Source organism: Streptomyces sp. CNZ287, assembly GCF_007827615.1.
In genome coordinates, this window is record NZ_VISV01000021.1 from 1 (window position 1) to 57,671 (window position 57,671).

General features: G+C 73.6%; 41 protein-coding genes and 1 rRNA gene (1 of these 42 running past the window's edge). 24 read left to right on the plus strand and 18 right to left on the minus strand.

All coding sequences use genetic code 11. From position 1 onward, the window contains the following. Nucleotides 1–92, plus strand: a 5S ribosomal RNA gene (gene rrf, locus FB457_RS29380); the annotation flags it as partial. 75 nt (nucleotides 93–167) lie between these two features. Here rrf and FB457_RS29385 read toward each other — a convergent pair. Further along, nucleotides 168–2,807 (minus strand): SpoIIE family protein phosphatase, encoded by a 2,640-nt coding sequence (locus tag FB457_RS29385; protein WP_173534890.1) that lies wholly within the window; start codon nucleotides 2,805–2,807, stop codon nucleotides 168–170. A gap of 346 nt (nucleotides 2,808–3,153) precedes the next feature. Here FB457_RS29385 and FB457_RS29390 point away from each other — a divergent pair, with 346 nt between their 5' ends. The 8 genes from FB457_RS29390 (at nucleotide 3,154) to FB457_RS29425 (ending at nucleotide 16,593) form a co-directional block, all read left to right on the plus strand. Next, a complete protein-coding gene (locus tag FB457_RS29390; protein ID WP_145783819.1) occupies nucleotides 3,154–8,538 on the plus strand; it encodes a HAMP domain-containing protein in 5,385 nt (1,794 codons plus the stop codon). Between the two features lie 243 nt (nucleotides 8,539–8,781). Further along, nucleotides 8,782–9,444, plus strand: coding sequence for a response regulator (locus FB457_RS29395; RefSeq protein ID WP_018838062.1), 663 nt, complete (start codon nucleotides 8,782–8,784; stop codon nucleotides 9,442–9,444). Nucleotides 9,445–9,536: 92 nt separating this feature from the next. Further along, nucleotides 9,537–12,263, plus strand: a complete 2,727-nt coding sequence (locus FB457_RS29400) for a DNA translocase FtsK (protein WP_145783821.1) — start codon at nucleotides 9,537–9,539, stop codon at nucleotides 12,261–12,263. 184 nt (nucleotides 12,264–12,447) lie between these two features. Then, complete coding sequence (locus FB457_RS29405) at nucleotides 12,448–13,260, plus strand: helix-turn-helix domain-containing protein (RefSeq protein WP_047018424.1); 813 nt, start codon at nucleotides 12,448–12,450, stop codon at nucleotides 13,258–13,260. A 146-nt stretch (nucleotides 13,261–13,406) separates the two neighbouring features. Next, the gene (rimO, locus tag FB457_RS29410) at nucleotides 13,407–14,972 is read left to right on the plus strand and encodes a 30S ribosomal protein S12 methylthiotransferase RimO (RefSeq protein ID WP_078898466.1); all 1,566 of its coding nucleotides are present in this window, start codon (nucleotides 13,407–13,409) and stop codon (nucleotides 14,970–14,972) included. Beyond that, a complete protein-coding gene (gene pgsA, locus FB457_RS29415; protein WP_047018425.1) occupies nucleotides 14,969–15,571 on the plus strand; it encodes a CDP-diacylglycerol--glycerol-3-phosphate 3-phosphatidyltransferase in 603 nt (200 codons plus the stop codon). Before rimO ends, pgsA begins: the two co-directional genes overlap by 4 nt. After that, entirely contained in the window at nucleotides 15,568–16,134 is a 567-nt protein-coding gene (locus FB457_RS29420; protein ID WP_047018426.1) for a CinA family protein, read from the plus strand. The genes pgsA and FB457_RS29420 overlap by 4 nt, the downstream gene beginning before the upstream one ends. A gap of 90 nt (nucleotides 16,135–16,224) precedes the next feature. Continuing rightward, nucleotides 16,225–16,593, plus strand: a complete 369-nt coding sequence (locus FB457_RS29425) for a helix-turn-helix domain-containing protein (RefSeq protein WP_018838068.1) — start codon at nucleotides 16,225–16,227, stop codon at nucleotides 16,591–16,593. A gap of 90 nt (nucleotides 16,594–16,683) precedes the next feature. On the opposite strand, the gene FB457_RS29430 is transcribed toward FB457_RS29425, so the two are convergent. Next, complete coding sequence (locus FB457_RS29430; RefSeq protein ID WP_145783822.1) at nucleotides 16,684–17,472, minus strand: DNA-formamidopyrimidine glycosylase family protein; 789 nt, start codon at nucleotides 17,470–17,472, stop codon at nucleotides 16,684–16,686. A 148-nt stretch (nucleotides 17,473–17,620) separates the two neighbouring features. On the opposite strand from FB457_RS29430, the gene FB457_RS29435 reads away from it, so the two are divergent. Together FB457_RS29435 and FB457_RS29440 are read left to right on the plus strand one after the other, a co-directional pair. After that, nucleotides 17,621–19,225 carry a sensor histidine kinase gene (locus FB457_RS29435; RefSeq protein ID WP_047018427.1) on the plus strand — a complete coding sequence of 535 codons (1,605 nt, stop codon included), beginning with the start codon at nucleotides 17,621–17,623 and terminating at the stop codon, nucleotides 19,223–19,225. Between the two features lie 50 nt (nucleotides 19,226–19,275). Beyond that, nucleotides 19,276–19,929, plus strand: a complete 654-nt coding sequence (locus FB457_RS29440) for a response regulator transcription factor (RefSeq protein WP_047018428.1) — start codon at nucleotides 19,276–19,278, stop codon at nucleotides 19,927–19,929. 82 nt (nucleotides 19,930–20,011) lie between these two features. Here FB457_RS29440 and FB457_RS29445 read toward each other — a convergent pair whose 3' ends face one another. Continuing rightward, nucleotides 20,012–24,817 carry an Lhr family ATP-dependent helicase gene (locus FB457_RS29445; protein ID WP_145783823.1) on the minus strand — a complete coding sequence of 1,602 codons (4,806 nt, stop codon included), beginning with the start codon at nucleotides 24,815–24,817 and terminating at the stop codon, nucleotides 20,012–20,014. Between the two features lie 47 nt (nucleotides 24,818–24,864). Between FB457_RS29445 and FB457_RS29450 the strand changes: the two genes are divergently transcribed. The 3 genes from FB457_RS29450 (at nucleotide 24,865) to FB457_RS29460 (ending at nucleotide 26,923) form a co-directional block, all read left to right on the plus strand. After that, nucleotides 24,865–25,716, plus strand: coding sequence for an AraC family transcriptional regulator (locus FB457_RS29450; protein ID WP_047018430.1), 852 nt, complete (start codon nucleotides 24,865–24,867; stop codon nucleotides 25,714–25,716). Nucleotides 25,717–25,832: 116 nt separating this feature from the next. Further along, complete coding sequence (locus FB457_RS29455; RefSeq protein WP_047018431.1) at nucleotides 25,833–26,618, plus strand: AzlC family ABC transporter permease; 786 nt, start codon at nucleotides 25,833–25,835, stop codon at nucleotides 26,616–26,618. Next, entirely contained in the window at nucleotides 26,615–26,923 is a 309-nt protein-coding gene (locus tag FB457_RS29460; RefSeq protein ID WP_047018432.1) for an AzlD domain-containing protein, read from the plus strand. Before FB457_RS29455 ends, FB457_RS29460 begins: the two co-directional genes overlap by 4 nt. 136 nt (nucleotides 26,924–27,059) lie before the next feature. On the opposite strand, the gene FB457_RS29465 is transcribed toward FB457_RS29460, so the two are convergent. Continuing rightward, nucleotides 27,060–27,965, minus strand: coding sequence for a hypothetical protein (locus tag FB457_RS29465; RefSeq protein WP_047018433.1), 906 nt, complete (start codon nucleotides 27,963–27,965; stop codon nucleotides 27,060–27,062). A gap of 90 nt (nucleotides 27,966–28,055) precedes the next feature. Between FB457_RS29465 and FB457_RS29470 the strand changes: the two genes are divergently transcribed. Beyond that, complete coding sequence (locus tag FB457_RS29470; RefSeq protein ID WP_027752675.1) at nucleotides 28,056–28,250, plus strand: DUF3046 domain-containing protein; 195 nt, start codon at nucleotides 28,056–28,058, stop codon at nucleotides 28,248–28,250. A 183-nt stretch (nucleotides 28,251–28,433) separates the two neighbouring features. Beyond that, on the plus strand, nucleotides 28,434–29,609 hold the full coding sequence (locus tag FB457_RS29475) for an AI-2E family transporter (protein ID WP_047018434.1): 1,176 nt from the start codon (nucleotides 28,434–28,436) through the stop codon (nucleotides 29,607–29,609). On the opposite strand, the gene FB457_RS29480 is transcribed toward FB457_RS29475, so the two are convergent. Together FB457_RS29480 and FB457_RS29485 are read right to left on the minus strand one after the other, a co-directional pair. Further along, entirely contained in the window at nucleotides 29,606–31,030 is a 1,425-nt protein-coding gene (locus FB457_RS29480) for a sensor histidine kinase (RefSeq protein WP_047018435.1), read from the minus strand. The two genes, FB457_RS29475 and FB457_RS29480, sit on opposite strands and share 4 nt — an antisense overlap. 12 nt (nucleotides 31,031–31,042) lie before the next feature. After that, nucleotides 31,043–31,786, minus strand: coding sequence for a response regulator transcription factor (locus FB457_RS29485; RefSeq protein WP_047018436.1), 744 nt, complete (start codon nucleotides 31,784–31,786; stop codon nucleotides 31,043–31,045). Nucleotides 31,787–32,045: 259 nt separating this feature from the next. On the opposite strand from FB457_RS29485, the gene FB457_RS29490 reads away from it, so the two are divergent. From FB457_RS29490 to FB457_RS29510, 5 genes are all read left to right on the plus strand, one after another. Continuing rightward, the gene (locus FB457_RS29490) at nucleotides 32,046–32,825 is read left to right on the plus strand and encodes an amino acid ABC transporter ATP-binding protein (protein ID WP_047018437.1); all 780 of its coding nucleotides are present in this window, start codon (nucleotides 32,046–32,048) and stop codon (nucleotides 32,823–32,825) included. A 36-nt stretch (nucleotides 32,826–32,861) separates the two neighbouring features. Beyond that, nucleotides 32,862–33,710 carry a glutamate ABC transporter substrate-binding protein gene (locus FB457_RS29495; protein ID WP_047018438.1) on the plus strand — a complete coding sequence of 283 codons (849 nt, stop codon included), beginning with the start codon at nucleotides 32,862–32,864 and terminating at the stop codon, nucleotides 33,708–33,710. Nucleotides 33,711–33,826: 116 nt separating this feature from the next. Continuing rightward, nucleotides 33,827–34,498 carry an amino acid ABC transporter permease gene (locus tag FB457_RS29500; RefSeq protein ID WP_047018439.1) on the plus strand — a complete coding sequence of 224 codons (672 nt, stop codon included), beginning with the start codon at nucleotides 33,827–33,829 and terminating at the stop codon, nucleotides 34,496–34,498. Then, nucleotides 34,495–35,481 (plus strand): amino acid ABC transporter permease, encoded by a 987-nt coding sequence (locus tag FB457_RS29505; RefSeq protein ID WP_047018440.1) that lies wholly within the window; start codon nucleotides 34,495–34,497, stop codon nucleotides 35,479–35,481. The genes FB457_RS29500 and FB457_RS29505 overlap by 4 nt, the downstream gene beginning before the upstream one ends. A gap of 139 nt (nucleotides 35,482–35,620) precedes the next feature. After that, a complete protein-coding gene (locus tag FB457_RS29510) occupies nucleotides 35,621–37,198 on the plus strand; it encodes an FAD-dependent monooxygenase (protein ID WP_486589177.1) in 1,578 nt (525 codons plus the stop codon). A gap of 70 nt (nucleotides 37,199–37,268) precedes the next feature. Here FB457_RS29510 and dapF read toward each other — a convergent pair whose 3' ends face one another. From dapF to miaA, 3 genes are all read right to left on the minus strand, one after another. Then, on the minus strand, nucleotides 37,269–38,135 hold the full coding sequence (dapF, locus tag FB457_RS29515; RefSeq protein ID WP_047018442.1) for a diaminopimelate epimerase: 867 nt from the start codon (nucleotides 38,133–38,135) through the stop codon (nucleotides 37,269–37,271). Between the two features lie 68 nt (nucleotides 38,136–38,203). Then, the gene (locus FB457_RS29520; RefSeq protein ID WP_047018443.1) at nucleotides 38,204–38,662 is read right to left on the minus strand and encodes a hypothetical protein; all 459 of its coding nucleotides are present in this window, start codon (nucleotides 38,660–38,662) and stop codon (nucleotides 38,204–38,206) included. Nucleotides 38,663–38,775: 113 nt separating this feature from the next. Beyond that, complete coding sequence (miaA, locus tag FB457_RS29525; protein ID WP_047018444.1) at nucleotides 38,776–39,714, minus strand: tRNA (adenosine(37)-N6)-dimethylallyltransferase MiaA; 939 nt, start codon at nucleotides 39,712–39,714, stop codon at nucleotides 38,776–38,778. A 180-nt stretch (nucleotides 39,715–39,894) separates the two neighbouring features. Between miaA and FB457_RS29530 the strand changes: the two genes are divergently transcribed. After that, nucleotides 39,895–40,131, plus strand: a complete 237-nt coding sequence (locus FB457_RS29530; protein ID WP_047018445.1) for a hypothetical protein — start codon at nucleotides 39,895–39,897, stop codon at nucleotides 40,129–40,131. Between the two features lie 63 nt (nucleotides 40,132–40,194). Here the strand turns inward: FB457_RS29530 and FB457_RS29535 are convergent, their stop codons facing one another. From FB457_RS29535 to FB457_RS29580, 9 genes are all read right to left on the minus strand, one after another. Then, complete coding sequence (locus tag FB457_RS29535) at nucleotides 40,195–40,917, minus strand: class III extradiol ring-cleavage dioxygenase family protein (protein ID WP_145783825.1); 723 nt, start codon at nucleotides 40,915–40,917, stop codon at nucleotides 40,195–40,197. Between the two features lie 159 nt (nucleotides 40,918–41,076). Continuing rightward, nucleotides 41,077–42,573, minus strand: coding sequence for a tRNA (N6-isopentenyl adenosine(37)-C2)-methylthiotransferase MiaB (gene miaB, locus FB457_RS29540; RefSeq protein WP_047018446.1), 1,497 nt, complete (start codon nucleotides 42,571–42,573; stop codon nucleotides 41,077–41,079). 86 nt (nucleotides 42,574–42,659) lie between these two features. After that, nucleotides 42,660–44,156, minus strand: a complete 1,497-nt coding sequence (hflX, locus tag FB457_RS29545) for a GTPase HflX (protein WP_145783827.1) — start codon at nucleotides 44,154–44,156, stop codon at nucleotides 42,660–42,662. A 182-nt stretch (nucleotides 44,157–44,338) separates the two neighbouring features. After that, the gene (locus FB457_RS29550; RefSeq protein ID WP_486589178.1) at nucleotides 44,339–45,922 is read right to left on the minus strand and encodes a M1 family metallopeptidase; all 1,584 of its coding nucleotides are present in this window, start codon (nucleotides 45,920–45,922) and stop codon (nucleotides 44,339–44,341) included. Between the two features lie 57 nt (nucleotides 45,923–45,979). Further along, on the minus strand, nucleotides 45,980–48,232 hold the full coding sequence (locus tag FB457_RS29555) for a RelA/SpoT family protein (protein WP_047018449.1): 2,253 nt from the start codon (nucleotides 48,230–48,232) through the stop codon (nucleotides 45,980–45,982). Between the two features lie 97 nt (nucleotides 48,233–48,329). Then, entirely contained in the window at nucleotides 48,330–50,384 is a 2,055-nt protein-coding gene (locus FB457_RS29565; RefSeq protein ID WP_253911447.1) for an ATP-dependent DNA helicase, read from the minus strand. Between the two features lie 40 nt (nucleotides 50,385–50,424). Continuing rightward, entirely contained in the window at nucleotides 50,425–52,224 is a 1,800-nt protein-coding gene (locus FB457_RS29570; protein ID WP_145783830.1) for an IucA/IucC family protein, read from the minus strand. Nucleotides 52,225–52,245: 21 nt separating this feature from the next. Beyond that, nucleotides 52,246–53,025 (minus strand): GNAT family N-acetyltransferase, encoded by a 780-nt coding sequence (locus FB457_RS29575; RefSeq protein ID WP_047018451.1) that lies wholly within the window; start codon nucleotides 53,023–53,025, stop codon nucleotides 52,246–52,248. 40 nt (nucleotides 53,026–53,065) lie between these two features. Further along, the gene (locus tag FB457_RS29580; RefSeq protein ID WP_145783833.1) at nucleotides 53,066–55,012 is read right to left on the minus strand and encodes an IucA/IucC family protein; all 1,947 of its coding nucleotides are present in this window, start codon (nucleotides 55,010–55,012) and stop codon (nucleotides 53,066–53,068) included. A 363-nt stretch (nucleotides 55,013–55,375) separates the two neighbouring features. Here FB457_RS29580 and FB457_RS29585 point away from each other — a divergent pair, with 363 nt between their 5' ends. Together FB457_RS29585 and FB457_RS29590 are read left to right on the plus strand one after the other, a co-directional pair. Further along, nucleotides 55,376–56,557, plus strand: a complete 1,182-nt coding sequence (locus FB457_RS29585; RefSeq protein WP_047018453.1) for a trypsin-like serine peptidase — start codon at nucleotides 55,376–55,378, stop codon at nucleotides 56,555–56,557. Nucleotides 56,558–56,682: 125 nt separating this feature from the next. After that, a protein-coding gene (locus tag FB457_RS29590) for a TAXI family TRAP transporter solute-binding subunit (RefSeq protein WP_047018454.1) crosses the window boundary here: on the plus strand, nucleotides 56,683–57,671 show its 5' portion. The gene runs 13 nt beyond the window's last position; 989 of the gene's 1,002 nt are visible here — the first part of the coding sequence; the start codon lies at nucleotides 56,683–56,685; its stop codon lies off the right edge, out of view.

Sequence of the window (57,671 nt, forward strand, 5' to 3'; positions counted from 1 at the left end):
CGCCCGGTCTCATTCCGAACCCGGAAGCTAAGCCCGACCGCGCCGATGGTACTGCATGGGGGACCGTGTGGGAGAGTAGGTCACCGCCGAACAATCTTTAGTACTCAACCCCCGGACACCGTCCGGGGGTTGAGTCATTTCGGGCCCCTTTCCCAGGGCCCTGCCTCCTACTCGCCGTTCCCGTTCATCTGGCCCGGCACCCGCATCGCGAGGATCGCCATGTCATCCGATGCCGGCTCCGCCGCGAAGCGTTCCACCGTGCGCAGCACCCGCGCCGCGACCGCGCCCGCCGTGAGGCCCGTACATGTCGTGAGGACGTCGACCAGGCCCTCGTCGCCGAGCATGCGGGTGCCCTCGCGGCGTTCGGTCACGCCGTCCGTGACGCACAGGAGGACGTCGCCGGGGTCGAGGACCAGTTCTTCGCTGTGGAGCTCCAGGTCGTCCAGGACGCCCAGCAACGGCTGGGATTCCGTGGCCTGTTCCACCGTGCCGTCGGGGCGCAGGCGGAGCGGGGGCGGGTGGCCGGCGCAGACGGTCTTGAGGACGGCGCTGCCGTCCGGCTGGGGCCAGAGTTCGCCGTAGAGGAGCGTCAGGAAGCGGCCGCGGGCGCCCTCGTCGAGGATGGCGGCGTTGAGGCGCTCCAGTACCGCCGGGCCGCCGAAGCCCTCGCGGGCCAGCAGGCGCAGTGCCGTACGGGCCAGGCCCGTGACGGCGGCGGCCTCCGGGCCCGTGCCGCAGACGTCTCCGATGGCGAAGCCGTAGGTGCCGTCCCGGATTTCGAAGAGGTCGTAGAAGTCGCCGCCGACCTCGTTGCCTTCACCCGCGGGGCGGTAGATGACCTCGACCTCGACGCCGGGGATGTCCGGCAGGCCCGGCGGCAGGAGGCTGCGCTGCAGGGACTGGCTGATGGTGGTGCGCTCGGAGTAGAGGCGCGCGTTGTCGAGGGCGAGGGCCGCCCGGCGGGAGAGGTCCTCGGCGAGTTCGAGGATCTCCTGGCGGAAGTGTTCGTCGGTCGGCTTGCCGAGGACGAGCATGCCGATGACGCGGTTGCGGGCGACGAGCGGCAGCACAACGGTTTCGCCACCGACGGTCGCCGCCGTGGCGAGGGAGGTCTCCGCGTCCTCGGCGAGGGTCGTGTTGCCCGCGATGCTGAGGCTGAGGAACGAGCTGCGCATCGCCAGCGTGTGCGCGGCGTCGCCCGGGCCGCGCCACAGGCGGGCGCCGGGGACGAGGACGGCGTCGGGCGGGTCGATGCGGGAGAGGAGGGCGCGCAGGTCGTCGATGCGGTCCTCGTCCTCGTGCAGGACGTAGCTGAGTTCGGGCTCGGCCTGTTCCGGGAGGGTGTAGACGGCGCACCACGTGGCAAGCGTGGGGACGATCATCTGGGCCATGAGGGCCAGCGTCTGGTCCCGGTCCAGGGTGCCGGCGAGCAGGTCGGAGGCTTCGACGAGGAAGGACAGGGAACCGCGCCGCAGCCGTTCCAGCTCGCCGAGGCGGGCGGACTCGACGGCGAGCGCGATGCGGTCGGCGGCGAACTGGAGGCGGAGCGCTTCCTCGTTGGTGTAGCGGCCGGGCATCTCGGCGGCGACGCCGAGGGAGCCGGTGAGGCGGCCTTCGACCTTCAGCGGTACGGAGACGACGGAGCGCATGCCGGTGGCCGCCAGCAGCGGTACGGCGTCGGGGTCGGCCATGAGGTCTTCGTGGACGGACGGGAGGCGGGCGGAGCCGTAGCGGCCGGTGCCGGTCTCGACGGGGACGCGGGCGAACCGCTGGCGGGCGGAGGGCAGCCCGGTGGAGGCCCGTACCTCCAGCTCGGTCTCGTCGTCGGTGGCGAGCAGCAGGTACGCGGCGTCGCCGGCCAGCATGTCGCGGGCGCGCTCCACGGTGCGCTGGAGCAGGCCGTCGAGGTCGTCGGGCGAGGGGGTGCCGATGAACGCCTCGAAGGAGTTGCCGCCGGGGAAGCCCCCGGCGTGGCCCTCGCTGCCGGCGCTGTCGCCCGCGGGGGCGCGCAGCGGGGTCTGCAGGATGGCGCGCTCGCGGTCGCGGACCATGAGGCAGATCGTGGACGGGTCGCCGGCCGAGTCGCGCAGGCGCATGTGCGAGGCGTAGACGGGGGTGACGCGCCCGTCGTTGCAGCGGATGCCGTACGAGCCCTCCCAGCGGGAGAGCTGGAGCGCCTCGACCAGTCCCGTGCCGGTGCCGGGGGTGTGCGGCCAGGCGGCGAGGTCGCCGAGGGGCTTGCCGATGACCTTCTCCGGTTCGTAGCCGAAGAGGTCGTGGGCGTCGTCGTTCCACTCGCTGACGAGGCCGCCGCGGTCGATGCGGACGACGGCGACGCGGATGCGCTCTTCGGCCAGCGGCAGCTCGTCGACGGGCAGCTCCGGGCCGGCGGCCCGGGTGCCCGCGGGTGGTTCCGCGACGGAGAGCTGGAACCAGACGCGCTTGTGCTCCGCGGTGTAGTCGACGCCCCAGCGGCTGGCGAGGGCGGCGCAGAGCATCAGGCCGCGGCCGCCTTCGCGGTCGAGGGGCGTGGCCTGGAGCTGCGGGCTGTGCAGCGGCAACTCGCGCTCGGCGTGCCGGTCGGCGACCTCGACCCGTACCGCGTCCGCCATTCGGATACAAAGGACGTCTACGGCCGTACCCGCATGAATTATGGCGTTCGTCACAAGCTCGCTGGTCAGTACGACGGCGTCGTCTGTAGCCTCGGGATAGCCCCAGCCCTGGAGGGTGTCGCGGACGAAGGTCCTGGCCGCGGCGACGGAGCGCCCGACCGGCTCGAAGGTGGCCGCAGCCCGCGCGGTGGTCACCAGCTCTCCTCTCGATGTGCCACTCTCCCGGCTGAAGGGATGGACGGCGGATGCCAGGGTACTTACCTTCACCCTGCGGACAGATGCCGGATCCTTCTCTTAACACTCGGAAAGTGCGCCTTAGCCGCCGAACTGTTATGGCCTGCCAGGGCCGGGGTGAAACACTGGGAAGGCTTCGGAGGGAGCCCGAGGCGAACGTCGACCCTGCGGGAGGGACACAGTGGAGTCTGACGCGAGCGCGCCGGGCGTGAGTCCGCGCACGAAGGGCGGGCGCTCCCGGACGCCCTCCGGGACCACACAGGTCGATACGGCCTCGCTGTATCGCCTGCTCGGCGCCCTGGAATCGATGCGCGACGGCAACTTCCGCAAGCGTCTGCGCGTCGGCGGCGACGGCGTGATGTCGGAGATCGCCGAGGTCTTCAACGAGGTCGCGGAGCGTAATCTGCACGTCACCGGCGAGCTGTCGCGGGTGCGGCGCATGGTCGGCCGCGAGGGCAAGCTCGCGGAGCGGCTCTCCGCGGGACCCTGCGAGGGGTCGTGGGCGGCGGCGGTCGACGCGTCGAACGCGCTCGTCGACGACCTCGTACGCCCCCTGGCGGACGTCGGCAGGGTACTGACCGCGGTGGCGGAAGGCGATCTGCAGCAGCGCATGGACCTGCGGCCGCAGGGCCAGGACGGGGCACCGCACCCGCTGCGCGGCGAGGTGCTGAAGATGGGCCGCACGGTCAACGGGCTGGTGGACCAGCTCTCCGTGTTCACGGATGAGGTGACCCGGGTCGCCAGCGAGGTCGGCACCGAGGGGAAGCTCGGCGGCCAGGCGAAGGTGCGCGGGATGTCCGGGTCCTGGAAGGACCTCACGGACTCCGTGAACACCATGGCGTACCGGCTGACGGCCCAGGTCCGCGACATCGCCCTGGTGACCACGGCGGTCGCCAAGGGCGACCTGTCCCGCAAGGTCACCGTGCACGTCGACGGCGAGATGCTGGAACTGAAGAACACCGTCAACACGATGGTGGACCAGCTCTCCGCGTTCTCCTCCGAGGTGACCCGGGTGGCCCGTGAGGTGGGCACCGAGGGCGAGCTGGGCGGGCAGGCGCAGGTCGAGGGCGTCGGCGGGGTGTGGAAGGACCTCACGGACAGCGTGAACCTCATGGCGGGCAACCTGACCGCCCAGGTGCGCGGCATCGCGCAGGTCACCACCGCGGTCGCCAACGGCGACCTGTCGCAGAAGGTGACCGTCAGCGCGCGCGGCGAGGTCGCCCAGCTCGCGGACACGATCAACACGATGACCGAGACGCTGCGCACCTTCGCCGGCGAGGTGACGCGCGTGGCCAGCGAGGTCGGCGCGGAGGGCCGGCTGGGCGGGCAGGCGCAGGTGCCCGGTGCGGCGGGGATCTGGAAGGACCTCACCGACTCGGTGAACACCGCCTTCTCCAACCTCACCCGGCAGGTGCGCGAGTTCGCGCAGGTGACGACGGCGGTGGCCAACGGCGATCTGTCGCAGAAGGTCACGGTGGACGTCTCCGGCGAGATGCTGGAGCTGAAGAACACGGTCAACACCATGGTCGACCAGTTGTCGTCCTTCGGCGCCGAGGTCACGCGGGTCGCCCGCGAGGTCGGCGTGGAAGGCGAACTGGGCGGGCAGGCGCAGGTGGCCGGGGCCGCGGGCACGTGGAAGGACCTGGTCGACTCGGTCAACACCGCGTTCCGCAACCTGACAGGTCAGGTCCGCAACATCGCGCAGGTGACGACGGCGGTCGCGAACGGCGATCTGTCGCAGAAGGTCACGGTGGACGTCTCCGGCGAGATGCTCCAGCTCAAGAACACCGTGAACACGATGGTGGACCAGTTGTCCTCCTTCGCCGACCAGGTGACGCGGATGGCGCGGGACGTGGGCACGGAAGGCCGCCTCGGCGGCCAGGCGCGCGTCGAGGGCGTCTCGGGTACGTGGAAGGACCTCACCGACTCCGTCAACTCGATGGCGAGCAACCTGACAGGTCAGGTCCGCAACATCGCGCAGGTGACGACGGCCGTGGCGCGCGGCGACCTCTCGCAGAAGATCGAGGTCGACGCGCGCGGGGAGATCCTGGAGCTGAAGAACACCGTCAACACGATGGTCGACCAACTGTCGTCCTTCGCCGAGCAGGTCACGCGGGTGGCGCGCGAGGTGGGCACGGAGGGCCGCCTCGGCGGGCAGGCCCGGGTGCAGGGCGTCGCCGGCGTCTGGCGGGACCTCACCGATTCGGTCAACTTCATGGCCGGCAACCTGACCGGCCAGGTCCGCAACATCGCCCAGGTCGCGACGGCGGTCGCGCGCGGCGACCTCTCGCAGAAGATCGACGTGGACGCGCGCGGGGAGATCCTGGAGCTGAAGAACACCATCAACACGATGGTGGACCAGCTCTCGTCCTTCGCGGACCAGGTGACCCGGGTCGCCAGCGAGGTCGGCACCGAGGGCAAGCTCGGCGGCCAGGCGGAGGTGCAGGGCGTCTCCGGTACGTGGAAGGACCTCACCCAGTCCGTCAACTCGATGGCGAACAACCTCACCAACCAGGTGCGCAGCATCGCCGAGGTCACCACCGCGGTGGCCCGCGGCGACCTGTCCAAGAAGATCACCGTCGACGCGCGGGGCGAGATCCTCGAACTCGTGACGACGGTGAACACGATGGTCGACCAACTGTCGTCGTTCGCCGAGCAGGTCACGCGGGTGGCGCGCGAGGTGGGCACGGAGGGCCAGCTCGGCGGCCAGGCGCGGGTGCGCGGGGTCTCGGGCATCTGGAAGGACCTCACCGACAACGTGAACCAGATGGCGGTGAACCTGACCAGCCAGGTGCGCAACATCTCGCAGGTCGCCACCGCCGTCGCCAACGGCGACCTGACCCGTACGGTCACGGTTGAGGCCCGCGGCGAGGTCCAGCAGCTCGCGGCCACCGTCAACACGATGGTCAAGACGCTGTCGTCGTTCGCCGCCGAGGTCACCCGCGTCGCCCGCGAGGTCGGCACGGACGGCCGGCTCGGCGGCCAGGCCCGCGTGCCGGGCGTCTCGGGTACGTGGAAGGACCTCACCGAGTCCGTGAACTCGATGGCGTCCAACCTCACCAACCAGGTGCGCAACATCGCCATGGTGACCACCGCCGTGGCCAGCGGCGACCTGTCGAAGAAGATCGACGTGGCCGCGCAGGGCGAGATCCTGGAGCTGAAGACCACGATCAACACGATGGTCGACCAGCTCTCGTCCTTCGGTGACGAGGTGACCCGGGTCTCGCGCGAGGTGGGCACCGAGGGCCGCCTCGGCGGGCAGGCGCGGGTGCCCGGGGTCTCCGGGATCTGGAAGGACCTCACGGAGTCGGTCAACCTGATGGCGAACAACCTCACCAGTCAGGTGCGGCAGATCGCCCAGGTGGCCACGGCGGTGACCCGCGGCGATCTGAACCTCAAGATCGACGTGGACGCCTACGGCGAGATGATGGAGCTGCAGGACCACATCAACACGATGATCGTGAAGCTCCGCGAGACGACCATCGCCAATAAGGAGCAGGACTGGCTCAAGGGCAACCTCGCCCGCATCTCCGGCCTGCTGCAGGGCCGCCGCGACCTCGCCGACGTGGCGCGGCTGATCATGAGCGAGCTGACCCCGGTGGTCGCCGCCCAGCACGGCGCGTTCTTCCTCGTGCAGCGCACCGGCGCCGAGGCGGTCGTCGAGATCGGCGCGGCCAGCGGGGACGATGCGTACGAGCTGCGCATGATCGGCTCGTACGGGCACTCCGGGAACGAGCTGCCGCACATCCTGCGGCCCGGCGAGACGCTGGTGGGCACTGCCGCGCAGGAGCGGCGCCCGATCGTCGTCGAGAACGTCCCCAAGGGTTATCTGAAGATCGCCTCGGGGCTCGGCCAGGCTCCGCCGGCGCACGTCATCGTGCTCCCGCTGATCTTCGAGGGCCGGGTGCTGGGCGTGGTGGAGCTGGCGTCGTTCCAGCCGTTCACCCAGATCCAGAAGGACTTCCTCGGCCAGATCGCCGAGGTCATCGCCACCAGCGTCAACACGATCAGCGTCAACTCCAAGACGGAGGTGCTGCTCAGCCAGTCCCAGGAGCTGGCCGCGCAGTTGCGCGACCGGCAGGGCGAGCTGGAGGTGCGGCAGAAGGCGCTCCAGGAGTCGAACGCGGAGCTGGAGGAGAAGGCCGAGCTGCTGGCCCGGCAGAACCGCGACATCGAGATCAAGAACGTGGAGATCGAGGAGGCCAAGCAGGGCCTGGAGGAGCGGGCGGAGCAGCTCGCGGTCTCGATGCGGTACAAGTCCGAGTTCCTGGCGAACATGTCGCACGAGCTGCGCACGCCGCTGAACTCGCTGCTGATCCTGGCGAAGCTGCTCGCGGACAACGGCGACGGGAACCTGACGCCGAAGCAGGTGGAGTTCGCCGAGACGATCCACGGCGCGGGCTCGGACCTGCTGCAGTTGATCAACGACATCCTCGACCTGTCGAAGGTCGAGGCGGGCAAGATGGACGTGAGCCCCACCCGGATCGCGCTCGTGCAGCTCGTCGACTACGTGGAGGCGACGTTCCGGCCGCTGACGGCGGAGAAGGGCCTGGACTTCTCGGTACGGGTCTCGCCGGACCCGCCGGCGACGCTCAGCACCGACCAGCAGCGGCTGCTCCAGGTGCTGCGCAACCTGCTGTCGAACGCGGTGAAGTTCACCGACAGCGGTGCGGTGGAGCTGCTGATCCGCACCGCGAAGGACGACGTGCCGCGGGCCATCAAGGAGCAACTGCTGGAGCAGGGCGCGCTGCGCGACCCGGGCGCCGAGCTGATCGCGTTCTCGGTCACGGACACCGGCATCGGCATCCCGTCGAACAAGATGGGCGTGATCTTCGAGGCGTTCAAGCAGGCCGACGGCACGACGAGCCGGAAGTACGGCGGCACGGGCCTCGGGCTGTCGATCAGCCGGGAGATCGCCCGGCTGCTGGGCGGCGAGATCCACGTCGACAGCGAGCCGGGCCGCGGCTCGACGTTCACGCTGTACCTGCCGCTGCACCCGACCGAGCTGCCGGCCCCCGGGCAGGCGGGCACGGGCGGCGCCGTCACGGGCGCGCTCGCGGCGGGCCTGGAGCAGGCGGAGGCGGCGAAGGCCGCCGCCGCGGCCGACGTCGAGGCGCTGCCATCCGGGCGTACGGGGAAGTCCCCTGACGGGCGCTCAGGCGCCGCGGAGCTGCCGGCGGGACCCACGACGGGCGAGACGGGCGCGCGGGACGCCTCGGGGGCGTCTGGGGCCCTTCCCGGCGCCCTCTCGGTGAACGGGGGCGCTGAGCAGGCGGCGCCGCAGCGGTCGGCGTCGCCGCGCTTCAAGGGTACGTTCCGCGGCGAGAAGGTGCTCATCGTCGACGACGACATCCGCAACGTCTTCGCGCTGACGAGCGTGCTGGAGCAGCACGGGCTCGCGGTGCTGTACGCGGAGAACGGCCGCGAGGGCATCGAGGTGCTGGAGCAGCACGAGGACGTGGCCGTGGTGCTGATGGACATCATGATGCCGGAGATGGACGGCTACGCCACGACCGAGGCGATCCGCCGGATGCCGCAGTTCGCCGGGCTGCCGATCATCGCCCTGACGGCCAAGGCGATGAAGGGCGACAAGGAAAAGAGCATCGAAGCGGGCGCATCGGACTATGTGGCCAAGCCGGTGGATACCGACCGATTGCTGGCCGTAATGGCCGGTTGGATGAGCGGAGAGTAATCAAATCGCCGTGAATTCCTGCTCTTTGATGACTCAGTGTGGCCAATTGCGTGTGAGAACGCGGGATTCCGGGAACCAAACTGATCGCAGGCGCGTTGTCGCTGTGTATGCAGTGACAACGCGGTGACAGGGTGTGGTGAGTCTCGGGGTGTGGATACGATGACCGGCACGAGGGCGGGCGGCATGGTGGGCGCGTCTTTGGCGACGAGGACCGGCACACCGCCGGGGCGAGGAGGGCAGGCCATGGTGCAGAAGGCCAAGATTCTCCTGGTCGATGACCGGCCGGAGAATCTGCTGGCGCTGGAGGCCATCCTTTCCGCGCTGGATCAGCACCTGGTCCGGGCGTCGTCCGGGGAGGAAGCGCTCAAAGCGCTGCTGACCGAGGACTTCGCGGTGATCCTGCTCGACGTGCAGATGCCGGGCATGGACGGGTTCGAGACCGCGGCGCACATCAAGCGCCGCGAGCGCACCCGCGACATCCCGATCATCTTCCTCACGGCCATCAACCACGGCCCGCACCACACGTTCCGGGGCTATGCCGCCGGAGCCGTCGACTACATCTCCAAGCCGTTCGACCCCTGGGTGCTGCGGGCGAAGGTCTCGGTCTTCGTCGAGCTGTACATGAAGAACCTGCAGTTGCGCGAGCAGGCGGGCCTGCTGCGGCTGCAGCTCGAAGGCGCCCAGAAGGGCAACGGCGACGGGGCCGCGCAGACCGGGCTGCTCGCCGAGCTGTCCGCCCGGCTCGCCGCCGCGGAGGAGCAGGCCGAAGCGCTGTCGAAGCAGCTCAGCGGGGCGAACGCGGAGTCCGCCGTCGTCGCCACCGCCGCGCACCTGGAGCGGAAACTCACCGGGCTGCGCAAGGCGATCGACGCCCTGGAGCCCGGCTCCCGCCCCGACGCGGAGTAGCCGGGCCCGCCCGGCGGGGCGCGGGTGCGCGGAGGACGCGTACCTGCACGTCCTACCTGTCCCGTGCGGGCGCTGCCGGTAACCTCGCACGTATGGCCTCACGTACCTCTGGCAGCGGCAACTCCCGGCAGCGGTCCGGAGGTAGCACGGCCAAAAAGCCCGCGGCGAAGAAGGCGCCCGCGAGGAAGGCACCCGCCAAGAAGCCGCCGCAGAAGAAGTCCGGGGGCGCGGCCAAGGCGCCGGCCAAGAAGCCCGCACCCTCGCCGACCGGCGGTGTGCTGCGGCTGCTGCGCGCGATCTGGCTCGGCCTCGCCCGTACCGTCGGCGCGCTCTTCCGCGGGATAGGGCGCGGCGCCAGGGGGCTCGACCCCGCCCACCGCAAGGACGGCCTCGCGCTGCTGCTGCTCGGCATCGCCCTGATCGTCGCGGCCGGGACCTGGTCGAACCTCAAGGGCCCCGTGGGCGAGCTGGTCGAGATCCTGATCACGGGCGCCTTCGGCCGCCTCGACCTGCTCGTGCCGATCCTGCTGGCCACCATCGCCGTACGCCTCATCCGCCACCCCGAGCAGACCGAGGCCAACGGCCGCATCGTCATCGGGCTGTCCGCACTGGTGATCGGCGTGCTCGGGCTCGTGCACCTGGCCTGCGGCACCCCCGGGCGCGGCGAGGGCACGCAGACCATCAGGGACTCCGGCGGGTTCGTCGGCTGGGCGGTGTCCCGGCCGCTGGTCACCACCCTCGGCGACGTGCTCGCGCTGCCGCTGCTTGTGCTGCTGACCGTCTTCGGGCTGCTCGTCGTCACCGCCACGCCCGTCGCGGCGATCCCGGACCGGATCCACTCCGCCGGGGTGCGGCTCGGGCTCGTACAGCCGCGGCCCGATCCGGCGGCCGCGGCCAAGGCGGAGGAGTTCGACGACGACTGGCGCGACGGCCTGGTGCGTACGGACGAGGACGACCCCGACGACGAGCCCTCGCCGCCCCCGCGCCGCCGCCGCACCCGCAAGGCCCCCGCCGCGCCGGCCGCACCCGCGCCCCCGCGGCGCGCGGCGGCCGGCCGCGACTACGGCGGCATGGACCCGATCGACGCGGCCGCCGCCGCGGCCACCGACCTCGACGGCGCCGTGCTCCACGGGGTCCAGCCCTCCCCGCTCCTTGCCAACCTCACCCACGGCGTCGCCGAGCGCACCGGGGGCGTGCCGGCGGCGCGCGAGGAGTCGGGCGCCGAGGAGGCCGTGCGCTCCGGAAGCCGCAAGGAGCACTCTGTCCCCGACCTCACCAAGCAGGCCGCCGAGCCCGGCCCCGCCGCCCTGCCGCCCCGCGCCGAACAGCTCCAGCTCTCCGGCGACATCACCTACGCGCTGCCGTCCCTCGACAGCCTGGAGCGCGGCGGCCCTGGCCGGACGCGCAGCGCCGCCAACGACGCCGTCGTCGCCTCCCTCACCCAGGTCTTCACCGAGTTCAAGGTCGACGCCGCCGTCACCGGCTTCACCCGCGGCCCGACCGTCACGCGGTACGAGGTGGAGCTGGGCCCGGCCGTGAAGGTCGAGCGGATCACGGCGCTGACGAAGAACATCGCCTACGCCGTCGCCAGCCCCGACGTGCGCATCATCAGCCCCATCCCCGGCAAGTCCGCGGTCGGCATCGAAATCCCCAACAGCGACCGCGAGATGGTCAAGCTCGGCGACGTGCTGCGGTCCGCGGACGCGGCCGGCGAGGACCACCCGATGCTCGTCGGCCTCGGCAAGGACGTCGAGGGCGGCTACGTCTCGGCGAACCTCGCCAAGATGCCGCACATCCTCATCGCCGGCGCCACCGGCTCCGGCAAGTCCTCCTGCATCAACTGCCTGATCACGTCCGTCATGGCGCGGGCCACGCCGGAGGACGTGCGGATGGTGCTGGTCGACCCGAAGCGGGTGGAGCTGACCGCGTACGAGGGCATCCCGCACCTGATCACGCCGATCATCACCAACCCCAAGCGGGCCGCCGAGGCCCTGCAGTGGGTGGTCCGCGAGATGGACCTGCGCTACGACGACCTCGCCGCGTACGGCTACCGCCACATCGACGACTTCAACGCCGCCGTCCGCTCCGGCAAGGCCACCGCCCCGCCCGGCAGCGAGCGGGAGCTGGCCCCGTACCCGTATCTGCTGGTGATCGTCGACGAGCTGGCGGACCTGATGATGGTCGCGCCGCGGGACGTCGAGGACGCGATCGTACGGATCACGCAGCTCGCCCGCGCCGCCGGCATCCACCTGGTGCTCGCCACCCAGCGCCCCAGCGTCGACGTCGTCACCGGGCTCATCAAGGCGAACGTGCCGTCCCGGCTGGCCTTCGCGACCTCCTCCCTCGCCGACAGCCGCGTCATCCTCGACCAGGCCGGCGCCGAGAAGCTGATCGGCAAGGGCGACGGGCTGTTCCTGCCGATGGGCGCGAACAAGCCGGTCCGGCTGCAGGGCGCGTACATCGAAGAGACCGAGATCGCCACGGTCGTGCAGCACTGCAAGGACCAGATGGCGCCGGTCTTCCGCGAGGACGTCGTGGTCGGCGGGGCGAAGAAGAAGGAGATCGACGAGGAGATCGGCGACGACCTCGATCTGCTCTGCCAGGCGGCCGAGCTGGTGGTCTCCACGCAGTTCGGCTCCACGTCGATGCTCCAGCGCAAGCTGCGGGTCGGGTTCGCCAAGGCGGGGCGGCTGATGGACCTGATGGAGTCGCGCGGGATCGTCGGTCCGAGTGAGGGTTCGAAGGCCCGGGACGTACTCATCAAACCGGATGAAATGGACGGAGTGCTCGCCCAGTTGCGGGGGCAGGATCATCCGTAACGGTGACCGGGGCAACCGGTTCGGCGCCTGATGCGTCACATCAATGGGCCGGGCGGGTGATCCCGCGGTCGGGCAGTACGTCTATCCCGATGGCCCATTAAGTGTGCTCGACCGGTTGGCCGATCCTTTTACAACCCCCCTAGACTGAACACCCGGCAGGTGGCTCACCCCGAAAGGCGCCCACGTGTCCCTCGGCAACTCCCCCACAGGCGACCGCCCTTCCGTCGGTCGCGCACTTCAGCAGGCCCGCCTTGATGCCAAGCTGTCCGTCGAACAGGTCAGCTTGACCACGCGTGTGCGCATTCCGATCATCCATGCCATCGAACAGGACGATTTCTCTCGCTGCGGCGGCGACGTCTACGCCCGCGGCCATGTGCGAACCCTTGCGCGGGCGGTCGGTCTGGAGGCCGAGGGCCTCGTCGCGCAGTACGACGCGGAGCACGGCGGCCGGCCCGAGCCGACGCCCGCCGCCCCGATGTTCGAGGCCGAGCGCATCCGCCCCGAGCCGCGCCGCCCCAACTGGACCGCCGCCATGGTCGCCGCGATCGTCGCGGTCGTCGGCTTCGTGGGGTTCACCGTCTTCAGCGGCGGCGACGAGGACGAGCCGGACGGCTCCTCGGTGGCCGGGGAGACGCAGGGATCGGAGAAGCCGAAGGACCGCGACTCCGGCAAGGACGGCGCCGAGGACAAGCAGAGCCCGCAGCCCTCGGACAGCGCGGTGGCGGGTGCCCCGCCGGACAAGGTGACGCTGCGGATCGTCGCGGCGGACGGGCAGAGCTGGATCTCCGCGCAGGGCGCCGACGGGCGCGAGCTGGAGGAGGGCGTGCTCGCCCAGGGCGACTCCGTCACCGTCACCGACAGCGAGAAGATCTACCTCGTCCTCGGCAATGCCGGCGGCGTCGACCTGTTCGTCAACGGCAAGCAGATCGCGGAGGACTTCCAGCCCGGCGAGGTCGAGCGGCTGACGTACACCAAGGGCGATCCCGAGGCGGGCTGAGACCTGCCCCGCCGGGCGGCGGCGCGGGCCCGGCCTGCGGCAAGACTCGTACGTCCGTGCCCTCGTTCTTCCGTGCTTCGCGCAGGCGTGCGGAAGGCGGCTGGTCGGCGGCGGTTTGCGGGCGCAGGACGAAGTAGGCTGAGCCCATGCCAGAACGCCGCACCGTCGCCCTCGTCACGCTTGGCTGCGCCCGGAACGAGGTGGACTCCGAGGAGCTTGCGGGCCGCCTGGCGGCGGACGGCTGGGACCTCGTCACGGACGCCGCCGCCGCGGACGTCGCCGTCGTGAACACCTGCGGGTTCGTCGAAGCCGCCAAGAAGGACTCCGTCGACGCCCTGCTGGAGGCCAACGACCTCAAGGACACCGGCCGTACGCAGGCCGTCGTCGCCGTCGGCTGCATGGCCGAGCGGTACGGGAAGGAGCTGGCCGACGCGCTCCCGGAGGCGGACGGCGTCCTCGGCTTCGACGACTACGCCGACATCTCGGCGCGGCTGCAGACCATCCTCTCCGGCGGCGGCCATGCCGCGCACACCCCGCGGGACCGCCGCAAGCTGCTGCCGATCAGCCCCGCGGAGCGGCAGGACGCCGCCGCCCGTGGCGCGGCGGCGCTGCCGGGCCACGGCGACCCGGGCGCCGCAGACCCGGCAGACGCTGCTACCGCCGCCCCCGCCGACCTGCCCGCCGGGGTCGCCCCCGCCTCAGGACCGCGGCCGCCGCTGCGCCGCCGGCTCGGCTCGGGCCCCGTCGCCTCGGTCAAGCTGGCCTCCGGCTGCGACCGCCGATGTACGTTCTGCGCCATCCCCTCGTTCCGCGGCTCCTTCGTCTCCCGCCGCCCCTCCGACGTCCTCGGCGAGACCCGCTGGCTGGCCGGGCAGGGCGTACGGGAGATCATGCTCGTCTCCGAGAACAACACCTCGTACGGCAAAGACCTCGGCGACGTGCGGCTGCTGGAGACGCTGCTGCCCGAACTTGCCGCCGTGGACGGCATCGAGCGGATCCGGGTCAGCTATCTGCAGCCCGCCGAGATGCGCCCCGGGCTCATCGACGTGCTGACGTCGACGGAGAAGGTGGCGCCGTACTTCGACCTCTCCTTCCAGCACGCCGCCCCCGAAGTGCTGCGCGCGATGCGCCGCTTCGGGGACACCGAGCGCTTCCTGCAACTGCTGGCGGAGATCCGCTCCCGGGCGCCGGAGGCGGGCGCGCGGTCGAACTTCATCGTCGGCTTCCCGGGCGAGACCGAGCGGGACGTGGAAGAGCTGGAGCGCTTCCTCACCGCCGCGCGGCTCGATGCCGTGGGGATCTTCGGCTACTCCGACGAGGAGGGCACGGAGGCCGCGACGTACGGGTCGAAGGTCGCGCCGGAGGCGGTCGCGGAGCGGCTGGCGCACATGACGCGGCTGGCGGAGGAACTGACGGCGCAGCGGGCCGAGGAGCGGGTGGGGGAGACGGTACGGGTCCTGGTGGACGCGGTGGAGGAGCCCGGTGCGGACCCGGTCGCGGACGCCGGGGAGGTCGCCGGCCGCGCGGCGCACCAGGCGCCGGAGACGGACGGCGTGACGCTGCTGGCCGGCGGGACCGCGCGGCAGGCGGCGCCGGGGGCGCTGGTCACCGCCAAGGTGGTGGCGAGCGAAGGCGTGGACCTGGTGGCGGAGCCGATAGGTGAGCCCGATCGGCGGCGGCCCGGGGAGCCGGCCGAGGAGGCCGCGAGATGAGCCCCGCCCCGGCCGTCGGCCAGGCCGGTCTGTGGAACATCGCCAACGTCCTCACCATGGTGCGGCTGCTGCTCGTACCGGCGTTCGTGCTGCTCATGGCCGCCCACGGCGGCCATGACCCGGCCTGGCGCTCGTTCGCATGGGCCGCCTTCACGGTCGCCATGATCACCGACCTCTTCGACGGGGAGCTGGCCCGCCGCTACGACCTCGTCACCGACTTCGGCAAGATCGCCGACCCCATCGCCGACAAGGCGATCATGGGTGCCGCGCTCATCTGCCTGTCGGCGCTGGGCGACCTGCCCTGGTGGGTGACGATCGTGATCCTGGCGCGGGAGATCGGCATCACCCTCATGAGGTTCTGGGTGATCAGGCACGGTGTGATCCCGGCCAGCCGGGGCGGGAAGCTCAAGACCCTGGCCCAGGGCGTGGCCGTGGGCATGTACATCCTCACCCTCACCGGACCGCTCGCCACGCTGCGCTTCTGGATCATGGCCGCGGCCGTGGTCCTGACCGTGGCGACCGGCCTGGACTACGTCAAGCAGGCGATCGTGCTCCGCCGCAGGGGGCTGGCCGCCGAACGGGAGCAGAGAGTCCAGTGACCACACAGAACACCGACGGGGCCGCGGCCGGCCTGCTCGCCCTGTGCGAGGAGCGCGGCGTCACCCTCGCCGTCGCCGAATCCCTCACCGGCGGCCTCCTCGCCGCCGAGATCACCGCGGTGCCCGGCGCCTCCCAGGCGTTCCGGGGCGCCGTCATCGCGTACGCGACCGACCTCAAGCGCGACGTGCTCGGCGTCGACAGCTCGCTGCTCGCCCAGCGCGGCGCCGTCGACGGCGAGGTCGCCAGGCAGATGGCCGCCGGGGTGCGCTGGCGGCTCGGCGCCGACTGGGCGGTGGCGACGACGGGCGTCGCGGGACCCGATCCGCAGGACGGCCAGCAGCCGGGTACCGTCTTCGTGGCCGTGGCCGGTCCCGAGGGGCGGACCGAGACGCGGTCGCTGAACCTGACGGGCTCTCGCACGGAGATCCGCACGGCGGCCGTGGGGGAGGCGCTGACGCTCCTCCGGCGGCATCTGGACGCGGCACCGAAGGGGCAAGACGGGCGGAAATACCCGGAAAATCCTGATCAGGAGGCCCCGTATTCCTCGCTTGGCGAACGGTGAAGATGACTTCCGTCGCCGCACTGTCACGGTCCGAGGCGGTACGGTGGAGCAGAGAGGATCCGGATCCGAGGTCCTAGGAGGGAGCCACGCATGATTTTGCTCCGTCGCCTGCTGGGTGACGTGCTGCGCCGGCAGCGACAGCGCCAGGGCCGGACGCTGCGCGAGGTTTCCTCGTCAGCACGTGTTTCCCTCGGCTATCTGTCGGAGGTCGAGCGCGGTCAGAAGGAAGCCTCCTCCGAGCTGCTGAACTCCATCTGTGAAGCCTTGGACGTCCGGATGTCCGAGCTGATGCGCGAGGTGAGCGGCGAGCTCGCCCTCGCGGAGCTGGCCCAGTCCGCGGCGGCCACCGAGCCGATTCCCGCCCCTGTGCGGTCGTTCACCGTGACCTCGGTGACGGGAATGCCCGACGAGCGAGTCACCATCAAGGCGCCGAAAGAGCCCGACCCCGTCGCGGCCTGAGCGTAGAGAGCCTGGCACGAGAGCCCGGTCCGCCGTCGGCGGAGCCGGGCTCTCGGCTTGCGTGCGCGGGCGTACGGGCCGTGGCCGCGGTCACCCGCCCGGCTGGCAGCGCGGGCACCAGTACGTCACGCGCTCGTCCGCCGTCTCCCCCTGCGCCCGTTTGCGCACCGCCGTCCCGCAGCGCAGGCACGGCCGCCCGCCGCGGCCGTAGACCCACAGCCGCCGGTCGGGGCGCCGGGAGGGCGTCGTCGTACGGGCCACGCGGTCCCGGTTCGCCTCCAGCAGCCGCCGTGCGGCGGCCACGAGCCGGGCGGGCTCGGGGAGCGCGGCGACCGGTGCGTACGGGCTGACGCCGGCGAGGAAGCACAGCTCCGACTTGTAGACGTTGCCGATCCCGGCGAGATTGCGCTGGTCGAGCAGGGCATCGCCGAGCGGGCGGGCGGGGTCGGCGAGCAGCCGGCGCTCCGCCTCGGCCGGGTCCCAGTCGGGGCCGAGCAGGTCGGGGCCGAGGTGGCCGACGATCCGGTCCTCGGCGGCGGTGCGCAGCAGCTCCAGCACGGGCAGGCGGTAGCCGACCGCGGTGCGGTCGGCGTTGCCGAGGACGGCGCGGATCTGGTGGCCCGGCCCGCCGCGCCACCGCTCCCCGTCCGCGTACGTGATCCAGGCACCCTCCATCCGCAGGTGCGAGTGGAGCGTGAGGCCGCCCTCGACGCGCGTCAGCAGGTGCTTGCCGCGCGGGACGACCTCGGTGACCTCGCGGCCGGTGAGGTCGGCCGTGGCGAGCTTGGGCACGCGCAGGTCGCAGCGGGTCAGCCGGCGGCCCGCCAGCGCCTCGTGCAGCAGGCGGGCGGTGCGCCAGACGGTGTCTCCTTCGGGCACGTACCCCATCGTGCCAGGCGCGGGGGGTACGGCCCCGGCGTACCGGGTGGGGATAGGCCCACCCTGGTCCGGGGTCTGCGGGGGCGGTGCCCGGGGTGCCGCCCGGGACACGATGGGCGGCATGATGAGGACGGAAGCAGGAGGCGGGATGGGCAGGCCACGGCGGTACGCGACCGCGCTGGGGCGCGCCCTCGTGCTGGTGGCGCTCGCCCCGCTGGTGACCCTGGTGCAGGCCGTCATGCTCGCCTCGCTGGTGCTCGCCTTCGGCCTGGGGCTGATGTTCGTCTTCCCCTGGGCCGTCGGCCTCACCCGCGGCGTCGCCAACCTGGCGCGGGCCGTGCACGGCCGCTGGACGGGACGCCCGATCCCCACGGCGTACCTGCCCGCGCCGCCGCATCCGCGGCCCGGTCCGGACGGGCGCTACCGGCATCTGGGCATCAGCTACCGCAGCCCCGCCCTGCCGGAGTTCTTCGAGCGCGTGCACCGGCTGCTCTCCGACCGCGCGACCTGGCGGGACACGCTGTGGCTGGTCGCCGACCCGGTCGTCGGGTTCGCGATGGCGGCGCTGCCGCTGTTCGCCGTCGGCTACGGGCTGGCCGGCATGGCGCTGCCGCTGCTGTGGGACCCGTCCTACCCGGGGGACACCCTCGGGCACTATGCGGGCGTCGAGGTCGCCTCGGAGGGCACCGCCCTGGCGCTCGTGCCCGTGGGCGCGGCGCTCTTCGCGCTCGGGCTGTGGGCCGGGCCGCGGTCGATGGCGCTCCACGCGCGCTGGACGCGGATGCTGCTGGCGCCGACGCGGGCGTCCGAGCTGGCGCTGCAGGTCGCCGAGCTGGACCGGAAGCGCACGGCGGCCACCGACTGGCAGGCGGCGGAGGTGCGGCGCATCGAGCGGGATCTGCACGACGGGCCGCAGGCCCGGCTCGTCGCCCTCGGCATGACGGTCTCGGCGGCGGAGGAGCTGGTCGACGACGACCCGGCGGCGGCGAAGGCGCTGCTCCGGCAGGCACAGGAGTCGTCGTCCATGGTGCTGCAGGAGCTGCGCGGTCTCGTACGGGGCATCCACCCGCCGGTGCTCGCGGAGCGGGGGCTGGGCGACGCCGTACGGGCGCTGGCGCTGGACAGCGCGCTGGAGGTACGGGTCGAGGTCGACCTGCGCGGGCGCCTGCCGGATCCGGTGCAGTCGGCGGCGTACTTCGCGGTGGCGGAGCTCCTCGCCAACGCGGGCAAGCACGCGGGCGCGGACCGGGTGGACATCGACCTGTGGCACCGCGACGGCGTGCTGCGCGCAACGGTCACCGACGACGGGCGCGGGGGCGCGCTGCCGGTGACGGGTGGCGGGCTGCGGGGCGTGGAGCGGCGGATCAAGCCGTTCGACGGGGTGCTGGCGATCAGCAGCCCCGAGGGCGGGCCGACGACGGTCGTGGTGGAGATCCCGTGCCCGCTGGGGGAGGAGTGCTGCGAGCCGGACGACGCCGCTCCGGGTGCGGCGCGGGGAGCGGCGGCCGGGCGCGGGGAGCTGTGGCTGACGGCGCTGGCACCGGTACTGTGTTCCGTCGCGCTGTTCCCGCAGGGGCTGGTCGCGGGGCTGCTGCTGATCTTCGGCACGGACAACAGGTCGTGGTTCCTGGCGCTGTACATGCCGGAGCCGCTGCGCTGGCCGACGGTGCTGGCGATGGTGGCGCTGGGTCTGAGCGGGGTGCCGCCGCTGCTGCGGCGGTGGCGGAAGACCGGCTCGGCGCAGCGGTGTTGACGGGGGGACGCGCGGCCGTCCCGGGTGACGGGGCGGAGAGGAGCGGGACAGTGCGAGTCGTCCTGGCGGAGGACCAGTACCTGCTGCGGGACGGGCTGACGCGGCTGCTCCAGGCGCACGGCATGGAGATCTGCGCGGCGGTCGAGTCCGGGGACGAGCTGCTGGCGGCGCTGCGCGCCGAGCGGCCGGACGTGGCGGTGGTCGACATCCGGCTGCCGCCGACGTTCACGGACGAGGGGCTGCAGGCGGCGCTGGCGGCCCGCCGGGAGCGTCCCGACCTGCCGGTGCTGATCCTGTCGCAGCACGTGGAGCAGTTGTACGCGCGGGAGTTGCTGGCGGACGGCCGCGGGGCGGTGGGGTACCTGCTGAAGGACCGGGTGTTCGCGGCGCGGCAGTTCGTGGACTCGGTGCGGCGGGTGGCCGAGGGCGGAACGGCGATGGACCCGGAGGTCATCGCGAAGCTGCTGGCGAGCAACGCGCGGGACGAGCCGCTGGGGCGGCTGACGCCGCGGGAGCGTGAGGTGCTGGCGGGGATGGCGGAGGGCCGCTCGAACACGGCGATCGCGCGTCAGCTCTTCCTCTCCGAGGGCGCGGTGAGCAAGTACACGACGAGCATCTTCGCGAAGCTGGACCTGCCCCCGTCGGATGACGACAACCGCAGGGTGCGGGCGGTGCTGGCGTATCTGAACGGGCAGGTGGAGTAGGCCCGGAGCGCCCGGGTACGGCGGGGGCCGGTGGCCGGCTCCGGGTCCGGTCGGGTCCGGCCGCCGCACCCCGCTCTCGCCGTCAGGAGCGGATGCGCAGGCCCCGGGGGGTGGCCAGGAAGCCGGACTGCTCCAGGAGCGTGCCCAGGGGGGAGTCCAGGGCCGCGGTCGCGTTGATGCGCTCCACCGTTGCCGTACGGCCCAGGGCGCCGCCGCGGGCCGCCGCCGCGAGCGCATCGGCCGCGGCGGCGAGGCGGGGGTCGTCCGCCGGGGGCCAGGCCAGCAGCGTGCGGCCGCCGCGCTCCACGTACAGCGCGAGGTCGCCGTCCACCAGCACCACCAGCGCACCGGCCTTCCGGCCGGGCTTGTGCGTCGTGCCGGGCGGGGGCTCGGGCCAGGGCAGGGCCGCCCCGTACGCGTTCGCCGGGTCCGCCGCGGCCAGCACCAGCGCCCGCTGCCCGCCGCGCCCGGCCCCACCGGCGCCGTACGGCCGGGGGCCGCCGCCGCGCGGGCGGCCGCCGCCCAGCGTGTGCCCGCCGTACGGACCGGCCGGCCCCTCCTCGTCCACGAAACCGTCGTCCCCCGCCTGCCCTGCCTGCCCCGCCGCCGCGGCTTCCACGGCCCCGCGCTCCCGCGACGTGGCCACCGCCCGCAGCCGGTCCACCGCGCCGTCCATCGCGAACTGCGCGGCGCCCAGCCCCTCCACCACGTACCCGCGGCGGGCCTGACCCGTCTCCTCGAACGCCGACAGCACCCGGTACGCCGCGGAGAAGCCGCCCTCCACTCCCTCCGCCGCCACCGCGCCGCGCGTGACGACCCCGTGCCGGTCGAGCAGCGTGCGGGCCAGCGCGTGCGCGCGGTGCGTGGTGTCCGGTTCGCGCTCGGGCAGCAGCGACCAGCGGCCGGAGACCGTCGGCGGCCCGTTCCGCGACGCCGTGCGCGCGTCACCCGCGACCGCCAGGCTGCCGTAACGCCCGCGCGGCGTGGGCCGTTTCGCGCGGTGCGCGGTGGCGCCCGCGGTGCGGCCCGAGCCGAGGAGGGCGCGCAGCGGTCCCAGGGTGTCGTTCGTCAGCCGCCCGGACCAGGCCAGGTCCCAGACGGCGTCGGCGAGTTGCGCGTCGGTGGCGTCCGGGTGCGTCGCGCGCACCTGCTCGGCGATCTGCCGGAAGAACAGCCCGTACCCGCCGGTCAGCGCGGCCAGCACCGCCTGGTGCAGCGGCGTGACCTCCAGCGGATGCGGCTCGTGCAGCAGCAGCGGGGCGGAGTCCGCGGGGTACAGGGAGATCCAGCCGTCCTTGCCGGGCAGCGCGCCTGCGCCGGCCCAGACCACCTCCCCGGAGTTCGTCAGCTCGTCGAGCATCGTCGGTACGTACCCCGCGACCCGCGACGGCAGCACCAGCTTCTCCAGCGCCGACGCCGGCACCGGCGCGCCCTGCAGTTGCTCCACCGCCCGGACGAGGCCGTCCAGACCGCGGAGGCTGTGCGTGCCCAGGTGCTGCCACTGCGGCAGGAACGCGGCGAGCGCGGCCGGGGCGACGGGCTCCAGCTCCTCCCGCAGCGCGGCCAGCGACCGGCGCCGCAGCCGCCGCAGCACCCCGGCGTCGCACCACTCCTGGCCGATGCCCGCCGGATGGAACTCGCCCTGTACGGTCCTGCCCGCCGCCGCCAGCCGGTGCAGCGCGCCGTCGGTGACCGCCGCACCCAGGCCGAAGCGCGCCGCGGCCTGCCCGGAGGTGAACGGGCCGTGCGTGCGCGCGAAGCGCGCCAGCAGGTCGCCCAGCGGGTCCGCCACCGGCTCGGTGAACGCCTCCGGCACGCCCACCGGCAGCGCCGTGCCCAGCGCGTCCCGCAGTCGGCCGGCATCCTCGACGGCCGCCCAGTGCGCCGTCCCCGCCAGCCGCACCCGGATCGCCCGGCGCGCGCCCTCCAGCTCCCGCACCCAGGCCGGCTCCGCGCCGCGCTCCGCCAGCTCCTCGTCCGTCAGCGGCCCGAGCACGCGCAGCGCGTCCGCGACACCCTCGGCGTCCTTGAGCCGCCGGTCGTCCGTACGCCACTGCAGCTCGCGCTCCAGCTCCGCCAGCACCTCGGCGTCCAGCAGCTCGCGCAGCTCCGCCTGCCCCAGCAGCTCGGCGAGCAGCCGGGAGTCCAGCGACAGCGCCGCCGCCCGGCGCTCGGCCAGCGGCGAATCGCCCTCGTACAGGAACTGCGCCACGTAGCCGAAGAGCAGCGAGCGGGCGAACGGCGACGGCTCCTGCGTCGTCACCTCCACCAGCCGCACACGGCGGTTCTCGACGTCGCCCATCAGCTCGGTGAGCCCCGGGACGTCGAAGACGTCCTGAAGGCACTCGCGCACCGCCTCCAGCACGATCGGGAACGAGCCGAACTCGCTCGCCACCTGGAGCAGTTGGGAGGCGCGCTGCCGCTGCTGCCACAGGGGCGTGCGCTTGCGCGGGTCGCGGCGGGGCAGCAGCAGCGCGCGCGCCGCGCACTCGCGGAACCGGGCGGCGAACAGCGCCGAGCCGCCCACCTGGTCGGTGACGACCTGGTCGACCTCGCCCTTGTCGAAGAGGACGTCGGCCGCGCCGACCGGCGACCGCCCGTCGTCCCCGGCCGCGTCGGCGGCCGTGCGCCCGCCCGCCGGGTCGACGTCCAGCAGGTCGACGTCCAGCAGGTCGAGGCCCATCAGGTCGGTGTCGGGCAGCCGCAGCACGATGCCGTCGTCGGCGTGCATCACCTGGGCGTCCATCCCGTACCGCTCGGTGAGCCGGGCGCCGAGCGCCAGCGCCCACGGCGCGTGCACCTGCGCGCCGAACGGCGAGTGCACCACCACCCGCCAGTCGCCCAGCTCGTCCCGGAAGCGCTCCACGACGATCGTCCGGTCGTCCGGCACGTGCCCGCAGGCGGCGCGCTGCTCCTCCAGATAGGCGATCACGTTCCCCGCGGCCCACGCGTCCAGCCCTGCCGCCCGCAGCCGCTCCTGGGCCGCTTGCCGGTCCATCCCGCTCAGCTCGCGCAGGAACGCGCCCAGCGCCCGCCCCAGCTCCAGCGGCCGGCCGAGCTGGTCGCCCTTCCAGAACGGCAGCCGGCCCGGCACCCCGGGCGCGGGGGAGACCAGCACCCGGTCCCGCGTGATGTCCTCGATGCGCCACGACGTGGTGCCCAGCGTGAAGACGTCCCCGATCCGCGACTCGTAGACCATCTCCTCGTCCAGCTCGCCGACCCGGCCGCCGCCCTTCTTCGGGTCGGCCCCGGCGAGGAAGACGCCGAAGAGGCCGCGGTCCGGGATCGTGCCCCCGGAGGTGACGGCGAGCCGCTGCGCGCCCGGGCGGCCCTTGACCGTCTGCGCCACCCGGTCCCACACCAGGCGCGGGCGCAGTTCGGCGAAGGCGTCGGAGGGATAGCGCCCGGCGAGCATGTCGAGCACGGCCGTGAAGGCCGACTCCGGCAGCGCCGCGAACGGCGCCGCCCGCCGCACGAGCGCCAGCAGCTCCTCCACGTCCCACACGTCCATGGACGTCATCGCGACGATCTGCTGCGCCAGCACGTCCAGCGGGTTGGCCGGGATCCGCAGCGCCTCGATGGCGCCCTCGCGCATCCGCTCCGTGACCACCGCGGACTGCACCAGGTCACCGCGGTACTTGGGGAAGACCACACCGCGCGAGACCGCGCCCACCTGGTGCCCCGCGCGGCCCACCCGCTGCAGCCCGGAGGCCACCGACGGCGGCGACTCGACCTGCACCACCAGGTCCACCGCGCCCATGTCGATGCCCAGCTCCAGGCTGGAGGTGGCGACCACCGCGGGCAGCCGCCCGGCCTTCAGATCCTCCTCCACCTGCGCCCGCTGCTCCTTGGAGACCGAGCCGTGGTGCGCGCGGGCGATCACCGCGGGCGCGCCCTGCGCCGCGCCGGACTGGGCCATGATCCCGGCGGGCGGCGGCGCGTCCTCCGCCACCGGCTCGCCGGCCGCGCGCTCGTAGGCGATCTCGTTCAGCCTGTTGCACAGCCGCTCCGCGAGCCGGCGCGAGTTGGCGAAGACGATCGTCGAACGGTGCTTCTCCACCAGGTCGACGATCCGCTCCTCCACATGCGGCCAGATGGATGGCCGGTCGCCCCCCGCGCCGTCGTCCTGCGCTGGCGAGCCGCCCAGCTCGCCCATGTCCTCGACGGGCACGACCACCGACAGGTCGAACCGCTTCTCCGAAGGCGGCTGTACGACCTCCACCCGCCGCCCGGGGGACAGGAACCGCGCCACCTCCTCCACCGGCCGGACCGTCGCCGACAGGCCGATGCGGCGCGCGGGCCGCGGCAGCAGCTCGTCCAGCCGCTCCAGGGAGAGGGCCAGGTGGGCGCCGCGCTTGGTGCCCGCCACGGCGTGCACCTCGTCCAGGATCACGGTCTCCACGCCGGCCAGCGCGTCCCGTGAGGCGGACGTGAGCATCAGGAACAGCGACTCGGGCGTGGTGATGAGGATGTCCGGCGGACGGTTGGCGATCGAGCGGCGCTCGGCCGCGGGCGTGTCGCCGGAGCGGATCGCGACCCGCACCTCCGGCTCCGGCCGGCCGAGGCGGACCGCCTCCTGGCGGATGCCCGTGAGCGGGCTGCGCAGATTCCGCTCGACGTCCACGGCCAGCGCCTTCAGCGGCGACACGTACAGCACGCGGCAGCGCTTGCGCGCCTCCGCGGGCGGCGGGGCGGACGTCAGCCCGTCGAGCGCGGAGAGGAACGCCGCCAGGGTCTTGCCCGACCCCGTGGGCGCCACGACCAGCACGTCGGAGCCCTCGCCCAGCGCCCGCCAGGCACCCTCCTGGGCCGCCGTGGGCGCGGCGAAGGCGCCCTCGAACCACGCCCGCGTCGCCGGGTCGAACGTCTCCAGCACCGATCTCGCCATGTGAACCATCGTGCACCCGACCACTGACACCCAGCACACTTGTCCCCATGGGGTCGCGTACGGCGCGGGCGTCGGGCGACGCCGATCGCGAGTGGGCCCGGCACTGGCGCTGCACCAGCCTGCCCGGCCTCGACCTGCTGCGCGCCCGCTACGTCGGGCACACCTTCCCCACCCACTCCCACGACGGCTACGTCTTCGGCGCCGTCACCGCCGGGGTGGAGGCCGTCGGCATGCCGGACGGCACGCTCCTCGCCGGCCCCGGCACCGTCGTCATGATCAACCCCGAGGTGCCGCACACGGCCCGCGCGGGCGCCGCGGAGGGCTGGTCGTACGCGACGCTCTACCCGACCTCGGGCCTGGTCGCCGAGGTGGCGGCCGAGGTCACCGCCATCGGGGGCACCGCGGGCTTCGGCGAGACCATGGTCGACGACCCCGGCGGCGCCCGCCTCATCACCGAGGTGCACCGGGCCGCGGAGGAGGACAACCCGCTGGCCGCCGACAGCGTGCTGCGCGTCGTGCTGGCCCGCCTGCTGCGCCGTCACGGCGCGCGGCTCCCGGGGCGCGTGGTGGCGTCCGCGGGCGCGCGGACCGCTGCGCGGGCGCGGGCGGTGCTGTACGAGCGGATGGCGGCGCCGCCGACGCTGGAGGCGCTGGCGGCGGAGCTGGGCACGTCACCGTTCGCGCTGCTGCGCGCCTTCAAGGAGGCGTACGGCACGCCGCCGCACCGCTGGCTGACCGACGCCCGGGTACGGCGCGCGCGGCGGCTGCTGGACGAGGGGCTGCGGCCGTCGGAGGCGGCGGTGACCGTGGGGTTCACCGACCAGCCGCATCTGAACCGGCACTTCACCCGCATCGTGGGCGTGCCCCCGGGGGCGTACCAGCGGGAGCGGGCGGGCTGAGCGGGACGGGTGGCGCGGGACTGTGCGTCACGCGGTCGCGTGGGCGGGTCCGGGCGGGCGGGGTCGCGCAAGAACGTACAAGACCGGTCGGACCCCAGCCGCATAACGTCCGGCGCATGGCCACAGAAGCACAGCCTCCGCCCACCGCAGATCCCGCGCCCGAGGACCGCGCCGCCCTGCGCGACGGCCTCGGGGTCGGGGTCGCCGTCGGGCTCTCCGGGTTCGCGTTCGGCGTCACCGCGGCCGGCGCCGGGCTCAGCGCCGCGCAGGCGTGCGCCATGAGCCTGCTGATCTTCACCGGTGCCTCGCAGTTCGCCCTCGCCGGTGCGGTAGCCGCGGGCGGCGGCCCGTTCGCCGCCGCGGCCGGGGCCTTCTTCCTCGGCGTACGGAACGCGTTCTACGGGCTGCGCCTGGCGCCCATGCTCCGGCTGCCCCGGGCGCTGCGGCCGCTCGCCGCCCAGTGGGTCATCGACGAGACGGCCGTCGTCACCATCGCCCAGCCCACCCGCCGCGCCCAGCGCATCGGCTTCGCCGTCACCGGGCTCACCCTCTACGTCTGCTGGAACGTCACCACCCTCGTCGGCGTGCTCGGCGCCGAAGCCATCGGCGACACCGCCGCCTGGGGCCTGGACGCCGCCGGGCCCGCGGTGTTCCTGGCGCTGGTGGGGCCGATGCTGACCGGGACCGTGGAGCGGGCCACCGCCCTCGTCGCGGTCGCGCTCGTCCTCGGCACGCTGCCGGAGCTGCCCCCCGGGACGCCGGTGCTGGTCGCCGCGCTGGCGGGGCCGCTGGTGCTGGCGCTGCACGGGAGGCGCACGCGCGGGCGCGCGCCGGGTGACCCTCCGGACGGTACGGACCGCACGGACGGCGCGGACGCGCGCGAGGCGGAGGGTGCCGCATGACCACCTGGCTTGCGATCGGGCTGACCTTCGCCGGCTGCTACGCGGTCAAGCTGCTCGGCCTCTCCGTCCCCTCGGGCGCCCTGGAGCGCCCGCTCGTCCGGCGCCTGGCCGCCCTGCTGCCCGTCGCGCTGCTGGCGGCGCTCACCGCGCAGCAGACGTTCGCCGACGGCACCGCGCTGGTCCTCGACGCCCGCGCCGCGGGACTGGCGGCGGCCGGCGCCGCGCTGCTGCTGCGGGCGCCGTTCCTGGTCGTGGTGGCCGCCGCGGTGGTCGTGACCGCGGCGGTACGCGCCGTGGCCGGCTGACCGGCCCCGGGGCGTGCGCGGGCCGGCAAGGGCCGGTGCCCGCGCACGCCCCGGCCTCCGCCGCACGCCCCGGCCTCCGCCGCACGCCCCTGCCCGCCCGTTGCGCCCCCACCACCCGCGCGCCGCCCGTACGCCGTCAGATCCGCCCGTACGCCCGCAGCGTCAGCAGGGCCTCCAGCGTCGCCAGCGGCCGCGCCTCCAGCTCCGCCCCCGGCGACCAGCGCCGCCACGCCACCGGCCAGCCGCCGTCCGCCCGCTGGTTCGCCGCCAGGAAGTCCAGCGACCGCTCCATCTCCGCGTCGCTGAACCACCGCCGCGCCAGCGACGCCGGCCGCCTGGCGAAGTCGTGCGGGTGGTGGTGCTCGCCCGGCGCGCGGCCCTCCGCGGCCGGCTCCGCGTCCGCCCGGGCCGGGTCCAGCAGCACCAGCCGCTCGGCGCGCACCAGCCGGCCCAGGCGGTCCGCGGCGGCCTCGGCGCGCCGCCGGTCGGGCACGTGGTCGAGGAAGGCGACCGCGGCCTCCGCCTCGTACGGACGGCTGCCGCGCAGCGTCTCCACGGCGTGCCAGCAGAAGTCGGTGGCGCGGAAGAGCCAGGCGTGCCAGATGTCGTTGCGGTGCAGCAGTCCCACGACCGGCGCGGTGGTCAGCAGCGCGCTCGGCGGGTCCGCGGGCACCGGCAGCCACGGCGCGGCCGGGTAGCCGCGCAGCGACGGGTGCACGGCGGGCAGGGCGCCGTCGTGGTTGGAGACGGCGGTCAGATAGCGGCAGACGTCCTCCGCGCGGCGGCCGGTGCAGCGGCCGAGGGAGTCGAGGATCCGCAGCGCGTGCGCCGTGTGCAGCGGCTGGCTGCCGGGACCGCGCAGGTCGGGGTCGAGAGCGTGCCCGTAGCCGCCGTCGGCGTTCCGGTACGCTTCCAGCGCCTTCTCCACCCCGTCGGCGTCGGCGGCGCCGGGCACGAAGTGGTGCGCGAACCGGCGCTGCTCCAGTACACGGGCGGTCAGCCAGATGAACTCTGCGGCGCGGACCTGCGGGGAGTCAGCCATGGGGCGACGTTACGAGCACGGCGGGGCCGACCGGGAGGCCAACGGGCCGGGAGCACTCTCACGTGCACGTACGCGCGGGATAATGGACGCATGCGGTTGACGGTCTTCTGGCAGCGGATGCGCGACTACTTCGGCGAGCCCTACGTCGACTCCTTCGCCCGCGACCACGTGATGTCCGAGCTGGGCGGGCGTACGGTCCGCGAGGCGCTGGACGCGGGGTGGGACGCGCGCGACGTCTGGCGCGGGGTGTGCGCGGCAATGGACATCCCGGCGGAGATGCGCTGACGCCGCCGCGGCGGACGTCGGCCAGACTGTTCGTCCATGGCTGCATCATCGGCTGCTTCCGACGGCACCGCCCGCGCACGAGAGACCTCACCGGTCCCGGACGCCCGCACCGCCCCGGACGCCCCGTCCACGCCCGGCACGCCCCCGGGCGACGGCACCCCGCCCGCGAGCCCCCGCGAGCGCATGCCCCCCTGGCTGCCCCGCGCGATCGTCCTCGCGCTGGGCCTCTTCGCCTGCTTCCACGTCGCCGAGTGGGCCTTCCACGAGCTGTACGGGCTGCTGCTCAACATCCTGGTGGCCTTCTTCATCGGGCTGGCCTGCGAGCCCGCCGTCGACCGGCTCGCCGCCCGCGGCATGCGCCGCGGCGCCGCCACCGCGCTGGTCTTCCTCGGGGTGCTGGCGGCCGCCGCGGCGTTCGTCGCCGCCCTCGGGTCGCTGGTCGCCGACCAGGTCCGGCTGATCGTCGAGAACTTCCCCGCCTACGTCGAGTCCCTCGTCGAGTGGATCAACGAGCAGTTCGGCACCGAGCTGCGCGTGGACGACCTCCAGCAGGACTTCCTGAAGTCCGAGGTCGTACGCGACTACCTGCAGCGCAGCGCCGACAACGTCTGGGGCATCTCCACCACCGTCCTCGGCGGCCTCTTCACCGCGCTGACCGTGGTGCTGTTCGCCTTCTACTTCACCGCCGAGGGGCCGCGGCTGCGCCGCGCGATCTGCTCCGTACTGCCGCCTGCGCGGCAGGCCGAGGTGCTGCGCGCCTGGGAGATCGCGGTCGCCAAGACCGGCGGCTACCTCTACTCGCGCGGCCTGATGGCCATCGTCTCGGGCATCGCCCACTACATCGCGATGCTGCTGCTGGACGTGCCGTACGCGCCCGCGCTCGCGGTATGGGTGGGGGTGGTCTCGCAGTTCGTGCCGACCGTGGGCACGTACATCGCCGGAGCGCTGCCCATCCTGCTGGCGTTCACCGTCGGGCCGTGGACGGCGGTGTGGCTGATCGGGTTCGTGATCCTTTACCAGCAGCTCGAGAACTACCTGCTGCAGCCGCGGATCACCGCGAAGACGGTGAACATACACCCCGCCGTGGCCTTCGGCTCGGTCATCGCGGGCGCCGCGCTGCTGGGCGCGGTGGGCGCGCTGATCGCGATCCCGGCGACGGCGACGCTCCAGGCGTTCCTCTCCGCGTACGTACGCCGCTACGAGGTCGACGCCCGCGTCCAGGAGCAGCGCCCCCTGCGCCGCCGCGGCCCCGCCCGGCTGACCCGGATCCGCGCACTGCTGCGCCACCCCGGCGCACCACCCGGCGCGAACCCCGGCCGGGAGCCCGCGGACGCCGGCGACGCACCCCGCGCGCCCTAACCGCCCTCCCGCACGCCGCCCTCCGGCCCCGTGCGCGGCACCGCGATCGTCACCCGGAGCCCCTCCGGCTCGTTGCGTTCATACGAGATACGTCCCCCGCCCGCCGCCAGCAGCGCCCGGGCGATGGACAGGCCGAGACCCGAGCCGGAGACGTTCTGATGCCGTCCGCTGCGCCAGAAGCGGTCGCCGATGCGGCCCAGCTCCTCGTCGGTGAGCCCCGGCCCGCGGTCGGCGACGGCGACCGTCACCTCGTCGCCTGCCGTGTCCACCCGCACCTCCACCTCGCCGCACCGCGGCGAGAACTTCACGGCGTTGTCGACCACCGCGTCCAGCGCGCTGGACAGCGCCACCTCGTCCGCCCAGCCGGTCACGGCCGGGGCGCCGGACAGGAACAGCCGTACGTCCTGTCCCTCGGCCAGCGGGCGCCAGCTCGCGACCCGCTCCGCCGCCAGCCGGGCCACGTCGGTCACCCGCAGGTCGGCGGGGGAGTGCTCGGCCAGCGCCAGGTCCAGCAGGTCGTCCAGCACCCGGGCCAGCCGGGTGCCCTCCGCCTGCACCGAATCGATCTCGGCCGCGGCCTGCGGCGCCTCCAGGCGCAGCAGCTCGATGCGGAGCAGCAGCGCGGACAGCGGGTTGCGCAGTTGGTGGGAGGCGTCCGCGACGAAGGTGCGCTGCTGCTCCAGGACGCTCTCGACGTTGTCCGCCATCTCGTTGAAGGACCCCGCGAGCCGGCGCAGCTCCGGCGGCCCGCCCGCGGCGGCGACGCGGGACTTCAGCCGGCCGGTGGCGATGTCGTGGGTGGCCTTGTCGAGCACCCGCACGGGCCTGAGCACCCAGCCGGTCAGCCGGTACGCCGCCGCCACCGCGACCGTCATCGCGGCGGCGATGCCGGCCCCGAGCCAGAGCCAGCCGGTGAGCGTGCGCGAGCGCATGGCCCCGGTGGGCGAGTCGGTGACCACGACGGCGACCACGTCCCCGTCCCGTACGACCGGGGAGGCGACGGTCAGCCGGTCGTCCTGCCAGGGCCAGACCTGCGGGGGGTCGTGGCTGCGGCGGCCCGCCAGGGACTCCGAGAAGGCCCGGTCCCCCTCGGCGCGGGCCATGGCCCGCCAGCCGGCGGGGGCGGCGGCCATCGCGGAGCGGTCGCGGTAGTAGACGCCGGCGCGGATGCCGTAGAGGTCGTGGTACCGGTGCAGCTCCTCCTGGAGCGCGCGCAGCCGCTCGTCTTCGCTCGGGGGACGGGCCTCGTTGCGGGAGGCGACGTACTGCGCGAGGGATGCGAAGCGGGCGGTGTCGTCGATCCGGTCCACGATCACGCGCTGCTGCTCCTGCCCGGCGATACGGTCGGCCAGCGGGAAGCCGAGCGCGAGCAGCATGCCGGCCATGAGCACGATGAGCAGGGGGAGCAGACGGGTACGCATGGGGAGAGGGCCTCAGCCGCCCGGCGGGGGCACGAGGCGATAGCCGACGCCGCGCACGGTCTCGATGAGCGCGGGCAGGCCGAGCTTGCTGCGCAGGGAGGCGATGTGGACCTCCAGGGTCCGGCCCGTACCCTCCCAACTGCTGCGCCACACCTCGCTGATGATCTGCTCCCGCCGGAACACCACCCCGGGGCGCGCCGCGAGCAGCGCGAGCAGGTCGAACTCCTTGCGGGTGAGCTGCACCTCCGCGCCGCCGACGCTGACCCTGCGGGAGTGGGGCTCCAGCGTCACGGGGCCCACGACCAGCGGCGCCGCGGTCTCGTCGGTCCGCTCGCCGGCCGCGGCAGGACCCGCGCCGCCGGGCCCCGCGGCGGGCTCCTGCTCCGCCGCCGCCGTGCGCCGGGCGACGGCGTGCACGCGCGCGAGGAGCTCGCCCGTGTCGTACGGCTTGACGACATAGTCGTCGGCACCCAGGTTGAGCCCGTGGATCCGGGACCGGACGTCGGAGCGCGCGGTCACCATGATCACGGGAGTGCCGGTCAGTTTGCGGATACGTCCGCACACCTCGAAGCCGTCCTGGTCGGGCAGCCCCAGGTCCAGCAGGACCACGTCGAACGGGGCCAGCTCGCTGTGCAGCAGCTCCTGCAGCGCCTCCTGGCCGCTGTGGGCCATGCCCACCTCGAAGCCGTGCCGGGCCAGCACCGCGGAGAGCGCGGTGGCCACGTGGTCGTCGTCCTCGACGAGCAGCAGCCTCATCGACCCTCCCGTTCCCTCTCTCGCGTATCGTCTCAGCCCGCACACGAATACAGGCGGATGCGGCCCTGCCGCGTCAAGTCCGGCCAGGTCACCCAGCGGTTTCCGTTGTGTGACAGGTACGGAGAGCGGCGCCCCGATTCCGCCCATTGTGTCCGATTGCAGCCGGATCGTTATGCTCAATTTCCCCTCAGATGTGATGACGCTGGTCGCGGCTGCTCACTAAGGTCCAGGCAACCGAAAAGGACGGAGCAAGACGCGGATGACCGAGGTTTCGACGGCCAAGGACGCCGTCCCGGCGGCGGGCGAACCGCTGGTCGTGCTGGACAACGTCAACAAGCATTTCGGTGCGCTGCACGTGCTCCAGGACATCGACCTGACGATCGCGCGCGGCGAGGTCGTCGTCGTCATCGGGCCGTCCGGGTCCGGGAAGTCCACGCTGTGCCGCGCGATCAACCGGCTGGAGCCGATCGACTCCGGCCGCATCACCCTGGACGGCAAGCCCCTGCCCGCCGAAGGCCGTGAGCTGGCGAGGCTCCGCGCCGACGTGGGCATGGTCTTCCAGTCCTTCAACCTCTTCGCCCACAAGACCGTGCTGCAGAACGTGATGCTCGGGCAGATCAAGGTCCGCAAGAAGGACAAGGCGGCCGCGGAGACCTCCGCCAGGGCCCTGCTCGACCGGGTGGGCGTCGGCAACCAGGCGGACAAGTACCCCGCGCAGCTCTCCGGCGGCCAGCAGCAGCGGGTGGCGATCGCCCGCGCGCTGGCGATGGAGCCCAAGGTGATGCTCTTCGACGAGCCCACCTCGGCCCTCGACCCCGAGATGATCAACGAGGTGCTGGAGGTAATGCAGCAACTCGCCCGGGACGGTATGACTATGGTCGTCGTCACGCACGAGATGGGCTTCGCCCGCTCGGCGGCGAACCGGGTGGTCTTCATGTCCGACGGCCAGATCGTGGAGGAGACGACCCCCGACCAGTTCTTCACCAACCCTCGCAGCGACCGGGCGAAGGACTTCCTGTCGAAGATCCTGCACCACTGAGCTGCCGGCAACACACCAGACAGAAGGATGCTCACCATGAATCTTCGCAAGGTCAGCGCGGCCGCTGCCTGCGCACTCGCCCTCACCGTCACCGCGGCCGCGTGCGGCTCCGACGACGACAGCGGCGACAACGGTGACGGTGGCGGCGGTGGCAAGGACTCCATCACCATCGGCATCAAGTTCGACCAGCCCGGCCTCGGGCTGAAGGAGCCCGACGGCTCGTACTCGGGCTTCGACGTCGACGTAGCCACGTACGTGGCCAAGGAACTCGGCTACTCCGAGGACCAGATCGAGTGGAAGGAGGCGATCAGTGCCGACCGCGAGACCATGCTGGAGCGCGGCGACGTCGACATGATCGCCGCCACCTACTCGATCACGGACGAGCGCAAGCAGAAGGTCGACTTCGCCGGCCCGTACCTGCTGGCCCACCAGGACCTGCTGATCCGCGCCGACGACGACATCACCAAGGGCGAGGACCTCAACGGCAAGACCCTCTGCTCGGTCACCGGGTCCACCTCGGCGCAGAACGTCAAGGACACCATCGCGCCCAAGGCCCAGCTCGCCGAGCGCCCCGGCTACTCCGAGTGCCTCGACGCCGTCGCCAACGGCCAGATCGACGCCCTGACCACCGACGACTCCATCCTCGCCGGCTACGCCGCCCAGGAAGCCAACAAGGGCAAGTTCAAGCTCGCCGGGCTGAACCTGAGCAACGAGAACTACGGCGTCGGCATCAAAAAGGGCGACGAGAAGATGAAGACCGACATCGACGCCGCCCTGGAGAAGATGGTCTCCGACGGTTCGTGGGAGAAGTTCATGGACGCCAACCTCGGCCCCGCGAACTACGACTTCGAGCCCGCGCCGAAGATCGGCGACATCAAGCAGTGACCCCGCCGCACCGCCGCCCCGGCGGCGGTGCGACCGCACTGTCAGAGCGGTGGTGTGCCGCCCGGCCCGGGTGGGACACCACCGCGTCCACTTAAGGCGAGAGCGCTGGACTGACGTTGGACATCATCTCCGATTACGACACACAGATTCTGGACGCGTTCTGGGTCACCGTGAAGCTCACCCTGCTGTCCGGTCTGTTCTCCCTCATCTGGGGAACGATCCTGGCGGCCATGCGGGTCAGCCCCGTCCCGCTCATGCGGGGCTTCGGGACCGTCTACGTGAACGTCATCCGGAACATCCCCCTCACGGTCATCATCGTCTTCTGCGCCCTCGGCCTCTCCGACGTGTTCGGCGTCACCCTGGGTGCCGGCATCGACTTCGACTCCAAGTTCTTCCGGCTGGCGGTGCTCGGACTGTCCGCGTACACCGCGGCGTTCGTCTGTGAGGCGCTGCGCTCGGGCATCAACACCGTGCCCGTGGGACAGGCGGAGGCCGCCCGTGCCATCGGGCTGAGCTTCACCCAGGTCCTCGGGCTCATCGTGCTGCCCCAGGCGTTCCGGTCGGTCGTCGGCCCGCTCACGAACGTCCTCATCGCGCTCACCAAGAACACCACGGTGGCGGCGGCGATCGGCGTCGCCGAGGCGGCGCTGCTCATGAAGGAGATGATCGAGAACGAGGCCCAGCTCCTCCTCATCTCGGCCATCTTCGCGCTCGGCTTCCTGGTGCTGACCCTGCCGACCGGGCTCTTCCTCGGCTGGGTCGGCAAGAAGGTGGCGGTCAAGCGATGAGTTCCGTTCTCTACGACGCCCCCGGCCCGAAGGCCAAGCGGCGCAACGTCGTCTACACCGTGGTCTTCCTCGTCGTGCTGGCGCTCGGCGTGTGGTGGGTCATCGACAAGCTGAACGAGAAGAACCAGCTCGAATGGGTGCTGTGGAAGCCGTTCTTCACGGATTCCCAGGCATGGACCACCTACCTGCTGCCGGGCCTCGGCGAGACGCTGAAGGCGGCCGGGCTCTCGCTCCTCATCGCACTGCCGCTGGGCGCGCTCTTCGGCATAGCGCGGCTCTCCGACCACGCGTGGGTACGGGTGCCGGCGGGCGCGGTCGTGGAGTTCTTCCGGGCCATCCCGGTGCTGCTCCTGATGCTGTTCGCGAACCAGTTCTACTCCGAGTACACCGACATCAGCAGCGATCAGCGTCCCCTGTACGCCGTCGTCACCGGGCTCGTGCTCTACAACTCCTCCGTGCTCGCCGAGATCGTCCGGGCGGGCATCCTCTCCCTGCCCCGCGGGCAGACCGAGGCCGCCAAGGCCATCGGCCTGCGCAAGGGCCAGATGATGGGCTCCGTGCTGCTGCCGCAGGCCGTCACGGCGATGCTGCCGGCGATCGTCAGCCAGCTCGTCGTCATCGTGAAGGACACCGCGCTCGGCGGCGCGATGATCGGCTTCAGCGAACTGCTCGTCGAACGGCGCACGCTGGCGTCCAACTACTCCAACGTCTTCGCCAGCTTCATCGTCGTCGCGGCGATCTACGTCGTCGTGAACTTCATCCTGACGTCGCTGGCGAGCTGGCTGGAGCAGGTCGTCCGGCGCGGCAAGCGGACCACCGGCGCCGTGGTCGGGGCTACGGCCATCGAGGATCTGAGCGCCGGCGCGGCGGGCGGCGCCTCCGGCATGGCAGCCGGTGCGACCGGCTCTGCGGGCCCTCCGGGCGACGGTGATCCCGGTGGCGGGGGAGACGGGGGAGACGGCGGTGAAGGCCGCCTGACATAGCCCGAGGGGGCGGCCGGAAGCCCTCGGCTTGACTGCGGTGTGCGGCAGTGGGTTGCATACCCCCTGTGATCGCGCACCGGGCTCCCCACCCCTTAGTACGTAGGCACCATGGCGCCGGAGGCGCATCACCGTGGACCCGGTGATCATCGTCGGGGCGGGCCCGGTCGGGCTCGCCCTGTCGTTGGCTCTGGCACGGCACGCGGTCCCCACCGTCCTCCTCGACGACCGGCCCGCCGGCGACGCCGAGGAGGACGGCAGGCCCGCGGGACCGCGCCCGGCCCGTACCGCCGTGCTGCGCCCGCACACCACCGCGTTCCTCGACCGCCTCGGCGCCGCGGAGATCCGCGAGCACGGCGCTCCGCTCGCCGGCTGGCGCGTGCTGCGCGGCGGCCGGACACAGGTGCGGGTGGAGTTCGGCGAGGCCGCGGGCCCCGCCCCGCTGCACGTCGCCCAGTCCGCTCTGACCACCACGCTGGCGGCGCTCGCCGACAACTCCCACCACGTGGAGGTCTTCCGCGGCAGCCGGCTGACGGAGCTGACGCAGGAGCCGTACGGCGTCAACGTCCGCACCCGGGCCGGGACCTGGTGGCGCGGGAGCTGGCTCGTCGGCTGCGACGGCGCCCGTTCGACCGTGCGCAAGCTGCTGGAGGTGCCGTACGCCGGCCGCACGGCCGTCGAGCGGCACGCCGTCGCCGCGGTACGGGCCGACCTGCCCTGGACCGGCGAGGGCGTGCTGTACCGCGGCGCCCCGCGCAGCGGACCCGGCGCCGAGTGCGTCGCCAGGCCGCTCGGCGACGACCGGTGGCGGCTGGACTGGCTGCTGCCGCCGGGCGGCGGCGTCGTCACGCCGGAGGCCCTCGTCGCGCGGCTGGAGGCCACCCTGCGCGTCTGGACGGGCACCCGCCACCCCTCGTACGAACTCCTCGACACCGGCGTGCACACCGTCCACCACCGGCTCGCCCGCCGCTGGCGCCGCGGCCGCACGCTGCTCGCCGGGGACGCCGCGCACCTCGTCGGCTCGCTGGGCACCCAGCAGCTCGACGAGGGCCTCGCCGACGCCGAGAACCTCGCCTGGAAGCTCGGCCGTGTCTGGCACCAGGCAGGACGCGACGACTCCGGCGACGACCTCGTCGACACCTATGTCACCGAGCGCCGCGGCGCCATCACCGCCCGGCTGCGCGCCGCCGACCAGGTCCGCCCGCTGCTGCGCCGTGCCGGCGGCCTCCGGGCGGCGGTGCGCGGCAAGTCGGCGGCGGAGCTGCTGACGGACGGCCACCTGGGCCGCGGCCGGATAGGCGGCCCGCCGGTGTACGCCACGGCGCCGACGGGTCTGGACGGGGCGGTGGAGGTGGGCACAGCACCCGGCGCCCGGGTCGACGACGTCCACGTGATCGCCCCGGACGGTTGGACGGGCCGGCTCTCCGAACGGCTGGGGGGCGACCCCCTGGTGGTGCTGGTCGCCCCCGGCACCCGGGTCTGGGACCGCAGCCGCTGGATGCAGGCGGGGCTGATGCCGAAGCTGGTGCGGCTCGTGGGCGAACTCCCCGTCCGCGCCCGGCTGCTGGTCGCGGAGACCTACCCGGGCGCGGCGCCGCACACGGTCCTCTACATCCGCCCGGACGGCCATCTGATGGCCGCGCTTGCGGGGGTGCGCGAGGAGTCGATGCGGCTGTGCGCGAACCGGATGCTGGGCCGGCCTGACGACGCGGAGGAGTAGCCGCGCGGAGGAGCGGGGGCCGAGGAGTGGGGACCGGGGAGCGACGGGCCAGGGCAGCGGCCGCCGCCGGCTAGATCCAGCCGGCCGCCGTGTCGCCTTCGGCGACGATGAGGGCCGGGCCCGTCATCTCCACCTCGCCGTCGGGCTGTTCGGTCACCACGAGGCGGCCACCGGGCACGTCCACGGTGTATGTCTCCGGGCGGCCCGTCGCCGCCGGGTCCACCCCGTCGCGGCGGGCGGCGGCGACGGCCACCGCGCACGCGCCCGTACCGCACGAGCGGGTCTCGCCCGAGCCGCGCTCGTGGACCCGCATCGCCACGTGCCGCGGGCCGCGGTCCACGACGAACTCCACGTTCACACCCTGGGGATACGCCGACGCCGGCGCGACACCCGGCGCCTCGTACAGCCGCCCCGCGTCCGCGAGGTCGGCGACGAACGCCACCGCGTGCGGATTGCCCATGCCCACGTTGCGCGCGGGCCAGCTCCGCTCGCCCACCGTGACCGTCACCTCGGCGTCCGGCCCGGCGGCGAGCGCCGCCCGGCCCATGCCGACCGTGATGTCGCCGTCCTTGGCCAGGTGGACCCGCCGCACCCCCGCGCGCGTGCCGACCGCCAGGTCGCCGCTCTCCACGAGACCGGCGTGCTGGAGATAGCGGGCGAAGACCCGCACCCCGTTCCCGCACATCTCGGCGACGCTGCCGTCCGCGTTGCGGTAGTCCATGAACCACTCGGCGTCGGCGGCCATCCGCCGTCCCTCCGGGTGCGCGTCGGACCGCACGACCCGCAGCAGGCCGTCACCGCCGATGCCCGCCCGGCGGTCGCAGAGCCGGGCCACGGCGGCCGGGGACAGGTCGATGAGACCGGCCGGGTCCGGGACGATCACGAAGTCGTTCTCGGTGCCGTGTCCCTTGAGGAAGTGCAGTCGCGCGGTGCTCACTCTGTGATCGTAACCGTCCGCGCCGACAACGCCCCGGCGACGGGGTGGGACCGGGCTCCGGGCGCCGGTCAGCCCAGCCGGGCCACCCGCCAGACGGCCAGCGCGACGACCGCCGCCACCGCCACCGCGTACAGCAGCGCGATCCGCCAGTCCGCCCGCCGCCCCGAGCCGCGCCGCGGCAGCCCCGGCAGCGCGAGACCCACCCGGCGCGCGGCCATCATGGCCCAGCCGGCGGCACAGCAACTGATGAGCAGGCCGAGCATCGCGACGACGGGACCGCCGCCGCCGAACTCGAAGGCCAGCGGGAACGCGAACATCAGCGAGCCCAGCGCGGCCAGCGCGACGATGGGGGCGAGCTGCCAGAAGCGGAGCAGCCGCGGCGGGCGCAGCTCGCGGAAGGACTCCTGGCCCACAGGCTCCGGCGCGTCGGTGAGATCCCCCGCGAGGTCGTCCGCGGGCTCTGCCACGGGCCCGGCGATCCGGTCGTCCCGCGGCTCCCGTCGACTGTCACGAGGGCTGGCCTCCATAGCCACGTGCCCTCCCAACCTCCGGCGACTTTCAGGCTTCCCAGCTCGTCTCGATGATGGCACGGCGGGGAACACCCGCAGTGCCACCGAGGCGTCCCGATGCCATGACGTGATCAGCCTGTGACCGACCGTTCGAGTAGGTCACACGCGGTGTCCGGAAGACGGTCACGGTCGGCCTCCGAGCCGCTGATCCAGTGCACGCGCGCGTCGCGCCGGAACCACGTCTCCTGCCGCCGCGCGAACCTCCGGGTGGCTCCCACGGTCTCGTCCCGGGCCTCCGCTTCCGTGCACTCGCCGGCGAGGAACGCCAGCACCTGCTGGTACCCCAGGGCCCTGGCGGCGGTACGGCCCTCACGCAGCCCTTCCGCTTCCAGCCGCCGCACCTCGTCCACCAGACCGGCCCGCCACATCCGGTGCACACGCCGCTCGATCCGGTCCGCCAGTTCCGGCCGCGGCACGGCGATGCCGATCTGGACGGTGTCGTAGACCGACTCGTGCGCCGGGAGGTTGGCCGTGAAGGGGCGGCCGGTCAGCTCGATCACCTCCAGGGCCCGGACGATCCGGCGGCCGTTGCCCGGCAGGATCGCGGCGGCGGCGTCCGGGTCGGCGGCGGCCAGGCGCGCGTGCAGCGGCGCCGGCCCCGCGGCCGCCAGCTCCGCCTCCAGGCGGGCGCGGACGGCGGGGTCGGTGCCGGGGAAGTCCATCGCGTCGACGGCCCCGCGCACGTACAGCCCGGAGCCGCCGACGAGCACCGCGGTGCGGCCGAGGGCGCCGAGCCGGTCGATCTCGGCGCGGGCCAGGCGCTGGTACGCGGCGACGCTGGCGGTCTCCGTGACGTCCCACACGTCGAGCAGGTGGTGCGGCACGCCCTGCCTCTCCGCGGGCGTCAGTTTGGCCGTGCCGATGTTCATCCCCCGGTAGAGCTGCATCGAGTCGGCGTTGACGATCTCGCCGCCGAGCCGCCGGGCGAGCGCGATCCCGAGCTCGGACTTGCCGGTGGCCGTGGCCCCGACGACCGCGACGACCTGGGGACGGGGGGTGGTCTCTGTCACGCGGCAAGTCTCGCAAACAACGGGACACCCCTCGAACGAGGGACGTAACGCGGTGTCCTCGGGGTCGTTTCCCGTTCCGAGGTTCCGAACGCCGGTTTACGGACCGGGCCCCCGGGCGGCGCAATGAGCCGCTCCGGACGGCGCGGAATTTCGCCCACACGAGTCAGTTATGGAGTAGAGATGGGCGTTTTTGCCAAGCTTCTTCGTCGCGGCGGATCGAGCGGGGAGGGGCAGGCCGCCAAGGAGCCGGCGCCCGCCGCGGAACCGCCGGCCGGGGAGGCCGCGGCGACCGCGGCGCAGCCGGAGGCCCCTGGGGAGCCGGCGAACGCGGAGGCCGCGGCCCCCGCGGGGATCCCGAAGCAGCAGTCGGCCGAGGGGGCTGCGGACAGTGACGCGGGCGACGAGGCCCGCAAGTAGGACCCTGGGGGCGCGCGGCCCCGTACGGGGCCCGCGGCCTCCGGGCCGCCGCGGCGGCGGCCGTCAGGACCAGGTGGCGACGAAGTAACCCACGCCGTACGGCGCCTCGTTGTACAGAATTGCTCCGCGCAGGGCGGCGCTCTCCGCCGCGCCCGCGGCGACCTGCCAGCCGGCGCGGCCCGCGGCCTGCAGCTCCGCGGCCAGCTCCGCGTCCAGCGCCGCCAGGGCGGCGGCGTCCGCGGCGCCGAGCGCGCGGGCCGCCGCGGCGTCGAAGCCGGCCGCGCGCTCGTCGTAGTAGCCGGGGGCCTTCTGCGTACGGCGCGCACTGCCGTCGCCCAGCACCAGCAGCGCCACCCGCCCGGCCTTCGCGGCGATCTCCCGGCCCGCCGCCGCGCAGCGCTCGCCCGCCAGCGGCTCGCCGACGCCCAGCCCTTCCACGGGGGCGCCGTTCCACTCCGCCCGCTCCAGCAGCCAGGCGCCCACCGCGAGCGACGGCGGCAGCTCCCGTCCGCCGGGATCCCGCTCCGCGTCGCCGGCCGGCCCGAGCCGTACCGCGAGATCCACCCCGTAGCCCCGGAACGACCCCTCGGCCCCCTGCGGATACGGGCCCCGCCCGGACTCCGCCGCGGGCCCGACGACGACCAGCAGGTCCGGCCGCGCCGCCGCCAGCACCCCCACGGCGTCCATACACGCCGCTCTGAGCGCCTCCAGCTCGTGGGCGGCACCAGCGGCCACCTCGGGCACCAGCAGGGGCGGACACGGGCAGCAGGCGGCGGCGACGAGCATGAGCCGCAGCCTAGCCGCCCCGGCTCCGGCGTCCGGCGCGTCCGGCGATCACGGCAGGGACGTCCCCGGGAGCTGCCCTGCGCGCGCGTACGTCGCACGCGGCGGCAGCGGACCGGGCGTACGGGAATCAGGGCTTCCGGGCGCACCCGTCGGAGCCGGTCAGTGCGCCGCGCAGCCCTGCGCCGCCGGCAGCGGATCCGGGACGCCCACCTTCGGCAGGCCCAGCAGCACGCCCGTGCCGCCCGCGTCGGGAGCCGCCTGCCGCGCCGCCCAGGCGTCGCCGGAGCGCGTGCGGCGTACCGCCCGCGGCGGGGCCTCCGCCAGCAGGTGGTGCGGCGCCGCATACGTGATCTCGACCGTCGCCATGTCGCCCGGCCGCACAGGATCCTCCGGCCGCGCGAAGTGCACCAGCCGGTTGTCGGGCGCCCGTCCCGACAGCCGCCGCGTGGCGCCGTCCTTGCGGCCCTCGCCCTCGGCGACCATGACCTCCAGCACCCGGCCGACCTGTTTCCTGTTCTCGCCCCAGGAGATGTCCTCCTGGAGGGCGACCAGCCGCTCGTACCGCTCCTGCACGACCGCTTTGGGCACCTGCCCCGCCATCTCCGCCGCCGGCGTCCCCGGCCGCTTGGAGTACTGGAAGGTGAACGCCTGCGCGAAGCGCGCCTCGCGCACCACGTGCAGCGTCTGCTCGAAGTCCGCCTCGGTCTCGCCGGGGAAGCCCACGATGATGTCCGTGGTGATCGCCGCGTCCGGGATCGCGGCCCGTACCTTCTCGATGATCCCCAGGTACCGCTCCTGCCGGTACGAGCGCCGCATCGCGCGCAGCACCGTGTCCGAGCCGGACTGCAGCGGCATGTGCAACTGCGGCATCACGTTCGGCGTCTCGGCCATGGCCTCGATCACGTCGTCGGTGAAGTCCCGCGGGTGCGGTGAGGTGAAGCGCACCCGCTCCAGGCCCTCGATCCGCCCGCAGGCCCGCAGCAGCTTCCCGAACGCCTGCCGGTCGCCGATGTCGGACCCGTACGCGTTGACGTTCTGCCCCAGCAGCGTGATCTCGCTGACGCCTTCGGACACCAGCGCCTCGACCTCGGCGAGGATGTCGCCGCTGCGGCGGTCCTTCTCCTTGCCGCGCAGCGCCGGGACGATGCAGAAGGTGCAGGTGTTGTTGCACCCGACGGAGACCGAGACCCACGCGGCGTACGGGCTCTCCCGCCGCGTCGGCAGCGTGGAGGGGAACGCCTCCAGGGACTCGGCGATCTCGACCTGCGCCTCGCGGGCCACCCGCGCGCGCTCCAGCAGCACCGGCAGCTTGCCGACGTTGTGCGTGCCGAAGACCACGTCGACGTACGGGGCGCGGCTCACGATCGTGTCGCGGTCCTTCTGCGCGAGGCAGCCGCCGACCGCGATCTGCATGCCGGGCTTCGCGGCCTTCTTCGGCGCGAGCTGGCCGAGGTTGCCGTACAGCCGGTTGTCGGCGTTCTCCCGTACCGCGCAGGTGTTGAACACGACCACGTCCGCGGTGCCGGCGTCCGGCTCCGCGCGGACGTAGCCCGCCTCCTCAAGCAGCCCCGACATCCGTTCGCTGTCGTGGACGTTCATCTGGCAACCGAACGTCCTGACCTCGTACGTGCGCGGCTGTGCGACTTCCTCGGGCATGCCAGCGATCATCCAAACGGCGACGGGGGTTCACGGACGGGCCGCCGGGGCGGCCCGTCCGTCAGTCTACGGCTTCGGCGACCGCCTCAGTCGGCCTGTCCCGCGGGGGCGTACCGCCTCAGCTCGGCGGCCAGTTCCTCGTGGACCAGGGCCTTGAGCAGCGTGCCCGCGGCGATGTGCTCCTCCACGAGCACCTCGCCCTCGTCGTGCACGCGCGAGACGAGCCCGCCCTTCGTGTACGGCACGACAGCCTCGATCTCGACCTGCGGGCGCGGCAGCTCCACGTCGATGAGCGCCTTCAGCTCCTCGATGCCCTCGCCGGTCGACGCCGAGACCGCGATCGCCCGCGGCTCGATGCGCAGCAGCCGGCGGAGCACGTCCGGGTCCGCGATGTCCGCCTTGTTGATCACCACGATCTCGGGCACGGACGTCGCGCCCACGTCGCGGATCACCTCGCGCACGCTGACGAGCTGCTCCTCGGGCGCCGGGTGGGACCCGTCGACCACGTGCAGGATCAGGTCGGCGTCGCCGACCTCCTCCATGGTGGAGCGGAACGCCTCGACGAGGTGGTGCGGCAGGTGCCGTACGAAGCCGACCGTGTCCGCCAGCGTGTAGAGCCGGCCGCTGGGTGTCTCCGCCCTGCGCACGGTCGGGTCGAGGGTGGCGAACAGCGCGTTCTCCACCAGCACGCCCGCGCCCGTGAGCCGGTTGAGCAGCGAGGACTTGCCCGCGTTCGTGTAGCCGGCGATGGCCGCCGACGGCACGTTGTGCCGCTTGCGCTCCTGCCGCTTGACGTCCCGGCCGGTCTTCATGTCCGCGATCTCCCGGCGGAGCTTCGCCATCTTCTCGCGGATGCGCCGCCGGTCCGTTTCGATCTTCGTCTCACCGGGGCCGCGGGTGGCCATGCCGCCGCCCGCCGAGCCCGAGCCGCCGCCGCCCATCTGCCGGGACAGCGACTGCCCCCAGCCGCGCAGCCGCGGCAGCATGTACTGCATCTGCGCGAGCGCGACCTGCGCCTTGCCCTCGCGGGACTTGGCGTGCTGGGCGAAGATGTCGAGGATCAGCGCGGTGCGGTCCACGACCTTGACCTTGACGACGTCTTCGAGGTGGATGAGCTGGCCGGGGCTCAGCTCACCGTCGCAGACGACCGTGTCGGCCGCGGTCTCGACCACGATGTCGCGCAGCTCCAGCGCCTTGCCGGAGCCGATGTACGTCGCGGGGTCGGGCTTCTCGCGGCGCTGCACCACGCCGTCGAGCACGAGCGCACCGGCCGTCTCGGCGAGCGCCGCCAGCTCCGACAGCGAGTTCTCGGCCTCCTGGGCCGTACCGGAGGTCCACACGCCGACGAGCACGACCCGCTCCAGCCGGAGCTGCCGGTACTCGACCTCGGTGACGTCCTCCAGCTCGGTCGACAGACCGACGACGCGGCGCAGCGCCGCGCGGTCCTCGCGGTCGAACTGATCGCCGTCGCGATCGGCGTCGGATCCGGCACTCCACGCGGCTTCGGCTTCCATGAGGGCCTCGGCACGCAGGCCTTCCGGGAGACGCTGATCGTCTTGGGGAAGGTGGGTGGGAGAAGTCATCGGATCCTTGTCTGTGAGAGCGGTTCTCTGCTTCTGCGACAACGCCCCGCAGACCCGGAGGATTCCCCGCACGGCGGGCGTCGTGGCATCCACGATGGTCGCACGCTGCCGCACGGGCGTCACCCGCTTTACCGCCCGCGGGGGCCCGCGGGCGGCCCCGGCGGGCCCGCGGGCACGGCGGCTCAGCGCACCGGCTTCCCGGCCTCCGGGGGCTCGGCGCCCTTCGCGGGCCGGGCGGGCGCGGCGGCCTTCCCGGGCGTCGCGGGCTTGGCCGCCTTCCAGCCGGGGTGGCCCGGCATCGGCGGGGTGCGCTCGCCGTACAGCCAGGAGTGCAGGAAGTCCTCCAGGTCGCGGCCGGCGACCTCGGAGGCGAGCGCGACGAAGTCCGCGGTGCCGGCGGTGCCGTCCCGGTGGCGCGTCACCCACGCCCGCTCCAGCTTCTCGAAGTCCGGTGCCCCGATCTCCTGGCGCAGCGCGTACAGCACCAGCGCGCTGCCGTCGTAGACGACCGGGCGGAACAGCTCCAGTTGGCCGCCGTCCGCTGGCCGCCGCGGCGCGGCCGGCGGGCCGTCTGCCCGCCGCCAGTCGTCGGACTGCCCGTACGCCGCGCGCATCCGGCGCACCAGGCTGCCGCGGTCGTGCCGCTCGTCGGTGAACAGCGCCTCGTACCAGGTGGCATGGCCCTCGTTCAGCCACAGATCCGACCACCTGCGCGGCGTCACGCTGTTACCGAACCACTGGTGCGCCAGCTCGTGCACGAGGACGCCCTCGGCGCGCTTCGGGTGCTGGGCGACGGCCCGCAGGAAGTCGCGGCCGAAGACCGACAGCGTCTGCGTCTCCAGCGCGAAGTTCAGCGGCGCGTCCACGGACAGCACGCCGTACGACTCCAGCGGATAGCGGCCCACGTACCGCTCCATCCAGGCGATCTGCGCGGACGTGCGGTCGACGACGGCGCGGGCGGTGCGCCGGTCGCGCTCGGGGACGACGTGGCGCAGCGGCAGCCCGTGCGGGCCGGTGCCCCGCAGCACGGCGGAGCGGCCGATGGAGACCTGCGCCAGCTCCGTGGCCATGGGGTGCGCGGTGCGGTACGTCCACGTGGTGCGCGCGCCGGCGCGCTCGCGGGACAGGCGCAGGCCGTTGGCGACGACCGTGAGGTCCTGGGGCGCGGTGACGCGGAAGGTGAAGCGGGCCTTGTCCGCGGGGTGGTCGTTGCCGGGGAAGACGCGGTGCGCGGCGTCGGCCTGGTTGGCCATCGCCAGCCCGTCCTTCGTACGGATCCAGCCGCCGCCGTTGCCGCGGGGGTCGCTGGTGTGCCGTACGGCGATGCGCAGCGGCTCGCCCGGGTGCAGCGTGCGCCCGGGGGTGACGACGAGGTCCTCGCCCGCGCGCGCGTGGGCGGCGGGGCGGCCGTTGACGGTGACGTCGCGGACGGTGCCGTGGGTGAAGTCGAGGTTGATGCGGGGCAGCCGGCCGGTGACGCGGGCCGTGATCTCGGTGCGGGCGGTCAGCGGGGCGTCGTTGCGGCCGGGGTAGGCGAGGGCGATGTCGTAGCCGAGGACGTCGTAGCCGGGGTTGCCGAGGTGCGGGAAGAGCGGGTCGCCGATGCCGGCGGGGCGGGGTGGACCGTCCTGTGCGCCGGTACGGCCGGGCGCGGCCGGCGCGGTGGAGACGGCCGGTGCGGCCGGTGCGGCGGCCAGGGTGGCGAGGACGGCGGCGGCGAGCAGGGCGTGGCGCAGCGGACGGCGCGGGTGGACGGAGCGGAGCATGCGCTACCGCTATCAGCGGGTGACCCCCGCGTGCCGCCGACGCGGCAGCGGTGCACTCTAACGAGTGCGGGCGCGCAGCCCGGGCGCCTGCCCGTCCGCGCCCGCGGGGTGCTGGGCGCGGGAGACGTCGTACACCCCGGGCACCTTGCGCATCGCGCGCATCAGCCCCGGCAGCCCCGCCGGGTCGGGGAGCTGCAGCGTGTACGTGTGCCGGACGCGCTGCTCGTGCGGCGGCTCGACGTCGGCGGCGACGATGGCGACGCCCTCGGCGGCGATGGCCTCGGTGAGGTCGGCGAGCAGATGGGCCCGTACGAACGCCTCCGCCTTGAGCGTCACCCGCAGGTCGGCGGGCGGTGCGCCCTCGCCCGTACGCCAGTGGACCCGCAGCTCGCGGCGGCCGGCTGCGGCCATCCGGGCCACGGTGGCGCACTGCGCCCGGTGCACGGCCACGACGGCGCCGCCGCGGATGACGAACCCGGTGACGGCGTCGGGGGGCACGGGCGTACAGCAGCGGGCGAGGCGGGGCGTGGCACCTGGCAGCTCGGCCACGGCGGGCTCGGCGGCGCGCGGGATGCCGTCGGCCGGTGCGTCGCCTGCGGGTACGTCGTCTGCCGCTACGTCGTCTGCCGCTACGTCGTCTGCCGGTGCGTCGGCCGCCGGTACGCCGACGGGGGCGGCGGCCTCGTCGTGGGCGCGGGAGCCGGGCGCGGCGGGGGCGGCCGGGACGTAGTCGGCCGGGAGGGGGATCGCCGCGTCGGCGGGCTGCGCCGCCGGGTGGTCACCCAGCCAGCGGGTGATCGCGATGCGCGCCGCGGGCGTCTGCGCGTGGTCCAGCCACTCCGGCGCGGGCCCCGACGCCTCCGGCGCCAGCAGCAGCGTCAGCGCGTCGCCGTCCCGCAGCCGGGTCCCGAGGCCCGCGAGGCGCCCGTTGACGCGCGCGCCCACCAGCGTGTGTGCCGTCTCCCCGTGGCGCGCGTACGCCGCGTCCACACAACTGGCGCCCGCGGGCAGCACCAACGGCCCGCCCGGGTCGCAGAAGACCGTGATCTCCTGGTCGGGGGCGAGGTCTTCGCGTAAGGCGGACCAGAAGGCGTCGGGGTCGGGCGTGGCGCGCTGCCACTCCAGCAGCCGCTTCAGCCAGTCGCCCACCTGGCCGGCCGCGGGCCGTGCCAGCGGGCTGGTCAGCGCCACCACCCCGGCCTCCGCGACCCGGTGCATCTGCCGGCTGCGTACCAGCGTCTCGACGACGTACCCGCGCTGGTCGGCGACAGCGGTGTGCAGCGACTGATAGAGGTTGAACTTCGGTACCGCGATGAAGTCCTTGAACTCCGCGGGCACGGGCTTGAAACACGTGTGCAACTCACCCAGCACCGCGTAGCAGTCGGCCGCCTCCGGCACCAGCACCAGCAGCCGGCCGAAGTCCGTCCCGCGCAGCTCCCCGCGCTTCTGCAGCACCCGGTGCACCGAGACGATGTGCCGGGGCCGGATGGCGACCTCCGCGGTGATGCCGGCGGCGTGCAGGACCTCGCGCATCTCGGCCGCCGTCTCCTCCAGCGGGTCCGGCCTCCCGGCGTTCGCGAGCAGCAACTCACGGCTGCGCGCGTAGTCCTCGGGGTGCAGGACGGCGAAGGCCAGGTCCTCGAGCTCGGTCTTGATCGCCTGCACGCCCAGCCGCTCGGCCAGCGGGATCAGCACATCATGCGTCACGCGCGCGATGCGCACCTGTTTCTCCCGGCGCATCACGCCCAGCGTGCGCATGTTGTGCAGCCGGTCCGCGAGCTTGATCGACATCACCCGCACGTCGCTGCCGGTCGCCACCAGCATCTTGCGGAACGTCTCGGGCTCGGCTGCGGCCCCGTAGTCCACCTTCTCCAGCTTGGTGACGCCGTCGACGAGGTACGCCACCTCCTCGCCGAAGCCCGACCGCACCTGATCGAGCGTCACCTCGGTGTCCTCGACCGTGTCGTGGAGCAGCGAGGCCGTCAACGTCGTGGTCTCGGCGCCGAGTTCGGCCAGGATCAGGGTGACGGCCAGCGGGTGCGTGATGTACGGGTCGCCGCTCTTGCGCATCTGGCCCCGGTGCGCGTCCTCGGCGAGCAGATACGCCGTACGCAGCGTACGGATGTCGGCGTCGGGATAGAACCCGCGGTGCGCCTTGGCCACATGCTCCAGGGCGTGCGGCAGACCATCCCGCGACGACGCGCCGCCCAGCAGGGCCACCCGGCCCAGCCGGCGGAGATCGAGGCGGGCCATGCCGCGTCGGCGGGGACCGCCCGCCGGATTGCCCGGACTGCGGACCTCTGCGCTCAATCGGCACCTCCGGCAGCTCACCGGCTCCCGTGCCGGTACTTGATGCTACCGAGCCCATCACGCAGTGCCGCACGGCTCTCGCCCAGCGTGGTCCAGATCACCCATTCGAGCGATCGGCCCTTGCGGAGGCGTCGATTGCCGCCAGCGAACGACGTACCTGGTTGCGGTCGGTCGTATACCAGAAGTCCGGCATGGAGGCGCGGAGATAGCTTCCGTAACGGGCCGTCGCCAGCCGCGGGTCGAGCACCGCGACGACGCCGCGGTCGCCCGTGGCCCGTACGAGCCGGCCCGCGCCCTGCGCCATGAGCAGCGCCGCGTGCGTCGCCGCGACCGCCATGAAGCCGTTGCCCCCGGCCTTCTCCACGGCCTCCTGCCGTGCGGTGGCCAGCGGGTCGTCGGGGCGGGGGAAGGGGATGCGGTCCATCACCACCAACTGGCAGCCGGCGCCCGGGACGTCGACGCCCTGCCACAGCGACAGACTGCCGAACAGGCACGTCGCCTCGTCCGCCGCGAAGCGCTTGATCAGCTCGCCGAGCGTCTCCTCGCCCTGCAGCAGCACCGGGACGTCGAGCCGGCCGCGCAGCTCCGTGGCCGCCGCCTCGGCGGCCCGCTTGGAGGAGAAGAGGCCCAGCGTGCGCCCGCCGGCCGCCTCCACCAGCTCCGCCAACTCGTCGAGCATGTCCTTGCGCGTGCCGTCCCGGCCCGGCCGCTCCAGATGCCTGGCGACGTACAGGATGCCCTGCTTGCGGTACTCGAAGGGGGAGCCGACGTCGAGCCCCTTCCAGACCGGGGCACCCTCCTCGCTGCTGCCCTCCGGCGGCAGTCCCAGCGAGGCGCCGATGCCCGCGAAGTCGCCGCCCAGCTTGAGCGTCGCCGACGTGAGCGTCACCGAGCGGTCGCTGAACACCTTCTCGCGCACCAGCCCCGACACCGACAGCGGAGCCACCCGCAGCGACGCCCCGAACCTGTCGTGCCGCTCGAACCACACCACGTCGAACTCCGAGCCCTGCGTGATCCGCTCGGCGACCTCCTGCACGTTCTCCACCGAGGCGAGCGCGAGCCGGCGCACCACGTCCTCGTCCTGCACGGAGGAGTCCCGGGTCGTGCCCAGCGCGGAGATGACCGTACGGGAGGCGTCCCGCAGCGCCAGCAGCGCGTACCCCAGATCCTCGGGGACCGGCTCCAGGCGGCCCGGCAGCGCCAGCTCCATCAGCCGCTCGAAGCTCTCCGCGGCCGTCTGCAGGGCGTCCGCCGCCTTCTCGTTGACCAGCTTCGCCGACAGCCGCACCGCGCGGTTGACCCGCCCGGGAGTCAGCTCGCCGGTGGCCACGCCGGTCACCCGGGAGACCAGCTCGTGCGCCTCGTCGACGATGAGCACCTCGTGCGGCGGGAGCACCGGGGCGCCCTCCAGGGCGTCGATGGCCAGCAGCGCGTGGTTCGTGACCACCACCTCCGCCAGCTTCGCCCGCTCCCGCGCCGCCTCCGCGAAGCACTCCGGGCCGTACGCGCAGCGCGCCGCGCCCAGGCACTCCCGGGCCGACACCGACACCTGCGACCAGGCGCGGTCCGAGACGCCCGGCGTCAGCGAGTCACGGTCGCCGCTCTCCGTCTCGTCCGCCCAGTCGCGCAGCCGCAGCAGATCCTGGCCGAGCTTGCTCGACGGCTGCGACGACGCGCTCTCGAACGGGTCGAAGAGCCCGGCGCCCAGGTCCGGGTCGTCCTGCGGCACGCCCTCGTGCACCCGGTGCAGACAGAGGTAGTTCGACCGCCCCTTCAGCGTGGCGAACTCCGGACGGCGGCGCAGCCGCGGGTGTAGCGCCTCCACCGTGCGCGGCAGATCGCGCTCGACGAGCTGCCGCTGCAGCGCCAGCGTCGCCGTCGCGATCACGACCCGCTCGCCGTGCGCCAGCGCCGGCACCAGGTAGCCCAGCGACTTGCCCGTCCCCGTCCCCGCCTGCGCCAGCAGGTGCGAGCCGTCCGCGATCGCCTCCGCGACCGCCTCGGCCATCGCCACCTGGCCCTCCCGCTCGACGCCGCCGACGGCGGCCACGGCCGCATGGAGCAGTTCGCGCAGCTCGCTGCGGTCGTCGGAGCCGTCGTGCGTGGGGGTGCCGGCGCCTTCGACGGGCGCGAGGACGTTCTGGTCTGCCATGGCACGCAACCCTAAGGGGCCGCACTGACAGTGACGGCCGTCACGTCGAGTGAAGAGGGTTGGGTACGGTGCCGTCGACGGCGGCGTGCGGGCGCCGGGCCCGGTCGCGGTAGCCGTCGAGGTAGAGCCGGTTCCGGTTCAGGCAGAGCCGGTCGATGCGCGGTGCCAGCAGGTCGAAGAGCGCGAAGCGCTCCTTCAGCTCGGGGAACCGCCGCTGGTAGCGCAGGATCTCCGCCCGTACGAGGCCGAAGAACTCCGCCTCCGGCACGCCCAGTTCGTCTGCGCACAGCGGCGCCAGAAAGCGGAAGACGCCGACGAAGAGCCCCGAGTGGATGAACTGCGGCAGGAACTCCGGCGGCTCCGTCAGCAGAGTGCGGCGTACGTCGCCCGGCATCCCGGCGTGCTCCGGCAGCGGCTTGGAGCTGACGTTGACGTCATCGACGAAGTCCTTCACCGCCAGCCGCACCGGTACGTCCGCGCCGTCGAAGACCACCACGGCGTTCTCGCCGTGCGGTGAGAAGACGGTGCCGTAGCGGTACAGGAAGTGCAGCAGCGGCGGCAGCAGGGCGCCGAAGAGCCGCGCCAGCCACGCGCGGGGCGCGAGCCCCGAGCGGCGTACCAGCTCGGCCGTGAGCGAACGCCCGCCGGCGTCCGTCCACAGCAGGGCCGCCAGCGTCCTGGCCCGCTCCCCGGGGTCCAGCAGCGGGCCGACGGGCTCGCGCCAGATGCAGCCCAGCAGCTCGCGGTACTGGTACGGGACGCCCGGCAGGGAGTCGTAGAGCGGATGGCGCACCGTCACGCTCGCGGTTTCGCCGAGCAGCAGGACACGCGTCTCCTCGGCGAGGAAGGGGTCCGCGTCCCGCATGCCGTGCACCCAGCGGGTGACCATGGGGGCCGCGAGGGTGCGCTCGGTGGGCAGGCCGCGCCAGACCAGCGTGTTGAGCACGGACAGCGGCAGCTTGACGGAACGTGCCTGCGGACGGCTGAGGTTGAGGAACGTACGCACCGACTGCTGCGGCAGCCACATGTCGGCGGGGCCGGCGTCCGGCGGCAGCGGGATCACGAGCCTGGCGGCGACCTGCGGTGCGTAGAGCGTGGCGACGGTCTCGTCCCACTGCCACGGATGGACGGGCAGCCACAGGTACGCGTCCGGGTCCCGGCCGGCCGCGGCGACCGCGGCGGCGAACCCCGCGCGCGTGGCGTCGTCCAGCTCCTCCGCGTACAGGTCCCCGGGGCGGGCGAGGGCGGGCACGCCGCGGTACTCGGCGAGCGAGCGGTGCACCGCCAGCCACGGCAGCCGCCGCGGGAGGCGGGCCTCCGGGGCGTACGCGGCGGCGTCGGCGGCGGAGAAGCCGATGCGCCCCTTGTTGGCCACGAGCCACGGGTGGCCGGTCTGGTGGCCCTCCAGCTCGGCGTAGCCGAGGTCGGCGAGGCGGGCGGCGGAGGGGGCCCCGCAGGCGAGGCGGACGTCGGCGGCGAGGGTCGCGGTCAGCTCGCGGATCAGGTGGCCGGTGGTGTCGCCGGCCAGCCGCAGGAGGCCGTCGTGCGCCTGCGCGAGGAAGCGCAGCGGGTCGCCGTCGGGGGTCAGGGACCCGGGATCGACGCGCCAGTGGCCGTACGGTCCGCGGCGGGCGGTGAAGCGGTAGGTCACCTCGTCGGTGACCGGGAGGCGGTAGGAGTACCGGCCGTGGCCGGCGGGGCCGGGGCGGGGCCCGGGTCCCGGGTCGGGCTCGGGGGTGACTATGCCCTCGTAGGCGAACTCGCCCAGCATCTTGGCTAGCAGCCGGCGGGCGGCCAGATCCCAGTCGGTTCTGCGGGTGGTATTCGCGGCGTCGGACAAGGGCGTTGGCTCCTCTCCGTCCTACGGCAGGCCGGGCCGGGGCGGCCCGGGCGGGCTCGGGGACGGGCCCGGCGGCGGCGCGGGACCGGCGCGGGTCCCGCCGTCGTCGTGGCCGTCGCTGTCAATGTCGCGCAGCGCGCGCTCCCGCACCATCAGCGCCGCATGCTTGTCGGGCACTGCCAGCTCCTCCTGGAAGTGGAAACCGGCGTTCAGAAAGGCGGCGACCGACGGCACGTTGTGCACGTCCGGCTCGGCGAGCACCCGCCCGCACCGCGGTTCGTGGGCGAACACCAGGTCGCTGACCGCGCGGATCAGCAGGGAACCGAGCCCTCGGCCGCGGTCGGCACCGCCGCCGAGGAGCAGATGGACCCCCGTGTCGTACGGGCGCGCGCGGTAGTACCCGGCGAGCGGGTCGCGGTCCGCGCGGTAGACCTCCCAGTAGCTCATCCGCACCCCGTCCAGGACACCGATACAGGGCACGCTGTGGCCCGCCTCCCACTGCGCCCGCACATGCCGCGCGGTGACCTCGACCGGACCCGCGAGCTTCCAGAAGGCGGCCACCGACGGGTCGTTCATCCAGTTGTGCAGCAGCGTCAGGTCGCGCTCCGGTTCGGCCGGGTCGACGGGCACCAGACGGAACGGGCCGGCGGGGGTTCCTGCGGGCGACCAGCAATTGATGTCGTACGGGGCGGGGGACCGGGCGGCGCCTCTGAGGAGCCGGGCGAGGCCGACGCCGAAGTCGATGGTGTCGTCGGGAAGCAGCTCCGGGGGCCTGGTGGGGGTCGGGGGATCGGGTGACACGGTGCCTCTTCTCGTCGTACGGAAGGGAGTCGAGGGGCGGTCAGGAGAGCAGCGGGTTGGGGACGGTGACGTAGACGGACTGCGTGTCCACCGGGCCGACCAGCTCGTCCAGGCCGTGCACGCGGGTCAGCAGATTGGCCTTGCAGCGCAGCGTCCCGCCGCTCAGCAGCCGCTCGGCCAGCGCGCAGCGGCCCCCGGCCGTGGCGGACTGCTCCAGGAAGCGGCGGAAGGCGGCGAGCAGCACGCGCTCGTCGACCAGTTCCGCGGCGCCGAAGGCGCCGACGAGGCCGAGGACGTTGTTGACGCCCACGTAGTAGGTGAAGCGCTCGTCCGTCACGTCGTCCGGGACGAACGTGTCGCTGGCCGCGCCCAGGCCCGGCAGCCGGCGCTCCAGCTCGGCGCGGCGGGACTCGCGGAAGTAGTACCCCTGGTTGTCCCGGTACCGGCCGCCGGCCGGCCAGCCGTCCGCGTTGAGGAGCAGCACGGTGTTCTGCTGGTGTGCCTCGAGCGCCACGCCCGCCTCGGAGTCCAGCCACAGCACGGGCCGTACGACCACCTCCAGGTAGCGCAGGAACCACTCCGCGGCCACCGCCGCCGCCCTCTGCCCCGTGCGGTCGGCCAACTGCCCGACGACCTCCTGGAGACGCGAGCGCATCGTCCCCTTCGGCGACCGCGGCACCGGGGACGTCAGCGCCGCGACGCACAGCGCGTCGTCCTGCGCCGCGAACGGCTGGTGCCGTACGACCGCGTCCAGCCCCGCGACCGGCTCGCCCGCCGGGGTGTCGACGGCCAGCCACGCCGGATCCCGTACGACGTCGAAGCCCGGCGCGCCGGGGAAGCCGCCGGGGAACGACGCCTGCCACTCCTTGCCGAGGCCGGCGCGCAGCAGCCGGTGCACCTCCGTGCCGCGGTGCAGCTCCTTGCGGAGGTTCTCGCGGCGGGAGTTGGTGATCCGCACGCCGAGGGAGAGCTTCAGCATCGCGGGCGCGCCGGGGCGGTAGAGCGTCCTCACCGACGCGGTCGGGTGCCAGGGGTCGCCGTGCGGACCCAGGTCGCGCAGCAGGCCGGCGTCGAGGAGCGCGGCGACGCCGGGGCGCTCGCGGACCTCGCGGGCCTGCCACGGGTGCACGGGCAGCGGCGTACAGCCCGGCGGCACCCGCAGCCCGGGGCCCGCCAGCCGGGCGGCCAGCTCGCGCGCGGGCACGCCCTTGCCGCGCTCGGTCCACGCCGAGTCGCAGGCGAGGACGCTGTCGTGGACGGCGAGCCAGTGCAGCGGGAACCTGCCGCGCAGCTCGGGGGAGTAGCGCCGGGCCTCCGCCTCGGAGAGCCCCTCGCGGCTCTTGGGCGTCGGGTGCAGGGGGTGGCCGAGGAGCAGGGACTGCTCGCCGGTGAGGAACGGGTCCGCGGTCGCGGGCGGGGAGCCGGCGCGGCGGGCGGTGAGGAACACCGCGGTGTGCCGTACGGAGTCCGCGACGCGGCCGACGAGGTCGGCGGCGCCGCCGGCCGGCCCGGGCACCGTACGCGCGCCGCTGCCGTCGGCGCCGGCGGCCTGTGCGGAGGCGTACGCGGCCTCCCGGCTCAGCAGCGACGCCAGGGTCACGGCGTCCACCGGCTGCGCGTCCTTGGGGGCGCCGTGCAGCACGGGGCGCCCGAAGCGGTGCCAGCCGGCCGCCGACCAGTACCGCACCGGGACGCGCAGGCACGCACCGCTGGCGGGCAGCAGCAGCCGCAGCGTGCCGTTCTCCGGCTCCGCCACGCCCTGTTCGCGCACCCAGCAGCGCAGCAGGTTCTCGGTCCCGGCGGCGTCGGCGGCTGCCTTGGGGTCCGGGTGCTCCAGCGGGTCGGGCTCGGGCTGCCCGCCGCCGCCCTCGGCGCCGCGCCGGTACTGACGGGGCACCGCGGGCTCGATGAGCCGGGCCAGCCGCCGGCGCACCGGGGGCCGGCCGCTGCCGGCGGGGAGTTCGTCGCCGGCGGGCTTCGCGTTCACAGACGTGCACCTCGGGATGGGTCGCGTACGGGATCGAGCGTCCCCGGGCCGCACGGAGGGGCCGGGGAGGAGGGACGAAGGACCCGGCGCAGGGGGCGCGGCCGGGGCGTGGCGCCTACGGCAGACGCGCGCGTGCACGTCCGCTGCGCGAACCGCGGGCACAGCCCCACCCCCTCGCACCGGATACGGGTCCATTCCCCGCCCCTACCAACGACGCACCCGCCGCAGGAACACGGCCCGCCGCCAAGATCCTTGGGCCCGGTGGAACCACGGGGCCCGGTGCGGCCGTCCCCAACGGCACCGGCATAGTGGGGGCTCGTGTCCCGCCGGGGCACCTGTGCAGAGAACTGGGGGATTCGATCCATGCCCGCCAACGGGAAACGTCGTATACGGAGAAAGGCGCTGGCCGCGGCGGCCCTCGCGGCCACCCTGGCGCTGACCGCCGGTGCCTGCGAGGACGGCGGCGGTGACAGCGGCGCCGACGACAAGCAGCAAGAGCAGGAGTCGCAGGCGCCCGAGAAGGAACTGGCGCTCCCCGAGGGGATCCCGGACGCGCTGAAGAACCTCGACCTCGACAAGTGGAGGGACGGCGGCTGGGAGGACTGGGCCAAGGAGGACTGGCTGCGCGACGCGCGCGAGTTCGTCAACCCGATCATCGAGGACCTCTGGGACCCTGACCGGATGTGGGACGCCGAGCAGCCGCCCAGCCGGGTAGACGAGGACGACGTGTCCGAGGACCAGGGCGTCACCGACCCGGAGCCGGCGCCCGTCGAGGCGGTCGAGGCGGCCACGCCTTACGACGAGTCGCAGCCCGCCGCCGGGAAGATCTTCTTCGACACCCCCGAGGGCCCCATGGTCTGCTCCGGCACCGTGGTCGCAGACCCGGCCAACCCGGGCAAGTCCAACCTGGTGGCCACCGCCGGCCACTGCGTGCACAAGGGCTCCGACGGCGGCTGGTGGCGCAACGTCATCTTCGTGCCCTCCTTCAACCCCGAGGGCAAGACCGTCGCCGAGCTGGAGGCCGAGCAGGCGACCGAGGCCGACATCGCGCCCAAGGGCACGTTCTGGGCCGAGGAGGCCCGTACGACCGACGAGTGGATCTCCGAGGGCAAGTCGCAGGGCGGCGTGGGCGCCCCGTACGACTTCGCCGTGATGAAGGTCCAGCCGAAGGACGGCGGCGGACAGTCCCTGGAGGAGACCGTCGGCGCCTCGGTGCCCGTCTGGTTCGACGCCCCGGCCGTGAACGACGTCGGTGATCTGACCGCCACCGGCTATCCGGCGGCCGCGCCGTACGACGGCGGGCGCCTCTACTCCTGCACCGACGCGGCGGGCCGGCTGTCGATCCAGGCGTCGCAGCCCACGATGTACCGCATCGGCTGCACCATGACCGCCGGCGCCTCCGGCGGCGGCTGGACCGCGTCGAACGGCGGCGAGGAGCAGCTCGTGTCCGTCACGTCGATCGGCCCGCTGCAGGCCACCTGGCTCGCCGGGCCGAGGCTGGACAAGGAGGCCGAGGCGGTCTTCGACGAGGTGAGCGGCGGCTAGCCCGCCCGTACCGTACGGCCCCGCGCTGCCGCGCCGGGCCGTACGCAAGCCCGCCGGCGCGCCGGGCTCCCGCCGGGAGTCCGGCGCGCTGGCCGTGCCGGGCCCCGGTTTGGCAGGATCGCCGCGTGGTCCACACCGTCCCGCGCCGCCTCGGCAGGCGCCGAGCGCTGCAGGCCGCCGTGGCGACGGCGGCCGTGCTCGGGCTGCTCCTGTGGTGGCTCCTGCCGCTGGGCGGCAGCGGCAGCCCGGCGGGCAAGGTGGTCTTCGCCACCGGGGTGCGCTCGGGCGTGTACGCGGAGTACGGACGGCTGCTGCGCGAAGGGCTCGCCCGGGACGAGCCGGACCTCGACGTACGGCTGCACACCAGCCAGGGCTCCATCGACAACTTGCGCAAGGTCACCGCGGGCCGCGCCGACTTCGCCGTCGCCACCGCCGACTCCGTGGCCACGTACCGCCGCGACCGGCTGCCCGGCTGGCAGGGGCTGCGCGCGGTGGCCCGGCTCTACGACGACTACATGCAGCTCGTCGTCCTGCGCGACTCGCCCGTGCGGCACGCCGCCGACCTGCGCGGCCTCAAGGTCGGCGTCGGTGAGGACGGCTCCGGTGTCCAACTGATCACGCGGCGGCTGCTGTCGGCGGCCGGGCTCGACTTCGACGAGGACGTGACGGCGGTACGCGAGGGCCTCGACACGATGCCGGGACTCCTGCGCGACCGGGAGATCGACGCCTTCTTCTGGTCCGGCGGCCTGCCCACGGAAGCCGTCGAACGCCTGGCACAGCAGACCGAGATCGAACTCGTACCGCTCGGCGACCTCCTCGGCCCTCTCCACGCCCAGGGCGAACTGGCCCGCTACTACCGCGCCGCGGTCATGCCGCCCGACGCCTACCCGACGGTCCAGCGCGACACCGCCGTGCCGACGCTCGCGGTGGCGAACCTGCTGGTCACCACCGACCGGGAGGACCCCCGGCTGACGGAGAGCGTGACCAGCACGGTGATACGGGACCGTGACCGGATCGGCCGCGTGGTGCACGCCGCCCAGCGGGTCGACCTGCGCACGGCGGTCTTCACCGACCCGCTGGAGCTGCACGAGGGGGCGGCCCGCTACTACCGGCA

Bases quoted from the DNA above. Each gene is read 5' to 3' on its own strand.
- FB457_RS29390 (WP_145783819.1), top strand. From the start codon at position 3,154: ATGCGCGACGGCAACTTCCGCAAGCGTCTGCGCGTCGGCGGCGACGGC.
- FB457_RS29395 (WP_018838062.1), top strand. From the start codon at position 8,782: ATGGTGCAGAAGGCCAAGATTCTCCTGGTCGATGACCGGCCGGAGAAT.
- FB457_RS29400 (WP_145783821.1), top strand. From the start codon at position 9,537: ATGGCCTCACGTACCTCTGGCAGCGGCAACTCCCGGCAGCGGTCCGGA.
- rimO (WP_078898466.1), top strand. From the start codon at position 13,407: ATGCCAGAACGCCGCACCGTCGCCCTCGTCACGCTTGGCTGCGCCCGG.
- pgsA (WP_047018425.1), top strand. From the start codon at position 14,969: ATGAGCCCCGCCCCGGCCGTCGGCCAGGCCGGTCTGTGGAACATCGCC.
- FB457_RS29425 (WP_018838068.1), top strand. From the start codon at position 16,225: ATGATTTTGCTCCGTCGCCTGCTGGGTGACGTGCTGCGCCGGCAGCGA.
- FB457_RS29435 (WP_047018427.1), top strand. From the start codon at position 17,621: ATGGGCAGGCCACGGCGGTACGCGACCGCGCTGGGGCGCGCCCTCGTG.
- FB457_RS29445 (WP_145783823.1), bottom strand. From the start codon at position 24,817: ATGGCGAGATCGGTGCTGGAGACGTTCGACCCGGCGACGCGGGCGTGG.
- FB457_RS29450 (WP_047018430.1), top strand. From the start codon at position 24,865: ATGGGGTCGCGTACGGCGCGGGCGTCGGGCGACGCCGATCGCGAGTGG.
- FB457_RS29455 (WP_047018431.1), top strand. From the start codon at position 25,833: ATGGCCACAGAAGCACAGCCTCCGCCCACCGCAGATCCCGCGCCCGAG.
- FB457_RS29460 (WP_047018432.1), top strand. From the start codon at position 26,615: ATGACCACCTGGCTTGCGATCGGGCTGACCTTCGCCGGCTGCTACGCG.
- FB457_RS29465 (WP_047018433.1), bottom strand. From the start codon at position 27,965: ATGGCTGACTCCCCGCAGGTCCGCGCCGCAGAGTTCATCTGGCTGACC.
- FB457_RS29470 (WP_027752675.1), top strand. From the start codon at position 28,056: ATGCGGTTGACGGTCTTCTGGCAGCGGATGCGCGACTACTTCGGCGAG.
- FB457_RS29475 (WP_047018434.1), top strand. From the start codon at position 28,434: ATGCCCCCCTGGCTGCCCCGCGCGATCGTCCTCGCGCTGGGCCTCTTC.
- FB457_RS29480 (WP_047018435.1), bottom strand. From the start codon at position 31,030: ATGCGTACCCGTCTGCTCCCCCTGCTCATCGTGCTCATGGCCGGCATG.
- FB457_RS29485 (WP_047018436.1), bottom strand. From the start codon at position 31,786: ATGAGGCTGCTGCTCGTCGAGGACGACGACCACGTGGCCACCGCGCTC.
- FB457_RS29490 (WP_047018437.1), top strand. From the start codon at position 32,046: ATGACCGAGGTTTCGACGGCCAAGGACGCCGTCCCGGCGGCGGGCGAA.
- FB457_RS29495 (WP_047018438.1), top strand. From the start codon at position 32,862: ATGAATCTTCGCAAGGTCAGCGCGGCCGCTGCCTGCGCACTCGCCCTC.
- FB457_RS29505 (WP_047018440.1), top strand. From the start codon at position 34,495: ATGAGTTCCGTTCTCTACGACGCCCCCGGCCCGAAGGCCAAGCGGCGC.
- FB457_RS29520 (WP_047018443.1), bottom strand. From the start codon at position 38,662: ATGGAGGCCAGCCCTCGTGACAGTCGACGGGAGCCGCGGGACGACCGG.
- FB457_RS29530 (WP_047018445.1), top strand. From the start codon at position 39,895: ATGGGCGTTTTTGCCAAGCTTCTTCGTCGCGGCGGATCGAGCGGGGAG.
- FB457_RS29535 (WP_145783825.1), bottom strand. From the start codon at position 40,917: ATGCTCGTCGCCGCCGCCTGCTGCCCGTGTCCGCCCCTGCTGGTGCCC.
- miaB (WP_047018446.1), bottom strand. From the start codon at position 42,573: ATGCCCGAGGAAGTCGCACAGCCGCGCACGTACGAGGTCAGGACGTTC.
- hflX (WP_145783827.1), bottom strand. From the start codon at position 44,156: ATGACTTCTCCCACCCACCTTCCCCAAGACGATCAGCGTCTCCCGGAA.
- FB457_RS29550 (WP_486589178.1), bottom strand. From the start codon at position 45,922: ATGCTCCGCTCCGTCCACCCGCGCCGTCCGCTGCGCCACGCCCTGCTC.
- FB457_RS29565 (WP_253911447.1), bottom strand. From the start codon at position 50,384: ATGGCAGACCAGAACGTCCTCGCGCCCGTCGAAGGCGCCGGCACCCCC.
- FB457_RS29585 (WP_047018453.1), top strand. From the start codon at position 55,376: ATGCCCGCCAACGGGAAACGTCGTATACGGAGAAAGGCGCTGGCCGCG.